This window comes from Aeromonas sp. 600724, from assembly GCF_049175135.1.
In the GTDB taxonomy this organism is placed as follows: Bacteria; Pseudomonadota; Gammaproteobacteria; order Enterobacterales; family Aeromonadaceae; genus Aeromonas; species Aeromonas veronii_A.
Window position 1 is genome coordinate 1 of sequence record NZ_JAAKUM010000017.1, and the last position, 57,671, is coordinate 57,671.

Genomic DNA, 57,671 nt, shown 5'->3' on the forward strand with positions numbered 1-57,671 from the left:
GGAAGCTGGCTCATCAGGTTGGCGTGTTCCGCCGTGCTGGTAGGGGCGCATTATAGGGAGCCGCGCCGGGATGACAATAGTTTTTTTGAAGAAAATCACGAAAATTTCAAATTATTCAATTAGAAACAGCTTATTCAGTGTATATATACAATGTTATCCACAATCCGGTTATTCCACTCCCATTTTAGCGTCATTTATGTCGCCTTTAGTGACCTTGGGAATGCCATACTGGAGCCGATAACCTCTCCCGAGTGGTCCATGGTAGCGCCAATCAGGAAAGCTGGTTACCATGGAGGTGAATATAGTGTTGCACCTTTTTTGCTTTCATTTACAAAAGGTCTTTTAAGATGAATTTATCCAAGTTTCCCGTATATATGCAGGCCGCAATCCTTGCTCTGGTATTGGCAGTGGTTGGCTACCTGGTTGCCCAGGCCCTGCAGTTCTCTTTGAAAGCGGAAGTGATTTTTGCAGCAGGTCTGGCCATCGGCGGTTTCGTGGTACCGCTGTTCCTGAAGCGAACCCCGGCCAATGTCGCCGAGTCGATCGCCAATCAGGAGACTTGCACCTTATATGTAGGCAACCTGCCCTATCGCGCCAATGAGATTGCAGTGCGCGAGTTGTTTGCCGAACAGGGCCAGGTCATTTCCGTGCGGTTGATGAAAGACAAGGCAACCGGCAAGCGCAGAGGTTTCGGTTTCGTGGAGATGCCCGCCGCCGATGCCGCCAAGGCGATTGCCGCTTTGAATGATAAAGAGTACCAGCAGCGCACCCTCAAGGTGCGTGAAGCAAATGACAAACGTGATAAAGAGGAAAGAGAAGGTAGCGAAACTGACGCCTAACCGCTCGTCAGTACTTCACCTCTTCCAGTGATGACAGCCCCCATGCTTGCAAGGGGGCTGTCAGTTTTTGGGCCTCCCCATCCAGCCGGGTACAGTAGGCCCTGGCAATCACCTCTTCTATATGTACAGGCTGCATGACAGCATGCCCGCCATTGCTCAGCAACCAGGCCACCCGTTTGGCAACGGCACTGCCCGAGTCAATAAGCTGACATTGCGGCATCAGTTGCCCAATCTCTTCATTAAGTAGCGGGAAGTGAGTGCAACCGAGCACCAGCGTATCCGGCTGCTCTTCCCCATCCAGCCAGTCGGCCAATACCTCGCGCAGCAACGCCATATTGACCGGCAGGCCCGCCAGCTTGTGTTCGGCTTCTATGACCAGCTCGGTGGTGCCCTTAAGCAGCACCCGCTTGCCCGGGGCAAACTGGGCGATCAGCTCGTGGGTATAGTCGCGGCTAACGGTGCCTGGCGTAGCCAGCAGACCGATACAACCGTTGCGAGTCTGCGCAGCTGCGGGCTTGATGGCTGGCACCACCCCCACCACGGGAATATCCAGTGCCTCGCGCAGGGCCGGCAGCGCTATGGTGCTGGCCGTGTTGCAGGCAATCACCACCAGATCGATATGATGACGGGCCACCATGGTGGTCACCAAGCGGGTGCAGGCAACAATCAGGGCGGGCTCGCTCAATTCACCATAGGGGAAGTTGGCATTATCGAAGCAGTAGAAATAGTTGTGTGCCGGCAGGACGCGGCGGATCTCGCGGTAGATGGTCAGGCCACCCATACCGGAATCAAACACGAGAATATTGGCCACTTGAGCTCCCCTTTGGTGCAAGGCGGCGATCATACTCCCGCCTGCCGCCAATAGAAAAGGCCCTGCCAATGGCAGGGCCCCTGATTTTTCCACTTGGCCGGCTCCGGCTTAGAGTGAGTAATCCATCGTCACGTAGTATGCGCGCTCATCGGCCGGATACCCCACTGCAGTCTGATACTCCTTATCCAGCAGGTTGTTGATCTTGCCAGATACCTTGAGCGCCGGGGTGACCTTGTAGCCGACAGCCAGATTCCACACGCTGTAGCCACCGAGTTTGGTGGTGTTGGCCACATCGCCATAGCGCTCACCCTGATAGATCCAGCTCAACGAGCCGTCAAACTGCTGCCACTGCGCCTGCGTAATCCACTTGGCCCCTTTGCGGGAGATCAGCTGCAACTGTTTATCGGTCACCTTGTCTTTGGGATCCTTGTACTCGGCAGAGACCCTATGACTCAACCAGCCAGTGTCGAACTCCCCTTCCAGCTCGATCCCTTCAATGCGCGCCTTGCCAACGTTTTGTGGTGTCCACATCCCCTGACTGTTGGGAGCCCACTGGATCATCTGTTCGAAGTCATTGCGATAACCGGTGGCTCGCCACTCGACACCCGCAGTTTGACCATCCAGCATCAGCTCGCTGCTCTTAGACTCTTCCGGCTTCAGGTTGGGATTGCCAGAGCCCGGATAGTAGAGGTCATTAAAGGAGGGGGCGCGGAAACCGGTGCCGTAGCGGGCACTCAGGCGGTAATCCTCGACAAAACGCCAGCCTGCGCCGGTTTGCCAGGTGTTGTGACGACCAAACTGCTCGTTGTCATCACTGCGGCCGCTCAGCTCACCCTGCCATGTCTGGTTGTCGAACTGGACCAGGGCATAGACCCCGGTATTGTCCCGCTCCTTGGCCCCTGCCGGATAGGGGGAGCCAGAAGATCGCGAGCGATCGTCCAGCATGTCGCGCTGCCAGTCAGCACCGCCGCCGAGCGTCCACAGCTCGTTCAGCTTGAGGCTGTTGACCCAGTTCAGGCTGTACTGGCGGGTGTAGGTCCGGTTATTGGCCTGATCGCGGCCACTGTTGTCCTGATAGTCGTACGCATCCTGTTTGGAGAAGGCGCCACGCAACTCACTCAGATAGCGATCATCGTGATAGCGCGACCCCAGCTGATAGCTCTGGTTTTCAGTCCAGGTCTCGTTGCGTTGATGGGTGGCAGGCCCCCAGGCGGAAGCCGCAGAAGAGCGGTCGTACTGGGCGACATTGCGGAACCAGCGGGTCGTACCGAACAGATCCCAGTTGCTGCCGAGCGCCTGCTGGTAGTCCAGCATGGCGTTGTAGCCCTGATGCCCGTGACGGTCACCATCGTTGATGCCGGGCAAGGGGTGTACATTGTAACCCTCTTCATCATCAAAACCGCCAGCCACCTTGAGCTGACCCGCCTCACCTACCTGGCTGGCACTACTGAAAGCGGCCTGACGCTGTTGATGGGAACCGGCACCGATATTGAACTTGTGCTGATTTGTCCCCTTGTCGGGACGGGTAATGATGTTGATCACCCCGCCGATGGCATCAGAACCATAAATGGTGGCGCGTGGGCCACGAATATATTCGATGCGCTCCACCTGATTGAGCGGCAGGTTATTCAGTTCGGTCATCCCGGCGGTCAGGGAGGCACTGCGCACCCCATCCACCAGCACCAGCGTCTGGGAAGAGGTGCCACCACGCACCCGCAGCGAGCTGAGTTGGCCGCGGCCACCATTGCTGACCACTTCCACACCGGGCAGGGTCTTGACCACATCGGTCACGGTCTGGGCTTGCAGGCGATCGATCTCATCCCGGGTCACCACATTGACCGGGGCAAGCACGCTGGAGGCAGGTTGGGCGACGCGGGTAGCGGTCACCACCATGGTGGGATTGACGGGAATGGTCAGCTGCTGGGCAAACGCCGCCGTCGGCAACAGGGCAGCCGCCAGAAATTTCTTCGACATGAGAGATCCTTAAGTTCGCGTAAGTATCTACTTCGTGGCCGGTTTCTCTCGGCCCGAAATACGAACTCTGGCAGGTCTTCGGGCTCGGGGGCTGATAGCCTACGGCGACGGCTTCCCGCCTGATGGCAGTGCCCTGATGTCGCTTCGTTCCCCCTTACCGCTGCGCGCCAGCTCCGGATTTTCACCGGATTCCCTATTAAGCATGATGCGCCAAAGCGGGAGGATTATAGGCAGAGCCAAGCTGGATGTATAGCCATCCAGATTTCTATTTCTTGTCAGCCAGCGCTGCCAGCCGCTGCTGTGCCCCCTCCATCACCGCCTGTACCCCTGGATGGGAGAGATGGCGCCCTGCCGAGACCAGATAATAAGAGAGGGTAACGTCGGTGAGGGTCGCAATCCGCTCCACTCCGTAGAGGCGACCAATCTCGTCAGCCATCGCCAGCGGCGCCGGGAAAATCCCCATCCCCGCCTTGCCGAACGACTTCATCAGGGTGGAGTCATCAAACTGCCCCACCAGATGGGGATGAATACCCTGCTGGCGATACCACTCCAGCAGCCGATCGTGGGTGGCAGACTTCTCTCCGGGGATCAGCAGCGGCAACCCCTCCAGCGAGGCGGGAAAGCCGTCCCGCGCCCGAGCCGCCAGCTCTGGGCTGGCAAACAGCGCCAGCGGGCTGCGCCCCAGCTCGTGGTTGTAGCCGCGCACGCCGCTGTCGGGAGGAAGCGGGCGATCGATCAGCACCATGTCGAGCTTGTGACGGGCCAGCTCGCTGAACAGCTGCTCGGCCCGCTCCTCGTGGCACACCAACCGCAGCGGGGTCGCCAGCGCCATGGCGGGAGCCAGCAGCTCGAACGCCAGGGTGCGGGGTACCGAATCGGCGATCCCCACCTGCATGGTCAGCTCCTGACTGGCGTGGCGCAGGGTGTGCTCCAGCTCGGCGCCGAGCGAGAAAATCGCCCCCGCCTGCTCCTGCGCCTGCCGTCCGGCGGCGGTCAGCACCAGACGCCGCCCCACCCGGTTGAACAGCGCCACCCCGAGGGACTGCTCCAGCTCGGCCACCTGACCGCTGATGGTCTGCGGCGTGAGATGCAGCTGTTCGGCGGCCTGCGTCACACTGCCGCTGCGCGCCACATGCCAGAAGTAGTAGAGCTGTTTGTAGTTGAGCATGCCGTTCCCTATCAGTTTTTACCGAACAACCATCAGCGAGAATCTGATTTTATCGAAACATTGCGGGCTCTAGCATGCAACCATTATCTGAACTGCCCTGCGAACCATCATGCTGGACGTTGTTGTACTCTTCTTTCTGTTTGGTCTGCTGGCCGGTCTGGTGCGATCCGAGCTCAAGCTGCCGCCCGCCCTCTACGACACCCTCTCTCTCTTTCTGCTGCTGGCCATCGGCCTCAAGGGCGGCGTCGGTCTGGCCCAGCAATCCCTGCAACCTCTGCTGCCACAACTGGCGCTGGTGATCCTGCTCGGCGTGGTGCAGACCCTGCTCGGCTTTGCCGTGCTGCGCCTCAAGATGAACCGGGTGGATGCCGCCGCCACCGCCGCCCACTATGGCTCGGTCAGCGTCGCCACCTTTGCGGTCGGGGTGAACTGGCTCACCGAGCGGGGCATCAGCTTTGAATCCCAGCTCTCCATCTTCTTGGCTGTAATGGAGATCCCCGCCATTCTGGTGGGCATAGTGCTGGCCCGCGGCATCAGTCGCGAGACCCGCTGGCGCATGCTGGCCCACGAGACCTTCCTCGGCAAAGGGGTAACCCTGCTGCTGGGCGGCATGGCCATCGGCTATCTGGCCGGGCCGGACGGAATTACCCCGCTCAAACCGCTGTTTGTCGACCTGTTCAAGGGGGCGCTGGCGCTGTTCCTGCTGGAGATGGGCCTCATCGTCGCTCGCCAGTGTCAGGATCTGCGCCGCCATGGCCTGTTCCTGCTCGGCTTCGCCCTGTTGATGCCGCTCGCCTCGGCGGGACTGGGATTGGCAGCTGGCCAGCTGATGGGCCTCTCCCTCGGTGGCCTGACCCTGCTGGCGACCCTGGCGGCCAGCGCCTCCTATATTGCCGTGCCGGCTACCATGCGCATCGCCGTGCCTCAGGCCAACCCGGGGCTCTCCCTCAGCGCCGTGCTGGGGGTCACCTTCCCGTTCAACATCATGCTGGGGATCCCGCTCTACTACAGCTGGGCCCGCCACTTCACGGAGTAGCCACATGCAGACCGAGACCCGCACCCTGCTGACCGTCATTACGGAAGCCAATCTGGAGCCGACCCTGCTGCGCACCCTCACCCGCGAGGGGCTGCGCGGCTATACCATCACAGATGCCCGCGGCCGGGGGGATCATGGCGAGCGCAACGCCAGCTGGAGCGAGAGCGGCAACATCCGGCTGGAAGCGATCTGCAGCCGGGAGCAGGCGGAACGGCTGCTGGCCCACCTGCAGAGTCGCTACTACCCCGATTACGCCATGATCGCCTTTCTGCAACCGGTCGAAATCGTGCGACCCGAGAAATTCTGAGCCGGCTTGCCGGCTCTTTTTGCCCACCAAAAGCAAACGTTTGACATCAAGGATTCAGAGAAAATGAACACAGCTCCCCTGATCGGCCTGGTAATGGGCTCCGACTCCGACTGGCCCGTGCTGCAGGCCGCCGCCCGCATCCTCAAGGAGCACGGCGTGCACTACGAGGCGCAGGTAGTCTCGGCCCATCGCACCCCGGATCTGCTGTTCGAGTATGCCGCCACTGCCCGCGAGCGCGGACTGCGCGCCATCATCGCCGGGGCCGGTGGCGCTGCCCATCTGCCGGGCATGGTCGCCGCCAAGACCACTCTTCCGGTGCTGGGGGTGCCCATCCCATCACGCCATCTCAAGGGAATGGACTCGCTACTCTCCATCGTGCAGATGCCCAAAGGGGTGCCGGTCGCCACCTTCGCCATCGGCGAGGCGGGGGCCGCCAACGCCGCCCTGTTTGCGGTCTCTCTGCTCTCCGTTGCACAAGACGGCGATGCCTCTCGCTACCGGCAGCAGCTCGACGACTTCCGCACCCACGAGCGAGATCGGGTGCAGGCACTGCAACTGGAGGAGCCGACATGATCCTGCCACCCGCAATCCTCGGCATGCTGGGGGGCGGCCAGCTTGGCCGCTACTTCGTGATGGCCGCCCACCGCCTCGGCTACAAGGTGGTGGTGCTGGATCCCGATCCGGCCAGCATCGCCGGTGCCGCCGCCGATCACCATATTGTCGCCCCCTATGACGACCAGACCGCCCTGTACGAGCTGGCCAGCCGCTGCGAGGCCATCAGCTGCGAATTCGAAAATGTGCCCGCCGCCACCCTCGCCCTGCTCGAAAAACACAAGCCGGTGCGCCCGGCCGCCAGCGCTGTGCGCATCTGTCAGGATCGCCGCGAGGAGAAAGCCTTTCTGCGCGGGGCCAACATCCCGGTCGCCCCCTATCTGGCGCTACTGCCGGAAGAGCCCATCCCCGCACAGGCCAGCGAACTCTTGCCCGCCATTCTCAAGACGGCCCGCGAGGGGTACGACGGCAAGGGGCAGTGGCAGATCAGTAATCTGGATGAGCTGGCGACGGCGCTGGCAGCCAGTGGCGTCCCCTGCGTGCTGGAAAAACGGCTGGCACTGGAGGGGGAGTTTGCCCTGACCCTGGCCCGCAGCCCGAGCGGCGCCATCAGCTCCCTGCCACTGGTGCAGAACTGGCACTGCGGCGGCATTCTCGACCAGACTCGCTCCCCGGCCAATGTGCCAACGCTGGAGCGCGAGGCCAAAGGGATCGCTGAGCGACTGATTGCCGCCCTCGATTACGTCGGGGTACTGACGGTGGAGTTCTTTCTGGTGGAGGGGCGCCTGCTGGTCAACGAGCTGGCGCCCCGCCCCCACAACTCGGGTCATCCCAGCCTCGACAACGCTGCATGCAGCCAGTTCGAGTTGCAGGTGCGGGCCCTGTGCGATCTGCCGCTGCCGGAGCAAATCGCCGTGCGCCCCGCCCTGTTAATCAACCTGCTGGGGGATCTCTGGCAGAAGGGCACGCCAGACTGGGCCGCCCTGCTGGCGCTGCCCGGCCTGCATCTGCACCTCTACGGCAAGGGCGAACCCCGCCCCGGCCGCAAGATGGGCCATATCACGGTAACCGGTGATGAGTGGCCAACGGTGGAGGAGCGCTGCCGTCAGGCCCGCCAGCTGCTGGGGCTGGCGCCGTGCTGATCGACCATCGGAAATGCAAAGACCCGGGCATGGCCCGGGTCTCTGTTTTTGCTTGCTCTGGCAGGGAGCCTTATCAGGCCCGCTCCACCGCTACCGGTGCCGGCAGGCGAATGGTGAGGGAGAGCACCAGCGCTACCAGCAGCAACACCAGAATCAGGTTGAAGGTCGCCATGAAGCCGCCAAACAGGGAGGCCACGATGGAGCCGATGATGCTGCCCAGACCAAAGCCCAGATAGATGACGCCGTAGTTCTTGGTCAGGTTGTTGAGACCGAAGAAGTCGCTCACCAGCGAGGGGTAGACGGTGATGGTGCCGCCGAAACTGAAGGCCACACAGGCCACCGCCACGAAGAACAGGTTGGCATTGAGCGGCACGAACAGCAGCAGCGCCATGCCCGCCAGGGTAATCAGCTGGGCGATGGTGATGACCCGGATGCGGGACATCTTGTCGGAGAGGATACCCAGCACCAGACGGCCACCCAGGTTTGCCATAGCGATGATGGCGACGGCATTGGCAGCCACCACTGCTGGCAGACCCACCATCTTCTCGCCGATATCCTTGGCCACGCCGATGACGTAGAGGCCACTCATGCAGGCGGTGAGGAACATCAGCGCCAGCATCCAGTACTGCGGCTTGCGCATCGCCTCGGCCAGAGTGAAGTCACGGCTCTCGCTCTGCTGCACGGAGGCGGCCTGCTTGGGCGCATCCTTCATCAGCATGCCGCCCACCAGCACCATGGACATGGCGATCAGCCCCCACAGCTGGAAGGTGGTCTCAAGGCCGGAGCTGGAGAGCAGCAGCAGGTTGATATATTTGAAACCGAGACTGCCGAGGCCATAGGCACCGATGGAGCAGGCGGAGATCAGCCCCTTGCGCTCCGGGAACCACTTCACGCAGTTGGAGAGGGTCATCAGGTAGCCGGTACCGTCGGCAAAACCGACCAGAATGCCCGCGCAGAGGTAGAGCATCGCCAGATTGCTGGCATGGGCAGTGAGGAAGAAGCCGATGCCGAGCAGCACACCAGCGCCCAGGGTCACGTTGCGCACACCGAATCGCTCCTGCAGCTTGCCCGCCATGGAGGAGGCGACTGCCAGCGACAGGCTGAGCAGGCCGAAGGCGAAAGCCACCTGACTCACCGGCTCGTCCAGCTTGTCGGAGAGCTGGGCGTTGAACAGGCTCCAGGTGTAGACAGAACCCAGTGCGAACTGGGTGATGATGGTACCGATCAGTGTCAGGTACCGGGTGCGGTTCATCTCTTTGGTCATGATGCGTCTCGGTCGATGGCCTTAAGGAAATTGAGGCCACTATAGGCAAGACGCAGTTCGCGCCGATCGATTAAGGCATGAAATGCAGATCGGCGGGAATGAATGACAATCAGAGCCGCATCAGCTGACGGAACGCCTTGATGTTGCTGCGACTGACCGGTACCTCGAACGGCAGATCATGGAGCCGGATGAGATAGGTGCTGTTAAACCAGGGGACTATTTCGCGGATCTTGTTGATGTTGACGCAGTAGGAGCGGTGGCAACGGAAGAACCCCTCGGCAGGCAGGCGGCTGACAAACTCGCTGATGGTCATGGTCATCACGTAGCGGTCATCACGGGTGTAGACATAGGTGAGCTTCTCGTCGGCCTCGGCGTAGTAGATCTGCTCGCAGGGGGTGACGATGATGCGCTCCCCCTTCACCAGATTGACGGTGCGATTGTGCGGGCTGTTCCCCTCGCCGCTCGCCTCCCCCGTGGTGGCTGGCTGCGACTTGCCCGCATGCTCTAGCTTTTGCAGCAGATTGATGAGGCGCGGCTCGTTGTAGGGCTTGAGGATATAGTCGAACGCCTCCAGCTCGAACGCTTCCACCGCAAACTCCTTGTAGGCGGTGACAAAGACGATGTGGGGCGGATGGCTCGACTTGTGCAGGTTCTTGGCCAGCAGCAGGCCATCGATGGAGGGGATCTGGATATCCAGAAACACCACATCCACCTCGTGATCCTGCAGGTATTTGAACGCCTCCAGCCCATCCTCGAAGCTCGCCACTATCTCGATGGTGCTGTGCTGATTCACCAGATAGATCAACTCCTCGCGGGCCAGATACTCATCTTCGACAATAATGGCTTTCAGCATGACAACACCTCTCGCGGCACACACTTATCCTCAACCATGATGGCACTCAGCATGGCATCGACTCCTGATCCGGCAGATAGAAACTCACCTCGGTACCCGGTTCCAGCCGCTTGAGATGCAGGCCGTCGCCATAGAGCAGCTTGACCCGCTGATGCACGTTCATCAGGCCGATGCTGCGGCTCTCCACCCGCCCGGCGGCCACCCCGTCGATCACCGCCTGACTGATGCCATAACCGGTATCCCGCACCGCAACCCGGATGCCCCCCGCCAGCTGTTTCACCTCGATGGTGACCCGACCCGGCGCGCTGCGGGGCTGGATGCCGTGCAGGATGGCGTTTTCCACCAGCGGCTGCAACAGCAGGCTCGGCACCTGAATGTGCACATCGTCCACCTCGAACACCACCTCCAGCTTGTCGCCGAAGCGGGCCTGCTCGATGGCCACGTAGTCACGCACCTGCTGCAGCTCCTCCTGAATGTCGATCAGTTCATCCCCCTTGTTGAGGTTGTAGCGCAGATAATCCGCCAGATTGGCGATCAGCTGGCGCGCCTGCTGGGGCCGGATGCGGATCAGCGACGAGATGGCGTTGAGGGCATTGAACAGGAAGTGCGGGTTGATCTTGCTCTGCAGCGCGGTGAACTCCGCCTTGCGGGTCATCTCCTTGAGCTGCTCGATGCGCGACACCTCCATCTGGGTGGAGATGAGCTGGGAGAGGCCCACCGCCATCTCCCGCAGGGAGCTGGTGATGCTGTGGGTGCGGCGGTAGTAGATCTTGAGGGTGCCGCTCACCGAGCCGTTCTCCCGCAGCGGAATAATGATGACCGAGTGGAAATCGGAGAGGTGATACTGGCGCAGATCGTTGTTGATGATGATCTGGTCGAGCAGCACCGCCTGCTGGGTCATGCCGCTGATGGCGTGGTGCTCATCCAGCTCGTAATAGTCCTTGCCCACCCCGACATAGGCCAGCACGTCATGGGTATCTGTGATGGCCACCGCATCGGCGCTGATGTCGCGCCGGATCACATCGCACACCTGACTGAGGGAGTGGCGATCGATGTTCTGGAAGAAGGGCAGCGTCTTGTTGGCGATATCGAGCGCCAGCTTGGCCTGCTTGGCGGCAATCAGCTCCTTCTCGTCATCCAGATCCTGCACCAGCTTGATGATGAGGCCGATGCAGAGCGCCCCGGCGATCATCGGATAGGCGATATGGTTGACGATCTCCACCCCGACTTCATGGGGCTCGGTCAGCAGCCAGATCAGCAGCATGGTCAGCCCTTCGCATAGCATCCCCGCCAGAATGCCGTAGAGCCAGAGCCGCGACTTGCGACAGCGCAGGTGCAGCCAGGTGGCGAGCAGACCGGCAATGATGCTGGCGATAAGACAAGGGATGGAGGTGTGGCCATCCATGTCGATGAGATAGCGATGCAGGCCGGAGATGACCCCGGCCGGAATGCCGACCCAGGGGCCGAACAGGATGCCGCCCGAGATGATGGCGATGATCCGCACGTTGATCAGCGCCCCCTCCACCGGAATGCCGGTGTAGGTACTGAACACCGCAAACAGGCCGAAGATGGAGGCCACCAGCACCAGCTCCGCCGGGGTGTGATCCCGCTTCTGGAACAGCCGCTGGAACGGCCGGGTGCGGGTCAGGAAGAAGAGGGTCATCAGCATCAGCGCCGCCCGTTCGAACACCGCCAGCAGCATCATCTGATTTTCAAGCACAACTGTATTCCTGCATCAACCAAGAGTACTCCGGATCATATCCTATTTGCTGGCAATGTACTGATTTCGAAACAGGATGAAAGTGGCCTAACCGTACGAATAAAACGAAACCATGTCTATGGATAACGAGTCAGCACAAGTTACTGGCTACTAACTTGCCAGCTAAAAAAACAGTTCACGGTTAATGTAATGGCATCCGTCATCCAAGCTCCACGCACAACAAAATCCTCTATCAACCATACTTTTAGAGATAATTACCTGTACAGTGCAAAACTGAATATATTCAAAAGCCATCTCTGAATCCCAGCCTCAAAAATATCCTTTCAAAAATCATTGATGATTTATTTAACATAGGAAATAGTCTACTCAAGTAGACAATCTTAATTTCTCTACTCATCATTGAAGACTTGCCACTTTATTTTGCTATCTGTGAGATTGGTACCCTTGATACCAAGCTAACTTTTTGGAGCAAAAACATCATTTACCGCCTATAAAATGATAGGCGTGATGCACGCACCAGTAAAAATAAAACCCACTGAATTTTTAATCACCCTGATTGCTATACGCTTACTAAACACCACCAATTTAAATGAGTGACCGACTTCAGAAAGCAATTTAATATAAAAGATCTAAAAACAACATAAAATATATCAGTGCAAATAAGTTGTTATTTTCCTCGCTTTATCAAAAAAAATCACAAGTTCAAACCAACATGCCAGTCACCATCATGAATCTCCAGGTACTTTGCATGCCAACCCTAAAGGGGTGGAAAGAATACAACAAAATATATTAAATTACATAAAATACCATGACTTCCAACCCTCCTTTTCAACATCACAGGCAAAAGACAACATCCTGTTTTTATTGGTATTTTTTTGTATTTTTAAATATTTTGAAAACCATCAACCCCGGTGATTAAATAACCACCAAAATCAGTCATCAACATGTCTCTGATGACGTGACACAACAATAAATCTTCTAATAAAAATTTATTTTTTTCTCAAAACCTGTTTCATTTCTGACAACCTTAGTCTTGTCAATAATGAAACTCTCAATTCAGATTAAAAAGGTAAAATATGAAAAAGGCAATTGTAGCTTCTGTATTGCTAGCTGTATTCTCTGGCGCCAGTTATGCTGAAAATAGTGCAACTCCAGCAGCAACTGATCAAGGCCATGGCGTGATCAAATTTATTGGTGCGATTGTAGATGCCCCCTGCTCTATCTCCCCGGAAAGCGTAGATCAAACAATTAATATGGGACAAATCTCCAACAGTGTACTCGAGCATCAAGGTGAGGGTCCTCTGCGTCCGTTCGATATTCATCTTGAAGGCTGCTCTCTTGATACCGCCAAAACTGCCGCGATTACCTTCAACGGCATTCCTGATGATACTGAGAAAAAACATTTAGCCATTAATGGTTTCGCAAAAGGTGCGGCTATCGCCATGATTAGCCAACTGGATGGTTCTGAAGTTGTTTTGGGCACCCCGACCAAAGCTGCCACTCTGGTTGAGGGTGACAATCACCTGAAATTTGGTGCCAAGTTGGTAAGCAATATCAAAGCGGGTGACGGCGAAAAAGCAATCCCGGGTGAATTTAGTGCAACCACTGATTTTATCATGACCTACCAGTAAATATTTAAATTTAATCAAACATCTATCCAGTAATTACGTGCAGGGAGGCGCGTTTCCTTTTGTTTACCTTATAAATTGAAATCTATGGAAAAATCTTTATTATCGTTGGCCATTTTTTTCATTTTTATGAGTGTGGCAAAAAGTTCTCACGCAGGTGATATTGAGTTCAATACTGACCTGTTGGATGTTAAAGATAAAGAAAGCATTGAATCAGGTGCTTTTAAACAGGCGGGTTATATTGTACCCGGTGAATACACCATGCAAATGGTGGTAAACGATGCCTTTATTGGCGAGCGTAACGTCAAGTTTCAAGCAACCTCCAGCAACAGCTCACAGCTGTGTTTGACCGTTGCGCTGGCCAATGAATTGGGCCTTAAAAATCACGATCTGGAACGTCTGCTGACTAGTGGGAAGAGTGGCTCTTGCCTTAATCCTGACGTACTCGAAGGAATAGTGATCAAGGGCGATATCAGCAAAGACACGCTTCTCATTTCTGTCCCTCAAGCATATCGGGATTATGTGAGTGACTCCTGGGATCCCCCGTCACGTTGGGATGAAGGGGTCAATGGTGCCCTGCTCGATTATGGCATCAATCTGCAAGAGAACCATTCGACCCATGGTAATGGTGACACAACCAATGTCAGTGCCTATGGTGTGGCAGGTGTCAATATGGGGGCCTGGCGGCTGCGGGCTGACTGGCAGGGTCGTTATGAGCGTAACAAAGAGCAAGCAGGCTCCCAAAGTGAGCTGGATGTCAGTCGTGTGTATGCCTATCGCGCCTTACCCGAACTCAGCGCCAAGTTGACGATAGGCGAACTCGATCTGGGTAACTCCATGTTCGATAGCTTTCTGTATACAGGCGCCTCTGTAGTTAACGATGACAACATGTTGCCCCCCGACTTGCGTGGCTACGCCCCGGAAGTGGTAGGTATTGCCAAGACCAACGCCAAGGTGGTGATTAGTCAGCAAGGGCGCGTTATTTATGAAACGCAGGTGGCTTCCGGGCCATTTCGTATTCAGGATTTGAGCAGCGCAGTCAGTGGCACCCTGGATGTCAGAGTAGAGGAGCAGGATGGATCGGTGCAGACTTTTCAGGTCAACACCTCTCGCATCCCCTATCTCTCCCGACCAGGCTCGATACGCTACAAGTTCAATAGTGGCAAGATCAGCAGTCAACCCCATCGCTTGGATGGACCGGCCTTTGCCAGCAGTGAATTCTCTTGGGGCGTGAGCAATGGATGGTCACTGTTGGGAGGGGCTCTGCTCAGTGAGGGTTACGATGCACTCTCTGTCGGGGTTGGACGTGATTTGCTGCAATTAGGTGCTATCTCTTTCGATATCACTGAATCTCGTGCCCAGTTGGCAGAGGGCTCAAAAACTGGCAGCTCTTATCGAATCAACTATTCAAAGAACTTCGAAGAGTATGACAGCCAAGTGGCGTTTGCCGGTTACCGCTTCTCGGAGCGGGATTTTATGAACATGAATGACTTTATGGCCGCCCGCAAGATTGGCCAACCATACAGGGGCGGCTCCAGAGAACTTTATAACGTGAGGCTAAGCAAGCAATTCAAAGCAGCTCAGCTGGGAGCATATATCGATTACACCCATCAGTCTTACTGGTCCCAGACAGATAGTGAGCGTATCAGCCTCTCTCTGTCTCACTATTTTGATGTAATGGAGTGGCGTGGCCTGGCGACCTCGCTCACCACCTATCACAACGAGCAGGGCCGTCAGACTGATAATGGCATGTACTTCACACTGTCGATTCCCTTTGGGCTGAACAAACATGTGAGTTACAGCGCCTCAACCATGGGGGGCAAAACCACCAACAATATCAGCCTCTTCAACCGGGTGGATGACCGTAACAGTTACTCAGTCACGGCCTCAACCTCGCCAGCAGGTGAAAGCGCCAGCGGTTTCTATACCCACACTGGCGACAAAACCACCCTGATGGCCAACGTTAGTCACCAGGCAGGTAGTTCAACAGCCGCAGGGCTCTCCATCAATGGCGGAATTACTGCGACCAAAGAGGGGATTGCCATGCACCGGGTAGGCATGATGGGGGGCAGTCGTATCATGGTAGATACTGACGGGGCCAGCGGTGTGCCTGTACACACCGGCGGGCCAGTAACCTTCACGAATCAAAATGGCAAGGCGGTTGTAGCCGATATATCCAGCTACTATCGTCAACGAACCAGCATCGACATCGATCAATTGGGTGATGATGTTGAGCCTATTGGGACACCTATTTCCATGGGGACCCTGACCGAAGGAGCTATCGGTTATCGTCATTTCGATATGTTGTCGGGCGGCAAGCGCATGCTTGAACTGGTCAAAACAGATGGCTGCCCAGTTCCATTCGCCGCTGAAGTCGTCAATGACAAGGGGCAACAATTGGGGATGGTCGGTGATGATGGCATGGCCTATCTCGCAGGCCTGCATGAAGGAAGTCCTGTGGAGGCTCGCTGGGGCAGCGAGCAGCATTGCCGCTTTTATTTGCCATCACCGCTACCAGAAGTCTACACGACGGCGAGACTGACTTGTCAGTAATCGATTTTGTATAACCAGATTGAGATAAACCGATATGACCAAGAAACTGTTGTTCACTCTGCCTCTATTGCTAACCATGATGGCTAGCCAGGTTCAGGCTGCCGTCTCATTGGATCGTACCCGGGTGATCTACCCGGCGGGAGCCAATTCAATGAGCCTGACGATCCACAATAACAACAAAACACTGCCTTACCTGGCCCAGGCCTGGCTGGAAGATGCCAATGGCAACAAGATAAATAGTCCGTTCACCCTGTTGCCACCGGTTCAGCGGCTGGAGCCGGGTATGGAGAGCCTGGTCAAGGTGCAAGCATTACCCGCTGTCGCTCTGCTGCCCCAGGATAAAGAGAGCTTGTTCTACTTCAACTTGCGGGAGATTCCCCCTCGCAGCGACAAGCCAAACACCCTGCAGCTTGCACTGCAAACCCGGATCAAGTTCTTCTACCGCCCCGCAACTCTGCTGGTTGAGCCGGGCAGCAACCAAGCGCCGTGGCAAGAAAAAGTTACCCTGCAAGCGGTAGGAGGAAAATACCAGTTGACCAATCCGACCCCTTACTACATCTCCATTGTGGATGGGGCCCGCACACTCAATGCGGGTAGTACTACGGGATTTGAGCCAGTCATGATTGCCCCCAATAGCAGTGCCATGGTCAATCTTGGTGTGGCCCAGCTTGGCCAGCAACCCACTTTTACCTATGTGGATGACTACGGCGGCCGTCGAACCCTGAGCTACCGCTGCACCGGGATCTGCCATTTGTTGCCCGCTCAAGATGCAAAATAGAGAGATAAATATGTCGCCAGGCTCTTCTCCGCGCGCGGCCCACTCAGGTGTTCGTTACCTGTGGTTCATATTGATCACATTGCAGGGCATGCTTCTCCCGTCTCAAGCTCAGGCGGGGAGTGATAACTTGATGATTAATGTTGTCGCAGAGGTAGTCAATCAAGCCTGTTCGCTGCGCCCCGGTGATGAAACCATCACCGTCAACTTTGGCAATATCGTGAACAAAGAGTTATTGAGGGACAAACGCACACCAAGTAGAGAGTTTCAGCTTCATCTTGAAGAGTGTGACCCCGATATCTCCAAGGGTGTGAAGGTGACATTCAGTGGTCAAGGAGCGCCAGACAATCCGGACTTGCTGGCGCTGATGGGGGACAGTACCGCCAAAGGGATTGCCATCGGACTGGAGCATCAGGGAAAGGCATTACCCCTCAACAAAGCAAGCCGTGCATTGATGTTAACTGCTGGTGACAACGTACTGACCTTTGCGACCTATGTGCAATTGCTACCATCGGGACAAACGGGCTTGGTATCAGGTACGTTTAGTACAAGTGCCAACTTCAAGCTAGAGTATGAGTAAAGATACTGAGTTAAAATTAGAATCCACAGTGTTCCTTCTCGAGATTTTCGACGACCCCCCGTGGCTTACTAAATTTCTACATGTGGTGGTGGATAAGTCTTAAACTTAAGTTAAGCATCATGCTCCATGCTCTCTTAATAGCAATTTTTAGCACCTTATTAATATTTATGTGATACTGAGGTTATATGGTCTTTTTTTTCGAAATAATACGAGGTGTATTTAGCACCAGTGATTTTAAAAAACACCTTGGTTACTTTTGGTGCTTCATAACAAATGTTATGTTTGTTTTTTTACTTGGCATAACAAATACCTATGCATCTAGCCTTTCCATTTCTTTAACCGAAGCTCCAGGACTTACAACGAAAGGCGATCCATATATGAAAGCGGTAATTATTGGGGGAGATAATAATGATCTCACGCCTAATTTATGTGCTGGTAAGAAATGGGGTGATTGTTCCATATTAGCTTGGTTAGTTGAAAGGTCATGGCCAAACAAACAACTTGATGGGTATAAATCATATGATGCCGGTGGCATTAACTCAGAGTCATGGCGAAGCTGTGTAAATTCCAATGAAAATAAAACGTTAGGAAAGGTTATTTCTTGCTGGCGAAATAATGGCGTACTTCAGAGACCCTTATATGATACTATCGGTAGTCGTAGACTTAAATCAGGCCCTGATTTATGTCTTTTTTATGGAAGAGATATAGTACAATCAGCCTCATATCCTGGACCAATATCAAATTGCGTATCAGGTTATAAACCAGCTGAGAGTTGTAAATTTGGCCCTAACATTTCCATAAATGCAAAAGGTACAGCAAGCGAATTTAAAAATATGTCTGCAAGTGCAGAAAGTTACTTAGAGTGTACGAATACAACCTCAGGCACAATTAAATTAACCGATGAAAAAGGTCAATTGGTTTTAGATGGTGGAGGTTATTGTAATCTTGATTTAGGTTCTGGTCCAAATAAACCTCATAAGTTAACAGTGCAATATGGAATGCGGAAAAAAGTGATCGCTAAATGCCTATTTTCAGGCGTGAATACTCTAGGTTTACATCGAGGTGCGGGAATAATTGTATTTACGGTAGATTAAATGCCCAGAAAATTTGGAAGTGCTGCTTCGGCTCGTTACATATAAAGTAAAGATTAAGTTATAATTTGATATCACTTTGACGCTGATATCAGATTGTAACTTGACACATACGCTTTATATATTAGCTTTTACTTATAACTCCATATCAAAACAAGCATTATTATTCTGACTTTATTAACATCTCATTACCGATAATTCTATTTATAAAACAATGTGTCAGTCATTTCTCTATCTGGCGACAAGTAATCATCCATATTAATGAGACACTCAACTTTCTTAAAGTACTAACTATTTTTACCATTGAATACTTTTGTATAAAATAAAACCCCACCAAAAAGACTTGTTACATGAACAATCTCATTTTTTATCTTAATTGTGCGCAAATAAGCATCATCCTGTGTAAATTGATCAAAAATGGTATAAATTTGAGGATCGGCTTGCAAAATATCTTGCTGTATCGATTTGACCTTCAATGACTTATTCTCAAGATGTCTCAAACCATTCTCATAAAAATGCACGCGAGAAATCTTTTTTATTTCAAACACCATGTTTTGCTTTGCATCGTTAAACATCAAATCTTGAGCCCATGCGGCTTGTTCAACATTATCATTATCAATGCCGGTAGTTTTGATCAACATATAACCGATATAGTCTGCTTTAATCTGGCATGGGCGATAGAATCTCAAACGCACAAATCCCATCCCAGGAATATCGTGTACATTGATCGGTGAAACAGCTTCAAGATTAATATTCTGAGCAATGCATTCCAGCTGTTTCTTTATGTCCAGCCGCTCATCCATTAAAAATGTTTTTTGCCAAACTATATTATCCTTTATATTAAAGTCCAAATATGAGAATGCATCTTTTGATGCAAGAGCATAAAAGTTTCGGTCTTTTTTTATCAACTTTTCAATATATTTATACTCGTCAGGGGAACGAATATCCTCTGTATACATAACAATACGATTAACACTTGGTGTTGCTAATTCCTTTATCTTTTCAAGCTTTCTAAATTCTAATGAAACCTCATCTTTTTCTGTCAAAATATAATATGATGTAATAGCTGAAATGACAGTAACAATAAAAACAAAGAACATTAATATATATTTATCAAGTCGACCGCGATCAAAGAGTCTTTGTTCCTCGTTTGCATCAACATCATCGGATTCCTCAGTCTTTGTGATCACCTCCGTACGGTGTGACAATTCATCACCATGACCAAGTTCAACCTCCAACTTGAAAATGTAACCCACACGAGGAATTGTTTCTATAGAATTGAAAATCCCGATAGACTCAAACTTCCTACGTAGTAGAAGAATTGTTTTGTTGAGACTAATATCCCTGCTTTCTGTTTCACCCCAAATATCATCAAGTATTTTTTTTCTTTCAACAACTCGCAGACTATTATCACAAAGCACTTCCAGCAATACGGTTTCTTTTTGACTGAGCTTTATTTCTTTCTCGTCAAGAATAATTCTGTATGTCTCAGGTTCAAATATGAACGTGTCGTTATACTTATATTGCTTTGTCATGATTTTATTTAATCTCAACGTTCTGTTGAACTACATTGTATATGATTTTATATACCTTAGAGGAATTTTCTAGGGAATGCGGTAACACGTAATCATGAACAGATAACTGTAGGCACAGCCCCAAGCCGACATACTCGGCCCCCAGTATGTCGGCAATGAAAAACCACACTTATACATAATGTTCTCTTGGGCTCTCCAACAGGGGATATACCCGAATTAGCAGTACTGCCCGGCCACCCAACCGGAAGACCAGGCCCACTGGAAGTTGTAGCCACCGAGCCAGCCGGTCACATCCACCACTTCGCCGATGAAGTAGAGGCCCGGCACCTTGCGCGCTTCCATGGTCTTGGAGGAGAGCTCGTTGGTATCGACGCCACCAAGAGTCACTTCGGCGGTGCGATACCCCTCGGTGCCGTTGGGCAGGATCTGCCAGTCACCCAGCAGGTTGGCAACCGCCTCCAGCTCCCGCTCGTTGTACTGGCGCATCGGCTTGCTGACCAGCTGACCCAACTCCACCAGCTTGTCGACGAAGCGCTTGGGCAGCTCGCGCCCCAGCACGGTTTTCAACTCCTGCGCAGGGTGAGCCTGCGCCCATTCGCGCAGGGCAGCCGGAATATCCAGCTCCGGCAGCAGGTTGATGTGGATCTTCTCGCCGGCGTGCCAGTAGGAGGAGATCTGCAGGATGACGGGGCCGGAGAGGCCGCGATGGGTGAACAGCATCGCCTCCTTGAAGCGGGTGCCATCCTCGGCGGTCACCGATACCGGCAGGCTGATGCCCGCCAGATCGGCGAACGCCTCTTTCTCCGCCTGATGGAGGGTAAAGGGCACCAAACCGGCGCGGGTCGGCAGCACCTTGAGGCCGAACTGCTCCGCCAGTTTGAAGCCATAAGGGGTAGCACCCAGCTTGGGCATGGAGAGGCCGCCGGTCGCCACCACCAGCGAGTGACAGCCGATCTCCCCCTTGCTGGTGGTCAGCACGAAGCCCTCGTCCTGTTTGCTGACGGTGAGGATCTCGGTCTGGAACTGCAGGGTCACCCCGGCCCAGCCACATTCGGTGAGCAGCACATCGACGATATCCTTGGCACTCTCGAGACAGAACAGCTGCCCCAAAGTACGCTCGTGATAGTTGACCCCGTGGCGATCCACCAGATCGATGAAATCCTGCTGGGTGTAGCGGGCCAGCGCCGACTTGCTGAAGTGGGGATTCTCCGACAGGTAGGCGTGAGCACCCGCCTGATGGTTGGTGAAGTTGCAGCGACCACCGCCACTGATGAGGATCTTGCGGCCCGGCTTCTTGGCATTGTCGAGCACCAGCACGGAGCGGCCACGGTAGCCCGCCTGCGCCGCACACATCAATCCGGCCGCACCGGCCCCGATCACCACCACATCGACCTGCTTCATCATCACTCACTTATCAAAATAGAAACGGCACCTGGCCAGAACCGAGATTGCCTCTGGCGGAACACAACCATAGTGGCTGCCCACCAGAATAAACAACGGCCCTTAAAAGGGCCGTTATTGTACTGGCTGAACACTAAGTGTCCACGACTATCAGGCGTTGCTGTCCATGATGCTGGCCGGGGCGCCCTTGGCCAGTTCGGCCAGCTCCTTGTCGATGAAGTAGAGGCCTTTGCCATCTTCACCCACCAGACCCAGACGGTCGACGATGCTCTTGAACAGCTTCTCCTCTTCATGCTGCTCGGCCACATACCACTGCAGGAAATTGAAGGTGGAGTAGTCCTGGGTAGTGAAGGCTACGTGGGCCAGACCATTGATGCACTTGGTGATGTGGTACTCGTGCTCCAGGGTGGCACGGAACACGTCGCCCAGCGACTTGAACTCGTGGGGAGGGGCATCGATGGCACCCAGCTTGGGCATGGCGCCGGTCTCGCTCACATAGGTGAACAGACGCTCCATGTGCTGGCGTTCCTCGACTGCGTGCTGGCGCAGGAAGGTCGCCGCCCCTTCAAAGCCCTTGTCTTCGCACCAGGCGCTCATCTGCAGATAGAGATTGGAGGAGTAGAACTCCAGGTTAATCTGCTCGTTCAACTTCTCGATCATGGCTTGGGCCAGCATCTTGTTTCTCCTCAGTGATTTGGTATCGATTGTCGCCACACTCCCGCCGCGAATCAACCCGCCAACGAGAGGGAGATCCCGTTTCTTTCAGCTCAGGGGGTCAGCTCCCCAAGGGAGGCGACATCCACCGGCGCAGCATAATCGACGCCCGGCAGCTCGAAGCCGTTGAGCTGCATGAAATCCTGCCGCAGCCCGGCAAAGTCCCCCAGCACGTGGAAATTCTCCGGCGTCACCTTGGGCCAGAGCGCCGAAACGGCGGCCTGAATGGCCGGGTCGAGCTCGTGATCATCCATCCGGATCAGCCGGTTGCCATCGGCAACCACCCCATTGGCCCCGTACATCTTGGCGGCAAACAGTCGCTGCATCTGCTCGATGCAGCCTTCGTGCACACCGCGCTCCTTCATTACCCCCATCAGCAGGCCCAGATAAACCGGCAACACCGGAATATAGGCGCTCGCCTTGGTTACCAGCGCCTTGCAGACTGACACCCAGGCATGGCCACCAATCTCGGCCAGCTGCAGGTTGATGGTCTCGGCGGTGGCGTGCAGATGCTCCTTGGCATAACCGATGGTGCCATCCCGATAGAGGGGATAGGTGGATTCGGGGCCAATGTACGAGTAGGCCACGGTTTGCGCACCGGGGGCGAGACAACCGGCCTGCTGCAACGCCTGCATCCAGAGCTGCCAATCCTCGCCCCCCATCACGGTGACGGTATCGCGGATCTCCTCCGGCGTGGCAGGCGCAAGCGACTGCTGCACCAGCGTATCGCGCTCCAGATCCAGCCCCCAACCGCTAAATGGCTGGCCGGTGGTCTTGAGCACCGAGCGCACTTGCGTACCGTCGGGCAGCACTCGGATGCCGCTCGCGAGCGAATAGATCACCAGATCCACCTGCCCCAACTGCTGGCGGATGGTGTCGATGGCCTGCTGGCGCATGCCATCGGAGAAGGCATCACCGATCAGGTTGATGGCGATACGCCCCTCCTGCTCCGCCTCCTTGCGAAACCAGATGTTGTTGTACCAACCGGCGCTGCCCAATCCTTTGTCGGAAGGGCCGCGCTCAAACGAGATGCCGATGGTGTCGGCACCGGTACCAAAGGCGAGCGCAATGCGCGACGCCAGCCCGAAACCGGAGGAGGCCCCCAGCACCAGCACCCGCTTGGGCCCATTGAACGGGCCAGCGGCCTTGATACGTTCGATCTGCTGCTGCACGGCGGCGCGACAGCCGATGGGGTGACAGTTGCGGGCAACGCAACCTTGAATCTGGGGATGAATGATCATGGGAAGGCCTCCAAAGAAACTGGCTACAGCATAACCAAATCGAAGGAGATTAACTTGATGCCGGATCGCTATCAGTCAGAAAAGCAGCGGGAAATGAGGCGGATAAACAAAAGGGAGCACGTGGCTCCCCAAAGCGGTATTCAGATGCTTTTTGTTGTTTTGTGTTCATTGCGAAGCACGGGCCCATCCTATGCCTCTCCCCCCAGATCGGCAAGCCGAGGGGTGTGACCGGCGTCAAACTATTGTTTGATTTATAGGCAAATAGTGGTTAATAACTGAGTGGCTGACCCTGTGTCACACGTCATTAAACTCATTTAAATCCCAAAACTGTGCCTGAGGCACCATTTTAGTTTCAGCAGAGATTGGTATAGTGGGCTGAAGGATCGGTAAGGAGAACCCCCATGAGTGGAACAACCTATTACAAGCATATTCTGGCCGCGATCGACCTCTCTGAAGACAACCGCAAGGTGATCGACAAGGCGGTGGACAGAGCCCGCTCCAACGGCGCCAAGCTGTCGGTTATCCATGTCGATGTGGACCTCAAGGATCTCTACACCGAGATGATCGATATCGACATCGACAACGTGCAGGATCAGGTGATCGCCGAAGCGAAAGAGAAGCTGGAGGCATTTCTGGCCTCGGTGGACTATCCCATCGAGAAGAAGCTGGTTATCTGCGGCGATCTGAGCGAGCGGGTCAATCAGGCGGTCAAGGAGTACGAGATCGACCTGCTGGTGTGCGGCCATCGCCAGAGCTTCTGGAGCCTGCTCACCTCCAGCGCCCGTCAGCTGATGAATACAGTGCCCTGCGATCTGCTGGTCGTCCCCTTGCAGAAGTAATGAAACCGGCGTAGTTTGATTTGCTATGAACATGACCGCATTCAATCACAACTACTGGTGGTGCTGCTCCTAAACAGGCGGCACCGCGTTTCTATTGTAAATTTCCCAAAGAAAACACCGTGACCGCCGAGAGGCGGTCAACTGTTTTTATCCCTTTGTCGCCTCCCGGCTCACCCAACTGGAGAGAGTGACATGCACAACCCCGTAATCCTGACTGGCGATCGTCCCACCGGCAAACTGCACATCGGCCACTATGTCGGCTCCCTGCGCCAGCGCGTCGAAGCCCAGCACCACTACCGTCAATTCGTGATGATCGCCGACTTACAGGCGTTGACCGACAACGGCCACAACCCGGCCAAGGTGACCGACAACGTACTGGAGGTAATGGCCGACTATCTGGCGGTCGGCCTCGACCCAGCCAAGACAACCTTCTGTCTGCAAAGCGCCCTGCCCGCCCTCGCCGAACTCACCTGCTACTACCTCAATCTGGTCAGCGTCGCCCGGCTGGAGCGCAACCCCACCGTCAAGGCGGAGATCCAGCAGAAAGGGTTCGAACGCACGCTGCCGGCCGGTTTTCTGGTTTATCCGGTGAGTCAGGCCGCCGACATCACCGCCTTTCGCGCCAGCCATGTGCCGGTCGGGGAAGATCAGCTGCCGATGCTGGAGCAGACCAACGAGATCGTCCGCCGCTTCAACTCTCTGGTAGGCAAAGAGGTGCTGACCGAATGCCAACCGATCCTGAGTGACACCGGCCGCCTGCCCGGCATCGACGGCAAGGCCAAGATGTCCAAATCCCTCGGCAACACCATAGAGCTCGGCATGTCGGCGGAAGAGGTCAAACAGGCGGTGTTCGCCATGTATACCGACCCCAACCACCTCAAAGTGAGCGATCCGGGTCAGGTGGAGGGCAATACGGTGTTCGCCTATCTCGATGCCTTTCACCCCGACAAGGCGCTGGTCGCCGAGATGAAGGCGCACTACCGACGCGGTGGACTGGGGGACATGCGCTGCAAACAGGTGCTCAACGACTGCCTGCAGACCCTGCTCGCCCCGATGCGGGAGCGCCGTGCCGCGGCCATCGCCGACAAGAAGATGCTGCTGGAGCTGCTCTATCAAGGCACCGAGCAGGCTCGCATCATCACCGATGAGGTATTGGCGGAGGTGAAAAGCGCCATGGGGCTGGATTACTTCGCCAACATCCGCTGAGCGGGAGTACCGAGCGCATCGTCGCCGTAGAGGTCGAACACCAGCTGGTGCAACAGGCTCTTGAACCAGCCTATCGCCTCGTCGTGGGCGGTGAGCGGGTGCCCCGCCATCAGGTAGACGATGGGGATGGCGGGGTCGAGCTGGTGCATCCGCAGCGGGTAGTAGCGGCAGAAGTGGCGTCCGATCATCTCGGGCACCACCACCAGATAGCGGCCGGTCGCCATCAGCGGCGGCACCGCCATAAAGCTTGGCAACCGCACGCCCAGCTCCCGCTCCACCCCGAAGCGGGCCAGCCAGAGCTCCACCATCGCCTGACTGTGACCCCAGCTGGAGGTGTGGATGTGGGGGCGGCTCACCAGCTCGACCGGGGTCAGCACATCGGGCAACTCGCTACCGAGTGGCGACAGGCAGACCAGCGGGTTGTTGAACCACTCCTCCCGCCACAAACGGGGTGAGAGGTGATTCGCCCCGGCGAAACCGATCACCAGATCCAGCTCACCCTTTTCCAACTCCCGCTCGTAGTCGCTGTCCGCCAGCTCGCACACCTCAAGCCGACAGTGAGGGGCCTGCCGATGGAGCCGCTCCACCAGCACCGGCACCAGTCCGTGCTCCACCGAGCCCGGGGTGGCGATACGGAAAATCCGCCGTGCGGTAGCGGGATCAAACCCCTTGGCCTGCCGCAATCCCTGCTCCAGCATCGCCAGCGCCTGCCGCACCGGACCGGCCAGCGCCTTGGCTCGCTCGGTCGGCATCATTTCGCGCCGACTCATCACAAACAGCGGGTCATCCAGCGCCACTCGCAGCCGCCCCAAGGCGTGACTGACGGTGGATTGGGAGAGATGCAGCCGTTCGGCGGCACGGGTGACATTGCGCTCCTGCATCAGCATGTCGAATACGGCGAGCAGGTTGAGGTCGAGACGGGCGAGCGAGCTATCCATCGATATTAGCCATAGTTAAATGCCAACAATTCATTTTTACCATAGTAACAGATTGCCTAGAATGCGCTGGCTTAATACATCGGAGATTCAAATGCGTAGCTATCTGTTATTGCTGGCCATTGGCCTGCTGTGGGGTTCCCAGTTCATTTTCATGCACCAGGCCGTTGCCGAGTTGCCCCCCATTCTGGTGGCTGCCGGTCGTGCCCTGTGCGGCAGCCTGACCCTGGGTCTGCTCTGCCTGTTCATGCGACTCAAGAGTGAGCACACCCCGTGGCGCACCTATATGCTGATCGCCCTGCTGGATGCCACCATCCCCTTCATCATGGTCGCCTGGGGCCAGCAATATGTGGATAGCGCCATCGCCGCCGTGGTCATGGGTTGTATCCCGTTTGTGACCATTCTGGCTGCACCGCTGTTTATTTCTGGTGAAAGAATCACCAAAACCGGACTGCTTTCCGTGATCATCGGCTTTGCCGGTGTACTCACCCTGTTCTGGCCGAAACTCTCCCAGGGCATGAACGCCGGTCTGCTCGGTGCCATGGCCATCCTGCTGGGTGCCAGCTGCTTCGCCATCGGTCTGCTGATGATCAAGCGCTTCGCCAAGGACCATCCGGTCGTGGTCGCCCGCAATATCCTGATCTCCTCGGCAATCCAGTTGCTGTTGGTCGCCCCCTTCATGGTTGACCTCAGCAGCCTGACCCTGCCGAGCACCCAGGCCCTGAGTGCGATCACCGTGCTGGGTACCCTCTGTACCGGTCTGGTCTACTTCCTCTACATGGCGCTGATCCAGAAGGCCGGCCCGACGTTCGCCTCCTTCAGCAACTATCTGGTGCCGCTGTTCGGCGTGATGCTGGGTGCCCTGTTCCTCGGCGAGCAGATCCACCCCACCACCGGCGTTGCCCTGGCCCTGATCCTCGGCTCGGTCGCCATGAACCAGTGGGCCCAGCAGCGTCGTGTACAGCGTGAGGCAACCCTATGTCAGGCATCCTGACCACACTGTGCGGTGGTCTGGTGCTGATTGCCGGCTGGCAGTATCGCCAGCGGCTGGCCGGGATCCTGGGCCTGCTGATGGTACTGCTGCCCTGGTTCTTCGATAGCAAGCTGCAAGCCATGCTGAGCTATGCCCTGAATGCCTGAAGTCCATCTCTGAATGTGTGACGAGAGTCTATCTCTCCTGTTTTTGGGACTGTTTTAAAAAACCTCCGATTTGTCCCCCGCTACCGGCGCTCTGCGCCGGTTTTTTTATGCCTGCCAGCCGGCGTCAGATCAGATAGCGATAGCTGAGTCGCTCGTTCTTGCGCGGCCCGCTGATCTGCCAGCTCAGCAGAAAACCACCGTCGATCTCGGTCAACTCGGCGCTGTAGTGATCCGCCCCGCACAGATGGGGCTCGGCGGTCAGCCAGCGGCCATCTCCTTGTGGCAGCAACTCGAACAGTTCGACCGGCGCTTCATAACGCAGATGGGAGAGACGGATCCCCCGTTCGCTACGCTGCCACCAGAAGCGGTTGTGCATGGCGAGTTCCCTGCCATGAGGCGTGATGTAACGGCCCTGCTCGTTAAATAGCCAGCCCCCCTGATGATCGGTCACCTGCACACGCCCCTCGCCGCGACCACTCCAGTCGGTCGCCGACCCCTCGCCATTGCTGGCGGTGAAGGAAAATGCTCCGACCTGTGGCAATCGCGCCCATAAACGCTGGATTGCCGCTTCCATCTCGGCCATCATAGCCCCCTCAAAAATTGACAACTGATGATAAATCAAACACATGAACTACTTGATAGGGGTCACCCTGCTCTGGTCATTCTCCTTCAGCCTGATCGGGGTCTACCTCGCTGGCCAGGTGGATGCCTACTTCTCGGTGCTGACCCGCATCGCCCTCGCCAGTCTGGTGTTTCTCCCCTTCCTGCGCCGCCGCTGGCTGCGACCCGCTCTGGCAGGCAAACTGATGGCTCTCGGTGCCATCCAGCTCGGCATCATGTATCTCTTCTACTACCACTCCTTCCTGCTGCTGACGGTACCGGAAGTGCTGGTCTTTACCATCTTCACCCCCATCTACGTCACCCTGCTCCACGATCTGCTGGAAGGGCGCTTCAAGCCCACCTATCTGTGGGGCGCCCTGCTGGCGGTGCTCGGGGCTGCCGTCATCCGCTTCGACGGCCTGACCGAAAGCTATGTGCTGGGATTTCTGGTGGTGCAGGGGGCCAACCTCTGTTTCGCCCTGGGTCAGGTGGGCTACAAGGTACTGCTGGCACGGGAGGCGGAGCAACCGCCGCAACTGGCTGTGTTCGGCTGCTTCTATCTGGGGGCGCTGGTGATCGCCCTGCCCGCCTGGTGGCTGCTGGGCAAGCCGCAATACCCAACGTCAGGGTTGCAGTGGGGCATTCTACTTTGGCTGGGGGTGGGTGCCTCCGGCCTCGGCTACTTCCTCTGGAACAAGGGGGCGACGCTGGTCACCAGCGGGGTGCTGGCCATCATGAACAATGCGCTCATTCCGGCCGGCTTGCTGGTCAATCTGCTGCTCTGGGGCAAGGATACCGACCTGACCCGACTGACCATCGGCGGCCTGCTGATGCTGGCCTCGCTCTGGGTCTGCCAGCGTGACAAGCGCGGCCAACCCTGACCACACTCAGCCGACAACGGTATTGTGCTCCCGTCTGGCCTGACTGTGACAGCTGGCCAGCCGGGCCAGCAGATGATCGAGCTGCTCGCCAGCCTGACTCTGCACCAGCCCGATGCTGACGGTGACCGGCCGCTGTGACAGCAGGCTGGCATCGGCAATCTCGAGGCGCAGCCGCTCGGCGATCTCCAGCGCACTCATCCGCTCGGTCTGGGAGAGCATCAGGATAAAACCGTCCTCATCCCAGCGGGCGAAGGGATCTTCCCGCCGCAGTTCGTGACGCACGATACGCGCCAGCTTGGCCAGCATGGCGTCGCAGGCAGCTTCACCAAACAACTGCTGGATTTTGGCCATGTGATCGACCGAAAACTGCAGCAGACTGAAAGTGCCGCTCTCGGTGGCCAGCCGCTCTTCAAGCAGTTGCTCGAAACGGCCACGGCTCTCCAGTCCGGTCAGCGGATCGGTGCCATGTCGCTCCTCCACCAGCACGGCAGCGGGATCGAGGTGACGGACGACCCCCAGCAGATAGCCCCGCTCATCGCGACGCATCCGCTCTTCCAGCCGGATGTAGTGACCGTGATGATGCAAAATGCGGTATTCGAGGCGCAGACCGCTGCTGCGGCCGCTCTGGCAGGCGAGCAGGGCATCTTCCAGCCGGGCGACATCGTCGGGATGAACCCGATCCAGCCAGCCAAGATCATCCGGCCAGCTCTCTCCCAATCCCAACAGGCGCAGGCAGGAGGGATCACGCTGCAGTCCATGTTGGGCTGACCAGCTCCAGATCCCCGCCTCCAGCAGCGCCATGGCATCAGACAGCAGACCCGGATCAAGCCGGGCAGTCACATCGACCAAAGGTGTCTTGAGCATTTCCATGGGGCGCCTCGAAACAGGATCTGAATACCTGCTCAATAAGTAACATTGGCGTTCACGCCGAGCAACAGGGTCAGAGCGCTTTTCCCTGATACCCGTTCATCAAGGTCTGCCAGTTCTCCGGTACGAAGTGGAAACTGGTGTGCAGTTGAGACTCTTTATTGAATGAACGGAGCAAGCGTTCCAGATTGGCCTTCTGCCATTCGCCGGGGGAGCGGATCGCCCCCTTGTCAAAATCGATCACCCACACCTTGCCCTCTTTATCGAGCAACAGGTTATGGCTGTTGAGATCGGCGTGATAGACCCCGGCATCGTGCAACCGGCGCACCGTCTGGCCTATCTTGTGCCATACCTCGGTCGCCACCGGCCCCTGCTTGAGCAGCGCCACCATATCTTTGGCACCGCGAATTCGCTCGATCAGGATATCGGCACGATAGAAGGGTCCCTGTTTGACCATGCGGGCACCAAACGGACGCGGCACCGGCAGCCCCAGCTCGCACAGCTTGGCCAGCAGGGTGTATTCGGCCATGGCACGGCTCGACTCGACCCCTTCGAACCAGAAGCGATCCCGCACCACCTTGCCCACCATGCCGCCGCGATAGTAGTGGCGCAGCACCAGATGGCGGGACTCATCCTTGACGAACCAGGTCACCCCCCGCCCGATGGAGGTTCCCACCACCTGACGGTTGTTCTGCCACCAGGCAGGATCGAATAACTGGGGAGAGGGGTCGCGAAAGGCCCCTTCGGCATACCAACAGATCTGGTTGTGTTCGGTCTGTACTCGCATCGTGGAGATCCCGCTCGGTGGGTCGTTGATCGCCCCTGTTTATGGGCGATGAGGCTGCGACTGTGGCATGCCCGCAACATGTGCCAGCCATGGCGGCTATTCCGGTGGCAAAGCCCGGCTGACGATTGCGCGCAATTTTACAATCCACAGGGGAGTTTGCATAATGCCATCCACCCTTTTTGCCAGCCGTGCGCCACAACATGCCGCTATTTCAAACGCCCCCCTCCTCCATCTGCATCCTGCGGCTCTCCGCCATCGGGGATTGCTGCCACGCACTGGCGCTGGTGCGCGTCATCCAGCGGGAGTGGCCACAGACCCGCATCACCTGGATCACCGGCAAAATCGAGGCAACCCTGTTTGCCGATCTGCCCGGCGTCGAGGTGATCCCCTTCGACAAGAGCAAGGGATGGCGCGGCTATCGCGATCTCTGGCAGACCCTCAAGGGGCGCAAATTCGATGCCCTGCTCCACCTTCAGGCGGCGATGCGAGCCAGCATCGCCACCCTCGGCATCAGCGCCAAGGTCAAACTAGGGTTTGATCGGGAACGGGCCAACGACGGCCAGTGGCTGTTCACCAACCACAAGGTACCTTCGCCTGCCTCCCCCCATGTGCTGGACGGTTTCCTCGCTTTCGCCAAAGAGCTCGGCATCCAGGATCTGACCCCGGACTGGCAACTGCCCATCAGCGCCGATCATCAGGCGTGGGCAAGGGAGAAGATTGGCGGCAAACCGACTCTGCTTATCTGCGCAGCCGCCAGCAAGGCATTCAAAAACTGGACTGCCGCAGGCTATGCCGCGCTGGCAGATCACGCCGCCAACAAGGGCTTTCAGGTCTATCTCTGTGGCGGGCCTGCCAAACTGGAGCGGGATCTGGCTGCCGAGATCCGGCAACTCAGCCAGAGTAAACCGGTCGATCTGGTGGGGCAAACCAACCTCAAGCAATTATTGGCGCTGATTGGCGAGGCGAGTCTGGTACTGGCCCCCGATACCGGCCCCACCCATATGGCCACCATAGTGGGCACGCCGGTGATCGGCCTCTATGCCCACCACAATCCGGCCCGCACCGGCCCCTATCTGTGCCGCGACTACGTGGTCAGCGTCTATCAGGAGCTGGTCGAGCAGGAGACCGGCAAGCCGCTGGCCGAATTGAGCTGGCGCACCCGTCTCAAAGACCCGGAGGCCATGCGAAAAATCACCAGCGAGCAGGTGACCGCCGCGTTCGATCGGCTCTGTGCAGATCGTCAACTGCCGTAGTGACAGGGCACCTCGGGAATTCCGAGCCATCAGGCAGGGATAACCTGATAGCCTCTGCCCTCAGCCAAAGGCACAATGCAGGCTGATGTGGGTTACGCTCCCGCAGCAAGCTACGAATACTTTGATCGGCTGGAATATGATTCCGGCCGTTTTTTTATTCGCCGCATTCTGGTAAAATTCGCCGCCTTTACATCCTCCTGACTCAAGAATTTTCCGCGTTTTGCGTTTGGCTGTCTCCCTTTCGGGCACAAGACGGCGGTCTCTGCTACAACCAAAACAGCGGTTTCGATTAAAGGTAATAATATGGCGCAACAAGGCACTCTCTATATCATCTCCTCTCCGAGCGGCGCGGGTAAATCCAGTCTGCTCAATGCCTTGCTGACCAACCACAATCAAGCTGGCAAGATGCAGCTATCGGTTTCCCACACCACTCGCGCCACCCGCCCGGGCGAAGAGCACGGCGTCCACTACCACTTCGTTCAGGTGGAAGAGTTCAAGGCGCTGATCGAACGCGGTGATTTTCTGGAGTGGGCCGAAGTGTTCGGCAACTACTACGGCACCTCCCGCGCCACCATCGAAGCCTGTCTGGCCAAGGGGATCGACGTATTCCTCGACATCGACTGGCAAGGTGCCCGCCAGATCCGCGAGCAGATGCCGACCAAATCCATCTTCATCCTGCCCCCCAGCCGCGAAGAGCTGGAACGCCGCCTGATTGGGCGCGGTCAGGACAGCGCCGAAGTGATTGCCGGCCGGATGGCGAAAGCCATTGCCGAAATGGTGCACTACGACGAGTATGACTATGTCATTATCAATGAAGAGTTCGAGCAGGCACTGTTCCAGCTCAGGTCCATTATTGAGTGCCAACGGCTGGAGATGCGTCACCAGCAACAGGCTCAAAAAAACTTGCTGCAACAGCTACTGGCAGAGTAAGCCAAAAACAAGTAAACTTTTGCGTCATTTTTAAACACTGCTTTTCTAAATACAGAAAGCCCAAACACTGGAGTCCTGCATGGCACGCGTTACTGTAGAAGATGCTGTAAAACAGGTAGGTAACCGTTTTGACCTGGTGCTGGTCGCCGCGCGCCGCGCTCGTCAAATCGCGGTACAAGGCAAAGATCCCCTGGTCGACGAAGAGAACGACAAGCCGACTGTGATCGCCCTGCGTGAGATCGAGCTGGGTCTGGTGAACAATCAAGTGATGGACACCCAGGACCGCTACGAACAGCAAGAGCAGGAAGCCGCCGAGCTGGCTGCCGTTGCTGCCATCGCCGAAGGCCGCGGTTAAGTTATTCCTCCGGTTGGCACCCGCCCGGGTGCCGACTGTTCATCCCCATTTACAACCGCTCGAAAACCTCGCAAACTCAGGGCTATACCCTCAATTCCACGAATTGCCGTTTCACCGCTGCGGGGACTGTCTTGTATTTATTTGAAAACCTTAAAGAAATAGCCAGTTCCTACCTGCCACCAGAGCAGGTTGAGAAGCTCAAGCAAGCCTATGTGGTGGCCCGTGATGCCCACCAGGGCCAGATGCGTTCCAGTGGCGAACCCTACATCACCCACCCTGTTGCCGTTGCCCGGATCCTGGGTGACATGCGCCTCGATCATGAAACCCTGATGGCCGCCGTGCTGCACGACGTCATCGAAGACACCTCTGTCACCAAGGCCGATCTGGCCGAACAATTCGGCAATGCGGTTGCAGAACTGGTGGCCGGGGTCTCCAAGCTCGACAAGCTGAAATTTCGCGATCGCAAAGAGGCGCAGGCCGAGAACTTCCGCAAGATGGTGATGGCGATGACCCAGGATATCCGGGTCATTCTGATCAAGCTGGCCGACCGCACCCACAACATGCGCACCCTGGGCTCCCTGCGCCCTGACAAACGCCGCCGCATCGCCCGGGAAACCCTCGAAATCTTCGCCCCCATCGCCAACCGCCTCGGTATTCACACCATGAAGAACGAGCTGGAAGAGCTGGGTTTCGAGGCGCTCTATCCCATGCGATCCCGCGTATTGCGCGAATCGGTGCGCCGCGCCCGTGGCAATCGCCGCGAGATCATCGACTCCATCCAGAGCGAAATCAGCGGTCGCCTGAAAGAAGCGGGGATCGAGCATCAGGTCAGTGGCCGCGAGAAGAATCTGTTCTCCATCTACAACAAGATGGAGAAAAAAGAGCTGCAATTTCATGAGGTAATGGATATCTACGCCTTTCGTGTCAAGGTGAAGGACATAGATACCTGTTACCGGGTGCTGGGACAGATGCACAGCCTCTACAAACCGCGCCCCGGCCGCTTCAAGGATTACATCGCCATCCCCAAGACCAACGGCTACCAGTCGCTGCATACCTCGCTGGTGGGGCCGCACGGGGTGCCGGTGGAGGTGCAAATTCGCACCGAGTTTATGGACCAGATGGCCGACAAAGGGGTTGCCGCCCACTGGGCCTACAAGCAGGATGGCGACAGCTCGGGCACCACTGCCCAGATCCGCGCCCAGCGCTGGATGCAGAGCCTGCTGGAATTGCAGCAGAGCGCCGGCAGCTCGTTTGAATTCATCGAAGGGGTCAAAACCGACCTCTTCCCCGACGAGATCTACGTGTTCACGCCGGAAGGACGCATCATGGAGTTGCCCGCTGGCGCCACGCCGGTGGACTTTGCCTATACGGTGCACACCGACATCGGCCACGCCTGCGTCGGTTCGCGGGTCGACCGCCACCCCTACCCGCTCAGCAGCCCGCTGCACTCGGGCCAGACGGTGGAGATCATCACGGCACCGGGCGCCCGTCCCAACGCGGCCTGGCTCAACTTCGTGGTGACCACCAAGGCGCGCTCCAAGATCCGTCAGTTCCTCAAGAACCTGCGCACCGAAGAGTCGGTGGTGCTGGGTCGCCGCCTGCTCAACCATGCGCTGGGCGCCAAGAATATCGAAGACATCCCCGAGCCGCGCATCAAGCAGGTGCTCGCCGATACCAAGCATGAGAATCTGCAGGGGCTGCTGGCCGATGTGGGCCTTGGCAACGCCATGAGCGTCATGGTGGCACGCCGCATGCTGGGGGATGAACTACCGCCGGAAGAGCAGCCCAAAACCAGCAGCAAGAAGATGCCGATCAAGGGTGCCGACGGCATGCTGGTCACCTTCGCCAACTGCTGCCGTCCGATCCCGGGGGATGCCATTATCGCCCACATCAGCCCGGGCAAGGGTCTGGTGATCCACCAGGAAGCCTGCCGCAACATCAAGGGCTACAGCAAGGAGCCGGACAAGTACCTGCCGGTGCAGTGGGAGGTGGACAAGGAGCAGGAACAGGAGTTCCGCACCGGCATCAGCATCGAGATCGTCAACCATCAAGGTGCGCTGGCCGAGCTGGCCAACGTGATTGCCGCCACCGGCGCCAATATTCACGCCATCAGCACCGAAGAGAAGGATGGCCGGGTCTATCAGGTCAGCCTGCTCATCACCACCAAGAGCCGCATCCACCTGGCCAACATCATGCGCAAGATCCGCGTGATGCCCAACGTGCTCAAGGTGAGCCGACAGAAGAACTGAACACAGGCGGCGCAAGCCGCCTGCTGCTTTTATTGAGACAAGCCATGACCCCCGAACGCTTCAAGCGCATCACCGACATGCTGGCCCAGCGTCAGCTCGATTTGACCGTCTGTATGGAAGAGGTACACAAACCTCACAATCTGGCCGCCATCGTGCGTACCGCCGATGCCATCGGCATCCACCGGGTACACGCCGTCTGGCCCAAAACCTGGATCCACAAGCGCAAGGGCACCGCCCGCGGCAGCCAGAACTGGGTGGATGTAAAACTGCACCCGGATATCGGCACAGCCGTTGCCGAGCTTAAAGCCTCCGGCATGCAGATCCTGGCGACTCACCTCTCCGACAGCTCCGTCGATTTTCGCGCCATCGACTACACCAAACCAACCGCCATTCTGGTGGGCCAGGAGAAGCACGGCATCGGTGAAGAGGCGCTGGCGCTGGCCGATCACCATATCGTCATCCCCATGGTGGGCATGGTGCAGTCCCTCAACGTCTCGGTGGCTGCCGCCGCCATCCTCTACGAGGCGCAGCGCCAGCGCGAGCTGGCCGGTTGCTATCAACGCGGCTGCCCGCTCACGCTTGAAGAGCAGAACACTATCTTGTTCGAGGGGGGCTACCCCATCTATGCCCAGCTCTGCAAAGAGAAAGAGATGCCCTACCCCCAGCTCGGCCCGGCCGGTGAAATTCTGGCGGACGAAGAGTGGTGGCAACGGATGCAGCTGACCCGCAAAGGGTGGGCGCAGCAGAGCGAGCAGGACGATCCGCAGGAGGAGTGATGGAGAACCCTTTTGGCAGCTGGCTGGAATCGCAAATCATCCGGGATCACCTGACCAACCCGAACATAGAGGCCGGCGACTACAGCTACTACTCCGGCTACTACCACGGCAAGCCGTTCGAGGATCACTGCGTCCGTTATCTGCTCGGCGATGGCTCGACCCGCGACACCTGGGAGAGCGGCCTCTGGGGCGAGGTGGATCGGCTGATCATCGGCAAGTTCTGCTCCATCGGCTCGGGCGCCACCTTCATGTTGGCGGGCAATCAGGGCCACCGGCTGGATTGGGTCTCCACCTTCCCGTTCAATCCCGACACCTTTGGCGAAGGGGCCCGCAGCGGCTTTCTGCGCAAGGGGGACACTCGGATTGGCAACGATGTCTGGATCGGCTCGGAAGCGATGATCATGCCCGGCATCACCATAGGTGATGGTGCCGTCATCGCCACCCGCGCCGTGGTAACCAGGGATGTGGCCCCTTACACCATAGTCGGCGGCAACCCGGCCCAGCCGATCCGCCGTCGCTTCAGCGATGAGCAGATCCTCATGCTGCAAGAGATGCAGTGGTGGGACTGGCCCCTGCCTCGCTTGCAAGCCAGCATGGCGCTGCTCTGCTCGGGGGATATCGCCGCCCTTTATCACCATTGGCAACAGGAGTGTGCCTGATGAAATCCCTCTCTCTTTCCCTGTTGGCCCTGACCCTGTTTTCTGCCGGAGCCCTTGCCGTGACCAATACCTATCAGCTCACCAGCGAAGCCGATGTACCTAGCCTCTACCAGCAAACCCTGCCCGACTTCTGGCGCCAGCATGCGGTGGAAGGAGAGTTCAAGGGCAAGGATGGGGTGACCATCCGCTATGCTACGCTGCGGCAAGCCAAGGTCGATCGCGCCATCCTGATCGTCAATGGCCGGGTCGAGAGCTACCTCAAGTATCAGGAGCTGGCGTGGGATCTCTGGCGTCAGGGCTACAGCCTCTATCTCATCGACCATCGCGGTCAGGGGATGTCCGACCGGATGCTGGATGACCCGCAGAAGGGATATGTCGACCAGTTCGACGATTATGTGCTCGATCTGAAGCAGTTTCACGACCAGATAATCATGGCGGACCAGCCTGCCAAGCTGTTCCTGCTGGCCCACTCCATGGGCGGAGCCATCTCGGCCCGCTATCTGGAACGCTGGCCCGATGATATCAAGGCGGCCGTGCTCTCCTCCCCCATGCTGGGCATCAATCTCGGCGGTCTGCCCAAGTGGCTGGCCAAGGGATTGGCGAGCACCATAGGCACGGTCGGCGGTTGGTTTGGCGAACCACCCTATGGGCCGGGTCAGAGCACCTATCAGGATCACGGCTTTGCCGACAACGAGCTGACTCACAGTCAGTCCCGCTATCAGGCGTTCCGCCAGCTCTACGAACAGCACCCGCAGATCAAGCTGGGTGGCGCGACCGCCCACTGGATTTATCAGGGGATCACCGGTGCCGATGCTGCCATCGCCGATGCGGGCGCCATCAAGACGCCGCTGCTGGTGCTGCAGGCTGGCAACGACAGCGTGGTGGACAATGCCGCACAGGATCGCTTCTGCACCATTGCCAAGTGCGAAGGGGGCAAACCACTGCGCATCGAGGGCGCCTGGCACGAGCTGTTTATCGAATCCGATGACAAGCGCCAGCCCGCCCTGACCGCGATGGTCGACTTTTTCGCCCGCTTCTGAGCTGGCTATTTTTTGTAACCCTAAATAAATGGGGTGACAGTGCGGGCTAAGGTAAACTGCCCCTGTTTTCAATCGATGCCGAGGTAATGATGTTCAAGGTAGTTGTATCCGATCTCGATGGCACTCTGCTCAACAAGCAGCACCAGATCTCTCCCCGTACCCGGGATACCCTGCACCGCCTGGTAGAACAAGGTGTGAAATTCGTGGTCGCCACCGGCCGTCATCACGTTGACGTTCGCAGCTTCCGCGATGCGCTGGGGATGGACATCTACCTCATTACCTCCAATGGCGCCGTGGTCCATGACAAACAGGATCAGCTGATTTTCAACCAGCCGCTGCCGACCGAGATCGCCGCCGAACTGATTGCGCTGGAGCGCGACCCCTCTATCCACCTCAATGTCTATCAGGGTGATGACTGGGTGGTGGAAGAGGAGCTGCCCTGGCTGCTGCAGTTCCACGACGAGTCAGGGTTCACCTACCGTCTGGTCGATGACCTGAAGCAGGAACCGAAAGAGCAGATCAACAAGGTGTTCTACATCGGCGACCACGAGAAACTGCTGAAGATCGAGGCGCACCTCAACCAGCGCTACGGCGACCAGCTCAACGTCACTTTCTCCCTGCCGGACTGCCTCGAAGTGATGCACGCCGGGGTGCACAAGGGCAATGCGGTGCGTGCCGTGCTGGAGCAGAACGGGTTCGATATGTCGGAGGCTATCGCCTTCGGCGATGGCATGAACGACTTCGAGATGCTGACCATGGTGGGACGCGGCATCGTGATGGGCAACGCCCATGACCGTCTGAAAATGGCGCTGCCGGAGTATGAGCAGACCCTCACCTCCGATGAAGATGGCGTCGCCGTCTATCTGGAGAAGCTGTTCGAGCTGGAGAGCGTCAGCGCAGCCTGATCCTCTTCATCCCGCCATCCGATTCAACAAAGCCTCACCATGTGAGGCTTTGTTTTTTCAGGGTCTCCAGCCAGGGATTGGGCCGCTGCCAGCTGAAGCTCTGGTTCGCACCGCCGTAGCATTCAGCCAGCCGCAGCGGCGTGCCGGGGGTATGACGTCGCCCGGCCACATCGAGGCAGCGGGAGACCTTGCTGTTGAACAGCCTGTCTTTCTGCCACTCCCACTGCGCCTGACCGTCACAGGGTGCCAGCATCACTTCGCTGTCGTTTTTGGCTTGCAAACAGAGATCCTGCAGACGCAACTCACCCAGATCCCACTCGAACAGTTGATCGTCTTTTCCGCTGCAAGGTTGTGCCAACACCTTCTGTTGGGACACCGCAACGCAAAAATCACCGCTGGTCAGCAAGGGGGAGAGAGATCGCTCCTCCTGCGGTTGTGAAGCAATGGAGCCCATCATCACATCGGTGGATGGCGGCTTGATGGTACAGCCACCCAGCAGCAAGGCAGCCAGCAGGGCGGGAGAGCAAGCAAAGGAAATTTTGTTATTCATGGAAAATGCCTGAAATGGGCCGATGACATCCGGTTGTCAGTGACTCGAGGCTGAAGCATAACCGAAAGGTGGGGCACTCTGCCCTGATAGAGTGTAAACAGACGTAACAGAGAAAGCGTGCAGGCGCAGTAAAGGCCGGAAAGCAAAAAACCCCGCCGAAGCGAGGTTTTTCTAAATGTGGTCGGTGATAAAGGATTCGAACCTTTGACCCTCTGGTCCCAAACCAGATGCGCTACCGGGCTGCGCTAATCACCGATGCTATTCAAAAATAGCGTTTTTCAAAAAACAAAGACGACCTTATGGCCATCCTCGTCATACAGCAAGTATGGTGCGAAGAGAGGGACTCGAACCCTCACACCCGGGGGGCACTAACACCTGAAGCTAGCGCGTCTACCAATTCCGCCACCTTCGCGTACCTGACAAGCTGTAAAATGGGGTGGCTGATGGGGCTCGAACCCACGACAACCGGAATCACAATCCGGGACTCTACCAACTGAGCTACAGCCACCACAGCTGTTTTCGTTCCACAACAACGCCCGTTTAACCGACGCACTTTTTATGGTGCGCCCGACAGGATTCGAACCTGTGACCTCTGCCTCCGGAGGGCAGCGCTCTATCCAGCTGAGCTACGGGCGCTACGCTGTCGAACGGGGCGCATTATTAATGATGGTTGCTGGTTTGTCTACACTTTTCTGCCACCGAAACACTGTTCGTTGTTTTTTCAAGCACATTGCGCACTTTTCTTCCACTATTCCCCAGCTGACAGCCTAAAAGGGGCAGATCGCAGTCGCAAATCGCCTTGCTGCCTTGACTTGATTTGATGCCCATCTAGAATGAATGAACGTTCATTCAATCGAAAGTCACACTGATGATTCTGGATAAAAAAGAGAGCATCTTCAACGCGGCCCATGAGGTGCTGGGTGAACGGGGTTTTCATGGTCTGTCGATTGCGGAAGTCGCCAAGAAGGCCAATGTTGCCACCGGTACCATCTATCGCTACTTCGGCGACAAGGATGATCTGATCCGGCAACTGCACCAGCACACTATCTTGCAGTGTGTCCCCATGGTCATGGCCGATGTAGCAATCGATAAAGTTTCATTTCAACAATTTCGCCGATTATGGCTCAATATTCATGCCATTTTTGTTAACGAACCCAACGCTATCCGGTGCAAATTGCAGTACGAGAGCTCTCCGCTAGGGGCAGAATTGGAGACCAATCCTGTCATTCTGGCCGCTTGGGAGCCTCTGGACCGATTCTTTGAACAGGGCGTTGAACAAGGATTGTTTATTGATTTACCGATACGGGCACTCCAGGTGTTGAGTCTGGACAGTGTCATGCATCTGGCCCTGCAGTGCAGGGTTCACAACATCACGCTGACCGAATCGCAGTTGGAAACCGCGATCCGAGCCAGCTGGAATGCCATTTTATCCCCCAATCTTTCCACCTCAGGAGCCTGTTCATGAAAAAGTGGATGGCCATTATGTTGCTGATAGCGATCGCCTTGTTTGGCAGCGTCATCGGCTTCAATTTGTTCAAACAGAAGATGATTGCCCAATACATGGCCAACCGGCCGGAACCCGAGTTCCCCGTCACCGCCATGGTGACCAAGGCGCAGGATTGGGTACCGACCATCGAAGCGATCGGCTTCATCGAGCCGAATCAGGGGGTGACCCTCTCCACCGAACTGGCAGGTACCATTGACGCCATCACCTTCGAGTCAGGCAAACCGGTCAAGGCAGACCAGCTGCTGCTGAGCCTGGACTCCACCGTGGAGCGGGCCAATCTGCGCGCCTCCCAGGCCAAGCTGCCGGCGGCAAAAGCCAAGTTCGATCGTTTCCAGAACCTCTACAAGACCAGCTCCATCTCCAAAGAGCAGCTAGATGAGGCGGAAGCGGCCTATCGCTCACTGGAAGCGGATATCGAGAGTCTGAAGGCGACCATTGCCCGTCGTGAAGTCCGTGCGCCCTTTAGCGGCGTGGTCGGCCTGCGCAATGTGTTCCTCGGTCAGTATCTACAGCCGGGCACAGATATCGTTCGCCTGGAAGATACCAGCGTGATGCGCCTGCGCTTCACCGTGCCCCAGACCGATATCTCCAAAATCAAGCTGGGCCAGACCATCAAGATCAATGTGGATGCCTATCCGCAAACCCAGTTTGACGGCCATATCACCGCTATCGAGCCTGCGGTCAACTTCCAGAGCGGCCTGATCCAGGTACAGGCAGACATTCCGAACAACGACGGTCAGCTCCGTTCCGGTATGTTCGCCCGCGCCAGCATCATTCTGCCGACGGTGAAAGATCAGATCGTGATCCCGCAGAGCGCTATCTCCTTCACCCTTTACGGTCAGAACGTCTACGTGCTCAAAGAGGGCGAAGAGACCGACAAAGAGGGTAACAAGGTGAAAGTGCTGCGAGCCAAGCAGGTTGTGGTCAAGGCCGGTGAGCGCCGTGGCAACGATGTGCATGTGCTCTCCGGCATCCAGGCCGGTGACCAGATCGTACTGTCGGGTCAGGTTCGCCTGAGCAACGACACCAAGGTGCATGTGGTCGAGAACGATGCCCTGGCCGTTCCGGCACAAACCCCGATGCTGTAAGCGCGGAGATCTGCGATGCGATTTACTGACATATTTATAAAACGGCCTGTGCTGGCGATCTCGCTCAGCTTCCTGATCGCCTTGCTGGGCTTTCAGGCCATCTTCAAGATGCAGGTACGGGAATACCCCGAGGTGACCAACACGGTGATCACCGTCAGCACTGGCTACTATGGCGCCAGTTCTGATCTGATCCAGGGGTTCATCACCCAGCCGCTGGAACAGGCGGTCGCGCAAGCCGACAACATCGACTTCATGACCTCCTCCAGCCAGCTGGGTAGCTCCACCATCACTGCATACATGAAGCTCAATACCGACCCCAACGCCGCGCTGTCCGACATACTGGCGAAGGTGAACTCGGTGCGCTCTCAGTTGCCGAAAGAGGCGGAAGACCCCTCGGTCACCTCCTCCACCGGTTCAACCACGGCGGTGCTCTACCTCGGCTTTACCAGCCCGGAGCTCAACTCCAGCCAGATCACCGACTATCTGGAGCGGGTTATCAAGCCGCAGCTCTTTACTGTCGGCGGGGTCTCCAAGGTTGACCTCTACGGCGGTGTCGAGTTTGCCCTGCGGGTATGGCTGGATCCGGCCAAGATGGCGGCCTTCAACCTGACTGCCAGCGACGTGATGACGGTGCTCAACAGCAACAACTATCAGTCCGCGACAGGTCAGGCGACCGGTTACTTCACCCTGTTCAATGGCAATGCCGAGACCCAGGTCAAGGATGTCGACGAGCTGAAGCGACTGGTGGTGGCTACCCGCGACGGCAAGGTGATCCGTCTGGCGGACATCGCCAAGGTAACCCTCGAGAAGAGTCACGATGTCTATCGTGCCAGCGCCAATGGTCGCGAAGCCGTGGTCATGGCGGTCAACGCCGCCCCGACAGCCAACCCCATCAACATCGCCCGCGATGTGCTGGCACTGCTGCCGAGCCTTGAGCGCAATATGCCGAGCACCATGCGTCTCAACGTGATGTATGACTCCACCGTGGCGATCAACGAGTCCATCCACGAGGTTATCAAGACCATCCTGGAGGCAGCCGCCATCGTTCTGGTGGTCATCACCCTGTTCCTCGGTTCGTTCCGCGCGGTCATCATCCCGATCATCACCATTCCGCTCAGTCTTATCGGCGTAGTGATGATGATGGATATGTTCGGCTTCTCGATAAACCTGATGACCCTGCTGGCGATGGTGCTGGCGATCGGTCTGGTAGTGGATGACGCCATCGTGGTGCTGGAGAACGTCGACCGCCATATCAAGGAGGGGGAAGAACCGTTCCGGGCCGCCATTATCGGTACCCGCGAGATCGCGGTACCGGTTATCGCCATGACGGTTACCCTGGCGGCGGTATACGCGCCTATCGCCCTGATGGGGGGTATCACCGGCTCCCTGTTCAAGGAGTTTGCCCTGACGCTGGCCGGTGCAGTGTTCGTCTCGGGCATCATCGCCCTGACTCTGTCACCGATGATGTGTTCCAAGATGCTCAAGGCCAACGAGCAGCCAGGCAAGTTCGAGAGCACAGTCCATCACCTGCTGGAGCGGATGACCGATCGCTACGACAGCATGCTGCACGCCGTGATGAAAAAGCGCCCCGTCATCGTGGTGTTCGCCGTCATCGTCTTCGCCAGCCTGCCGCTGCTGTTCAAGTTCATCCCGAGCGAACTGGCACCGTCAGAGGACAAGGGGGTAATGGCCGTGCTGGGTACCGCACCGTCCAACGCCAACCTAGACTACATCGAAAACACCATGGCGGATGTGAACAAGATCCTGGACGAGCAGCCCGAGATCGCCTTCTCCCAGGTCTTCTCAGGGGTGTTCAACGCCAACCAGGCGTTCGGTATCGCCTCCATGGTGCCCTGGAGCCAACGTGAAGCGAGCCAGAAAGAGGTGCTGGACCGGGTCGCCAATCTGGTGAAAGACATCCCGGGTATGGCCATCACCACCTTCCAGTTCCCGGAACTGCCGGGTGCATCGAGTGGTCTGCCGATCCAGTTCGTCATCACCACCCCGAACAGCTTCGAAAGCCTGTTCCTGGTGGCCGGTGAAATTCTGGCAGCGGCGCAGAGTAACGGTCAGTTCGTCTATTCGGATCTCGATCTGAACTACGACTCCGCCACCATGAAGATCCGCATCGACAAGGACAAGGCGGGTGCCTACGGCATCACCATGCAGGATATCGGTATCACCATGGGCACCATGATGGCGGACGGTTACGTCAACCGTATCGACCTGGATGGCCGCTCCTACGAGGTGATCCCGCAGGTCGAGCGCAAATACCGTCTCAATCCGGAGTCCATCAAGGGCTACTACGTGCGGGCCGCAGATGGCAAGTCGATCCCGCTCGGCAGCCTGATCACCATTGAAGTGGTTGGCGAGCCCCGCGCCCTGCCCCACTTCAACCAGCTGAACTCCGCCACTATCGGTGCCGTTCCGGCTCCGGGTGTGGCCATGGGTGATGCGATCAACTGGTTCCAGACCACCGCCGACGAGAAGCTACCGCAAGGCTATCGTTACGACTTCATGGGTGAAGCCCGTCAGTTCGTCACCGAAGGCAATGCGCTCTATGCCACCTTCGCGCTGGCACTTGCCATCATCTTCCTGGTGCTGGCAATCCAGTTCGAGTCGGTGCGTGACCCGCTGGTCATCATGGTCTCTGTACCGCTCGCCATCAGCGGGGCCTTGATTGCCTTGGCTTGGGGACTGGCGACCATGAACATCTACTCCCAGGTGGGCCTCATCACCCTGGTGGGTCTGATTACCAAGCACGGCATCCTGATCTGTGAAGTAGCGAAGGAAGAGCAGCTGCTGCGCGGCATGAACCGGATGGAAGCCGTGATGCAAGCCGCCAAGGTGCGTCTGCGTCCGATCCTGATGACCACCGCCGCCATGATTGCCGGTCTGATCCCGCTGCTCTACGCCGCAGGCGCCGGTGCAGCACAACGGTTCAGCATCGGTATCGTCATCGTGGCAGGCCTTGCCATCGGTACCCTGTTCACCCTGTTCGTACTGCCGGTGATCTACACCTATCTGGCTTCCGAGCACAAACCCTTGCCGGTATTCGATGAAACCATTCCGCCCAAGGCAAACGGCGGACACTGATCATCAATCACTTGCCAAGGCCCCGATACGGGGCCTTTTTTATGGTTCGCAGGAAAGACGACATAAGTGCATGAAGCAGTTAAACTAAAAAACACAACATCCAGACCGCAAGGACGCCATGTCAGGACTCATCTCCAAGACCGCCGAGGCCGTAGGCCGCAACGGACTCTCATACCGCCTGCTCTCCTATATTCTGGTGTGTAGTACCGTATTGGCGATGATCATTACGGTGCTGCAACTCGCCTGGGATTACCGCAAGGATGTCGCCGTCATCGAAGACAGCATCGGCCAGATCGAAGCCTCCTTTTTGCAACCTATTGCCGCCAGCTTGTGGAACCTCGATGAGGAGCAGGTCAAGGTGCAGATCGAAGGGATCATGAACCTGCCCAACATGCAGTTTGTGATGGTCAAGGAGATGCTCGGCAACTCCGAAGTGCCACTGTTGACCCAGGGAGTGGAACGGGAAAGCTATGACATCTCCCAGGAGTTCAATCTCACCTATCAGGGGGAAATTGTCGGCAAGCTGTTTGTCGCCGCGTCGCTGGAGCAGATTTACCAGCGTCTGATTGAGAAGTCAGTGCTGATCATGGTCAGCCAGACCATCAAGACCCTGGTGGTCTCATTTTGTATCCTGATCATCATTTACTATCTGGTGGTCAGACACATCAACCGCATCGCCAACTACGCCCAGAAGTTCAACCTCGATCGGCTCGACATGGAGCTGGTGCTGGAGGGGCGTCCGCAACCACGCAAGAAACCCGACGAACTGGATACCCTGGTCTCCACCCTCAACCAGATGCGCACCCGGCTACGTGACGAGCTGGTCGCTCGTCATCAGGCGGTGGAACAACTGCAACAGGAGCGGGATTTCTCCGCCACCCTGATCAACTCGGCCAACATGGTCATCTGCTGTATGGAGCCGGATCTCACCATCGCCAGCATCAATCCAGCAGCCATACTGCTGACCGGTTATCACCAACAGGAGCTGCTCCAGCACAACTGGCTGGATCTCTTCGTCAGCCCGACCCAGCGGGAAGAGCTGAACAATATCCTGAACGAAGAGGGGTCACTGGCAGACAAAGAGGTCATCATGCATGACCAGCAGGCCCACGAGCTGGTGCTGCAGTGGACCTTCGTACCCTTCTATGAAGGGCCGAACCTCAAGTACCAGATCGGGTTCGGCTACGACATCACCCAACTGAAAAAGGTCGAGCGGGAGATTATCCAGCTCAATGAGCAGCTGGAAGGAAAAGTGGTGGAACGTACCCGCAGCCTGAGTGAAGCCAACAACCAGCTGGGCAAGGCGTACGACGACCTGAAACAGGCCCAGCAAACCCTGGTGGAGTCGGAGAAGATGGCCTCCCTCGGCTCGCTGGTGGCCGGGGTGGCACATGAGATCAATACCCCAATCGGCATCAGTGTGACCGCCTCCTCCTACCTGCAGGAACGGGTTGCCGATTTCAAATCTCATATAGAGTCAAAACAGCTGTCGCGTTCCTATCTCAACGAGTTCACCGTCAACCTCGACGAGTCGATGCAGCTGCTGCAGAGCAACCTGCGCCGCGCCTCTGAGCTGATTGCCAGCTTCAAGCAGGTAGCTGTCGACCAGTCATCGGAAGCACGCTACAACTTCAGCCTCGCCGACAACCTCCATCAGGTGGTGGTCTCGCTTGGCCACAAACTGAAGAAGAGCCAGTGCGAAGTGGATATCCAGTGCGATCCCAAGCTGTCAATCTTCTCCTTCCCGGGCAGCTTTACCCAGATCTACTCGAACCTGATCCTCAACTCCATCAACCACGGGTTCGACAGCTGGGACAAACCGAAGAAGATCACCATCAAGGTGGAACAGCAGGGAGAGGAGCTGTTTATCGACTATTCGGACAACGGCCGCGGCATCCCGCCCGAAATCTTGCCGCGCATCTTCGATCCCTTCGTCACCTCCAAGCGGGGTCAGGGTGGCAGCGGTCTGGGCACCCACATCATCTACAACCTGGTGGTGCAACTGCTGAAAGGCCGTATCAGCTGTGCCAGCGAACCGGGCCAGGGCGCCCAGTTCCATATTCGCCTGCCGATCCAACATAACTGAGCGCTGGCTCTTGTGAGCCAGCCGCTTTATCCCCATCATGCTGTGATTGCATTCTTAATGAGCGGAGAACCTCGCAATGGCACAGCATTTTGACTATATCGCCATCGGCGGCGGCAGCGGCGGTATTGCGTCTGCCAACCGGGCTGCCATGTACGGTAAGAAAGTTGCCCTGATTGAAGCCAAAGAGTTGGGTGGAACCTGCGTCAACGTAGGCTGCGTACCGAAGAAGGCCATGTGGTATGCCGGCCAGATCGCCGATGCCCTGAAATATGGCGCCGACTACGGCTTTGACACCACCCTCAACCATTTCAACTGGGCCAAGCTGGTCGAGTCCCGCCAGGCCTACATCGGCCGCATTCACCAGTCCTATCAGAACGTGCTGGGCAAGAACCAGATCACCGTCATCAAGGGCTTCGCCCGCTTCGTCAGCAGCAACACCATCGAGGTCAATGGCGAGCACTACACGGCCGATCACATCCTGATCGCCACCGGTGGCCGCCCGGAAATTCCGGCGATCCCGGGTGCCGAGCTGGGTATCGACTCCGACGGTTTCTTTGACCTGCAAAGCCAACCCAAGCGGGTTGCCGTGGTGGGTGCTGGCTATATCGCGGTCGAGATCGCAGGGGTGATGCAGGCGCTCGGCTCAGAGACCCATCTGGTGGTGCGCAAGCACGCGCCGCTGCGCAACTTCGACCCCATGATCCACGAGACATTGGTCGAAATCATGGCGCAGGAAGGGCCCAAGCTGCACACCCACGCCATTCCCAAAGCCGTGCTCAAGAACGCTGACAACAGCCTGACCCTGCAACTGGAAGATGGTCGCCACCTCACCGTCGACTGCCTGATCTGGGCCATCGGCCGGGTACCGGCTACCAACAACCTCAATCTGACTGCCGCAGGCATCACGCTGGACGAGAAGGGCTTTATCCCGACCGACAAGTTCCAGAACACCTCCGTCGCCAACGTCTATGCTGTCGGTGACAACACCGGTCGCATCCAGCTCACCCCGGTGGCCGTCGCTGCGGGCCGTCGTCTCTCCGAGCGGCTGTTCAACAACAAGCCGAACGAGCACCTCAACTACGATCTGGTGCCGACCGTGGTGTTCAGCCACCCGCCCATCGGCACCATAGGCATGACCGAACCTGAAGCCATCGCCGAATACGGCGAGGACCAGGTGAAGGTCTACCGCAGCCAGTTCACCGCCATGTACTCGGCACTGACCCAGCATCGCCAGCCCACCCGGATGAAGCTGGTCTGTGTCGGCCCGGAAGAGAAGGTGGTCGGTTTGCACGGTATCGGCTTTGCGATGGACGAGATCCTGCAAGGCTTCGGCGTCGCCATGAAGATGGGGGCCACCAAGGCTGATTTCGACAACTGCGTGGCTATCCATCCGACCAGTGCAGAAGAGTTCGTGACAATGCGATAGGTACGTTTGAAGTTGGCCTGTCATTATCAGGCCAACTTCAACAACTGCGTTCCCACGCCTCACCCCACCAGCGCGGAAGAGTTCGTCACTATGCGCTAAGGGCTGATGAAGTTGGCCTGTCACGAGCAGCCGGCTTCTACAGCCATGTAATCCCTTCATCCAAACCCGGCTCAGGCCGGGTTTTTTGAGCCCTCCTCGCTATTTCTCTCGCAGATCCGTCGTTCTTTACGCCGATTTTACGCCTGCCACATGGCGCTTTATGGCGCCTTTACGCCTCTTTTACATACCCTTTTCAGCGTCAATGACACCAACAGAGTCGATATGGTCTTACATCGGCTCTCGCAGCTAATTATCTCAATGGAGTCGATATGAATTGGCTATATCTGCTGCTGGTCCTCGCCTTGATGGCCTATCTGATGCGCGCACTCACGCGCACTCACGAGTGAGGGACTACCTATATGCAGCAAGAATTTATCTACCCGGTGGCCAGCAAACTGCCGAGCCTCGTGAGCAATCCAATGCGTGCCCTGACGCACCGTGACCACGAGTGAGGAACTAGAACATGTGGCAAGAAATAATCTATCCGGTGGCCTTCGTGCTGCTGGTTCTGCTACCAGCACCGCTGCTGGGCAACTACATCTACCGGGTATTTGAAGGCAAAATCCACTGGCTGGCGCCGGTCGAGCGCGCCACGCTGGCTTGCTGTGGCACCGATGGGCGGGAGCAGGACTGGAAGTCCTACGCCCTCAGCCTGCTGGCCTTCAACGGCGCCGGTTTCGGTCTGCTGTTCCTGATCCTGATGGCGCAGGGGTTGCTGCCCCTCAACCCGCAACAACTGCCGGGTCTGAGCTGGCAACTGGCCTTCAACACCGCGGTCAGCTTTATGACCAACACCAACTGGCAAGCCTATTCCGGTGAGGCCAGCCTCTCCTACTTCAGCCAGATGGTGGGCCTGACCACCCAGAACTTCGTCTCCGCAGGGACGGGCGCCGCTGTCGCCATTGCCCTGTTCCGTGGCATCGCCCGCCAGCAGACCATCAACCTTGGCAACTTCTGGCAGGATCTGGTGCGTTTCTGCCTCTATGTGCTGCTGCCCATCGCGCTGATCATGGCGCTGGTGCTGGTATGGCAAGGGGTGCCGCAAAGCCTGTCAGCCTATCTGCCGTTCCACGGTGTGGAAGGTCAGGAGCAGCTGCTGCCCCTCGGCCCGGCGGCCTCGCAGATCGCCATCAAGCAGCTGGGCTCCAACGGCGGTGGCTTCTTCGGCATCAACTCGGCACATCCGTTCGAGAACCCGACAGCCCTCTCCAACTGGCTGGAGATGGTCGCCCTGCTCACCATCGCTGCCGCCATGGTCTTTACTCTGGGCCGCTATGTGAAGGACATGGCCCACAGCCGCGCCATTCTCGGTGCCATGACCCTCATGCTGGTGCTGGGGCTCTTCGTCTCCCTCTCCCAGGAGCTGAAACCAGATCCCGCCCTCGCCCAACTCACCACTGACGCCAGCAACATGACTGGCAACTGGGAAGGCAAGGAGAGCCGCTTCGGCCCTGTGCTCTCCAGCATCTGGGAAGTGGCGACCACTGCCGCCTCCAACGGTGCCGTCAACGCCATGCACGACAGCTTTACTCCGCTCGGCGGCATGGTGGGCATGATCAACATGCTGCTGGGTGAGGTCATCTTCGGCGGGGTCGGCTCCGGTATCTACGGCATGATGCTGTTCGTGCTGCTGACCGTATTCCTGTGCGGCCTGATGGTGGGACGCACCCCGACCTATCTGGGCAAACGGCTCGGCATCACCGAGATGAAGTGGGTGGTCGCCAGCATGCTGGTGATGCCGGTGGGGGTTTTGGTGATCGGTGGTGTCACCCTGTTGATGCCAGATGCCAGCACCATCATCGGCCATGATGGCCCGCACGGTCTGTCACGCCTCATCTATGCCTACGCCTCAGCTGCCGGCAACAACGGCTCCGCCTTCGCCGGTTTTGCCGCCGGTGACAACTGGCAGTGCATCGCCATCGGTCTGGCCATGCTGCTCGGTCGCTTCGGCTACATCATTCCGGTACTGGCCATAGCCGGTCAGCTGGCCCGCGCGCCCCGTCAGGAGACGAGCGAAGGGGACTTCCCCATCAGCGGCCCGCTGTTCGTTACCCTGCTGATCATCACCGTCCTGCTGATAGGTGGTCTCTCCTTCCTGCCGGTGCTGGCACTGGGCCCGGTGGCCGAACATCTGAGCCTGATCGGAGGAGCACTCTGATGAACCTGACCCTGTCGATCACCATCCGGATGCCAATGGCCAACTATCTGATGCTGGGAGCTTTCCAATGAGCAAGTCCACTGCAATGAGCACCGACACCATGTTGGTGAAGGGCAAAAAACAGAAATCACAGATCATCCAGGCAATGGTTGAGGCCCTCTATCGCTTCAATCCCAAGGCGCTGTTTGGCAGCCCCATCCTGTTCACCCTCTGGCTGGCTGCCGTGATGGCCACCGTGGAATCGCTGTTGGGGCAGCCCTTCTCGGGGGTTGCTCCCTCGCTGGCCTGGCAGTTGACCGCCTGGCTCTGGCTGACCCTCTGGTTTGCCAACTTCGCAGAAACTCTGGCCGAGGGACGCGGCAAGGCCCGTGCCGATAGCCTGAAAGCGGGCATGAGCCAGCTCAAGGCCCGTCGGGTGATCAATGCCAAAGATGGTCAGGGCGAGTGGGTGCCCGCCACCAGCCTGATGAAGGGGGATCTGGTGCTGGTACGCAGCGGCGAGATGATCCCGGCCGACGGCGAAGTTGTCGCTGGCATCGCCTCGGTCAACGAGGCGGCCATCACCGGCGAATCAGCCCCCGTCATCCGCGAGTCGGGTACCGATCACAGCGGCGTGACCGGCAACACAACCGTGGTCTCCGACGAGATCTGGGTGCGCGTCAGCAACAATCCGGGCGAAAGTACGCTGGATCGGATGATCGCACTGGTGGAAGGGGCCAAGCGCCAGAAGACCCCCAACGAGATGGCGCTCGACGCCCTGCTGGTGGGTCTGACCCTGATCTTCCTGCTGGTGGTCGCCACCCTGCCCTGGTTCCTCGACTACAACGGCACCCAGGTCCCGCGTCTCTACCTGATCGCCCTCTTCATCACCCTGATCCCGACCACCATCGGTGGCCTGCTCTCCGCCATCGGCATTGCCGGTATGGATCGACTGGTGAAGCTGAACGTCATCGCCAAGTCTGGCCGTGCCGTGGAAGCGGCTGGTGACGTGCGCACCCTGCTGCTGGACAAGACAGGCACCATCACCTTCGGCAACCGGATGGCTGACGAACTGATCCCGGCACCGGGCGTCGACCCCGCCCTGCTGGCACAAGCCGCCATGCTGGCCTCGCTGGGTGACAATACCCCGGAGGGCAAATCCATCCTGACTCTGGCCAGCAAGAGCATGGCCAAGCCGATCCAGCTGGAGAGCGACAAGGTGATCCCCTTCAGCGCCGAGACCCGGCTGAGCGGACTGGATCGCAACGGTCATCAATATCGCAAGGGTGCGGTGGATGCCGTGTTGAACTACCTCAGCCTCGACCGCAAGGCGGTGCCTGAGCTGGTGATCAAGTCAGTCGACAGCATCGCCCGTCAGGGTGGCACCCCGCTGCTGGTATGCACTCAGGAGAAACTGCTGGGGGTGGTCTACCTCAAGGACATCATCAAGCCCGGTATCAAGGCTCGCTTCCAGATCCTGCGCCATATGGGGATCCGCACCGTGATGATCACCGGTGACAACCCGAAAACCGCCGCCGCCATCGCCGCCGAAGCCGGGGTGGATGACTTCATCGCCGAAGCGACGCCGGAGAAGAAGCTCGCCTATATCCGGCAGGAGCAGGCCGATGGTCGTCTGGTTGCCATGTGCGGCGACGGTGCCAACGATGCACCGGCACTGGCACAGGCTGATGTGGGTCTGGCCATGAACGAGGGTACCCAGGCAGCCAAGGAGGCGGGCAATCTGGTGGATCTCGACTCCAACCCCACCAAGCTGCTGGACGTGGTGCTGGTCGGCAAACAGCTGCTGGTGACCCGTGGCGCCCTGACCACCTTCTCCATCGCCAACGACGTGGCCAAGTACTTCGCCATCCTGCCAGCCCTGTTCATCGCCGCCTACCCGCAACTGGGGGCGTTGAACCTGATGCAGCTGGGCAGCCCGCAGAGCGCCATCCTGTCGGCCATCATCTTCAACGCCCTGATCATTGTGGCGCTGGTGCCGCTGGCACTGCGTGGTGTCGACCTGAAAGGCTCGGCCGCCAGCCTGCTGCGCCGCAACCTGCTGATCTACGGTGTCGGTGGCCTGCTGGTGCCTTTTATCGGCATCAAGCTGATCGATCTGGTCATTACCGGCCTGGGTCTGGTGTAACGACATAACCGGGATGCGGGGCAGACCCGCATCCCCAGCCATCTTTTTGGAGCAAGCGAATCATGATAGCAATCAGAACCCTGTTGACCCTCACCCTGCTGCTGGGGGTCGCCTACCCGCTGGCGGTCACCGGACTGGCACAGCTGCTGTTCCCCTGGCAGGCCAACGGCAGCCAGCTCACCGACAGCAAGCAGCAACTGATCGGTAGCGCCCTGCTGGGGCAGAAATTCGAGCGGGCTGACTATTTCCATCCCCGTCCCTCCGCCAGCGATTTCAACACCATTGGCGGCAGCGCCAGCAATCTGGGGATGAGCTCACCGTTTCGGGCAGAGTTTGCCGAACAGGCAGCCAAGGCACAGCCGGGAACCAGCTCCCCCGCCATGCTGACCCGCTCCGCCTCCGGCCTCGATCCCCACCTGCCGCTGGATGCGGTGCTGGCTCAGGTCGACCGCGTCGCCAAAGAACGTGGACTGGATCCCGCCCAACTGACGGAGCAGGTCAAGTCGGCCACACAAGCTGGTATCCTTGGCCCGCAGGTGGTCAACATTCTCCAGCTGAATCTGCAACTGGATCATAAAAAGGGCGCCTGATGGCGCCCATTCCGGTTTGGTGATGACCTCGATTTTCGAAACGGGCAGTTGGCTCGATAGGGATAACAATGGCTGATGTAGCAAGCGCTGATGCCCTGCTGACGAGTCTGATGCAGGAGCATGGGGATGCGTGATGAGGTAAGGGCCGACGCCCTGCTGGCGAGTCTGGAACAGGAGCACAAGGGCAAGCTGAAGGTGTTTCTCGGCGCCGCTCCCGGCGTGGGCAAGACCTACGCCATGCTGCAGGCGGTGCGGGAGCAGGCCAAAGAGGGGGTAGACATCCTGATCGGCGTGGTGGAGACCCACGGCAGGCAGGAGACGCTGGCTCTGCTCGACAAGCTCGCCATCATGCCGCGCAAGATCCACATGCACCGCCAGCAGCGGCTGGAGGAGATGGACCTCGACGGCCTGCTGGCGCGCAAGCCAGCCATCGCCGTGGTGGACGAACTGGCCCACAGCAACGCCCCCGGCAGCCGCCACGAGAAGCGCTGGCAGGATGTGGAGGAGCTGCTCAACGCCGGTATCGACGTCTACAGCACCCTCAACGTCCAGCATCTGGAGAGCCTCAACGATCTGGTGTGGCAGCTCACCGGGGTCAGGGTCAAAGAGACCCTGCCCGATCAGGTTCTGCTCGATGCAGACAGCATTATTCTTATCGACCTCCCCCCCAAGGAGCTGCTCGGCCGCCTGCGCGAGGGGAAGGTTTATGTACCTCATCAGGCCAAGGCCGCCCTGCAATCCTTCTTCTCCCTCAACAACCTCACTGCATTGCGGGAGCTGGCGATGCAGACCGCAGCCAGCCATGTGGAGGGCGATCTGCAACTGCAATGGCAGGCGGCGGGCAAGACCACATTGCCGCTGCGGGGCAAGCTGATGGTCTGCCTCGGCAACCAGCACGGGGCTGCGCTGGTGCGCTATGGCCACCGCTTTGCCCAGCGTCGCCAGCTGCCTTGGCTGGTGGTTCACGTGGACAGCAATGGCCGCAGCTCGGCCGACGTGGAGCAGGCGCTGGCGCTCGCCTCCCAGCTGGGAGCCAAGGTGCTGACCCTCTCCAGTCCGGCGGTCGCCAATACCCTGCTGGAGACTGCAGAGCAGCAGCAGGTCTCTCAGCTGCTGCTTGGCAAACCCCACAAGGCGCCGTGGCGTCGCTCGCTGGTGCAGCACCTGCTCAAGCAGGCGCAGGGGCTGGAGATCACCCTGGTCGATACCGAAAAGCAGAAACACAGAGTGGGGATGCGCTCCCCGACGCCGAAGGATATTCACCACAGCCTGCTGGCGGTGGCCATCATGGGAATCACCTCGGCCATTGCATGGGGGCTATCCTACTGGCTGCCCCCCGCAGCGTTGCCGCTCATCTTCGTTCTGGGGGTGCTGGCGACTGCTCTTACCACCAGTCTGGTGCCCGCCACGCTGGCAGCAGTGCTGGGCTTTATCGCCCACAATCTGCTCTTCACCGCCCCCTACTTCTCCCTGAGCGTCGCCAACCACAGCGACCTGCTCACCCTGTTCGTGCTGCTGATCGTCGGCATGACGGCAGGGCGCCTCGCCTCCCGCCAGCGCCAACAGCTGATCGGCCTGCGCGAGACCCAGCAGCTGGGCAATGCCCTGCTCTCCCTCAGCCAAGGGCTGGCGACCGCCAACAGCCCGGAGGAGGTGCTCAGACAAGGGGCACAAGCGATCTCGCTGGCGCTTGGCCAGCCGACCGTAGTGATCGACAAGGATTTTCACGACCGCCTCGGCAACGAGAAGCACAGACCCGGCCAGACCGACAAGGCGGCCATCGACTGGTGTCTGGCCCAGAAGCAGAGCGCCGGTGCCCACACCGCCACCCTCAATGCCGCCGAGGCCCAGTATCACCACCTCAGCGATGATCTGGTGATTGGCATAACGCTGGCCAATCCGCTCTCCTCCTCTGCCGAACATCAGCTGCAGGCGCTGCTCACCGACATTCGCGCCGCGCTGGCGCGGATCGACCTCAACGAGCGGCTGGCTGACAGCCAGCTGCAGGCGGAAACAGACCGGATGCGGGCCGCCCTGCTCTCCTCGGTCTCCCACGACTTGAAGACGCCGCTGGCCACCATCATGGGTGCCGGCAGCACCCTGCTGGAATATGGTGACCGGATCCCGCCGGATGATCGCAACGAACTGCTCCACTCGGTACAGGACGAGGCGCGCCGCCTGCACAGCTATGTGCAAAACCTGCTGGATATGACCCGTATCGGCTCCCCCGACTTCCAGTTGAAGCGGGACTGGGTCGACCTGACCGATCTGGTGGAGAGCGCCCGCAAGCGGCTCGACTCCTCCTGGCGCCAGCACAAGCTGCTGGTACATATCGATCAACATGTGCCCCAGCTCTATGTGCATGGCGCCCTGATCGAGCAGGTGCTGGTCAACATCCTCGACAACGCCTCCCGCTACTCGCCGGCTGGCACCCCCATCGAGTTCAAGGTGATGGTGGCCGAGCCCGACCTCATCATCGATATCATCGATATCGGGGTCGGTATCGCCGAGTCGGATCGGGAGAAGATCTTCAACCTCTTCTACACCCAGCCAGTGGGCGATTGCGGCAGCCGTGGCACCGGGCTTGGCCTCGCCATTTCCCGCGCTATGATAGAGGCCCACGGCGGCAAGATTTGGGCCTTCTCCGGCCCCAATGGCAACGGCACCTGCATGCGTATCTCCCTGCCGCTCGCGCTCAATTCACCGGAGGTTTGATGGCGCACATTCTGGTCATAGATGATGAAGCGGCGATCCGCCGCTTTCTGCGGATCAGCCTGATTGCCGAGGGGCATCAGGTGAGCGAAGCGGTCAGCGTCACCGAGGGGCTGGAGCAGTATCGCCACCTCAACCCCGATCTGGTGATCCTCGATCTCGGTCTGCCGGATGGCGATGGTATTCAGGTATTGCAGGCCATTCGCGAACACCACCCCAACCCGGTGCTGGTGCTGTCGGCCCGTGATTCGGAGCAGGAGAAGGTGCGCTTGCTGGATGCCGGTGCCAACGACTACATGAGCAAGCCGTTTGGCATCGGCGAGATGATGGCCCGCATTCGCGTGCTCTTGCGCCAGCGGGCTGGCGTCAGCAGTGGCGAGCGGCGCCACTTCCCCCAGTGTGGCCTGACGCTCGATATAAGCAGCCACAAGGTGACCATGAAGGAAGAAGAAATCCCCCTCTCCCGCAAGGAGTTCGCCCTTCTGCAAGCGCTGGTGTGCCACCCCGGCAAGCTGGTGATGCAGACCCAGCTGCTCAACGACATCTGGGGACCGAGCCACAAGGAGGACACCCACTACCTGCGCATCGTCATCGCCAGCCTGCGCAAGAAGCTGGGGGATAACCCCCAGCAACCGACGCTTATCGAGACCGAATCAGGTATCGGCTACCGCTTTATCGGCAACTGACGTTTCACGTGGAACGACGCCAGCAGCAAAGCAGCACCAGCAGGCCGCAGCCACTGAGCAACAGGCCAAGATCCTGCAATCCGGCCGCCACCGCCAATCCCAGACTGAGCAGCAGGTAGTAGCCAAGCCCGAACAGGGCGCCAGCACTGCCTGCAACCTCGCGATAGGCCAACAGCGCCTGACTAAGCACATTGGGGATCGCCACCCCATAGGCCACCACGATTCCCATCATGGGTAGCAGGAACCAGAGGCTGGCCAGAGTCGTCCAGACCAGCAGCCCGGCGACCAGTGCCAAAACGCAAGCCAGTCTGATCAGAGATGACGGCAGCCACCCCTTCCCCAGCAGATGCTTGTTGAGCAGGCTGCCAAGCAGGGTCGCCAGTGCCAGCAAGATCCCCGAGTAACCAAATTCGCCGGTGCTCAATTCCAATCCGGCAAACAGAAACGGCGCCAGACAGTAGTAACCAAACAGCATGGTGTTGAACAGGGCGACCAACATGGCGCTGCGCCAGAGCCCGCCATCTTTTATCATCCGGCACGCCAACGGCCAGAGTGCGACTTGCTGGCTGGTGGCCGGACGGGTTTCCGGTAACTGCCAGCAGGTCACCAGCAGCAAACCTACCGCCAGTACCAGCAGGCCGCTGAACACCCCGAGATAGCCGAACCAGCTCGCCAGCTGCCCGCCACTGAGCAGCCCCAGCACCGGACTGAGTGAGAGCGCAATGCCCATCACCGAGAAGACCCGCGCCAGATCGTTGCCCTGATAGCTATCGCGCAGCATGGTCTGGGTCACCACAGATCCCACCGCGGCGCCAAAAGCCGAGATAACCCGGCCCAGCAGCAGGGTTTCAAACTGGTTGGCCAGCAGCGCCAGCAAGGTGCCGACGCCATAGGTGAGCAGACCCGCCAGCATGGCGGGACGGCGCCCGATCAGATCGCAGA

49 protein-coding genes, 4 tRNA genes and 1 riboswitch (1 of these 54 running past the window's edge) are annotated in these 57,671 nt (G+C 57.9%); of the genes, 33 read left to right on the plus strand and 20 right to left on the minus strand.

The window, feature by feature from the left end:
• The first annotated feature begins 347 nt into the window (after positions 1–347).
• A complete protein-coding gene (locus G5168_RS15950; RefSeq protein WP_005339200.1) occupies positions 348–839 on the plus strand; it encodes an RNA recognition motif domain-containing protein in 492 nt (163 codons plus the stop codon).
• A 7-nt stretch (positions 840–846) separates the two neighbouring features.
• On the opposite strand, the gene murI is transcribed toward G5168_RS15950, so the two are convergent.
• The 3 genes from murI to nhaR form a co-directional block, all read right to left on the minus strand.
• On the minus strand, positions 847–1,650 hold the full coding sequence (gene murI, locus G5168_RS15955) for a glutamate racemase (protein ID WP_129503012.1): 804 nt from the start codon (positions 1,648–1,650) through the stop codon (positions 847–849).
• Positions 1,651–1,758: 108 nt separating this feature from the next.
• Positions 1,759–3,624 carry a TonB-dependent receptor domain-containing protein gene (locus G5168_RS15960; RefSeq protein WP_227341719.1) on the minus strand — a complete coding sequence of 622 codons (1,866 nt, stop codon included), beginning with the start codon at positions 3,622–3,624 and terminating at the stop codon, positions 1,759–1,761.
• 51 nt (positions 3,625–3,675) lie between these two features.
• Positions 3,676–3,854, minus strand: a riboswitch (cobalamin riboswitch).
• A 35-nt stretch (positions 3,855–3,889) separates the two neighbouring features.
• Entirely contained in the window at positions 3,890–4,792 is a 903-nt protein-coding gene (gene nhaR, locus G5168_RS15965; protein WP_227341718.1) for a transcriptional activator NhaR, read from the minus strand.
• A 109-nt stretch (positions 4,793–4,901) separates the two neighbouring features.
• Between nhaR and G5168_RS15970 the strand changes: the two genes are divergently transcribed.
• The 4 genes from G5168_RS15970 to G5168_RS15985 all read left to right on the plus strand — a co-directional run bounded on the left by G5168_RS15970 (position 4,902) and on the right by G5168_RS15985 (position 7,829).
• A complete protein-coding gene (locus G5168_RS15970) occupies positions 4,902–5,828 on the plus strand; it encodes a sodium-dependent bicarbonate transport family permease (RefSeq protein ID WP_227341717.1) in 927 nt (308 codons plus the stop codon).
• A 4-nt stretch (positions 5,829–5,832) separates the two neighbouring features.
• On the plus strand, positions 5,833–6,135 hold the full coding sequence (locus G5168_RS15975) for a P-II family nitrogen regulator (protein ID WP_005321666.1): 303 nt from the start codon (positions 5,833–5,835) through the stop codon (positions 6,133–6,135).
• Between the two features lie 63 nt (positions 6,136–6,198).
• Positions 6,199–6,708: a 5-(carboxyamino)imidazole ribonucleotide mutase gene (purE, locus tag G5168_RS15980; RefSeq protein ID WP_227341716.1), complete on the plus strand. Its 510-nt coding sequence runs from the start codon at positions 6,199–6,201 to the stop codon at positions 6,706–6,708.
• Positions 6,705–7,829 (plus strand): 5-(carboxyamino)imidazole ribonucleotide synthase, encoded by a 1,125-nt coding sequence (locus tag G5168_RS15985; RefSeq protein ID WP_227341715.1) that lies wholly within the window; start codon positions 6,705–6,707, stop codon positions 7,827–7,829. The genes purE and G5168_RS15985 overlap by 4 nt, the downstream gene beginning before the upstream one ends.
• Before the next feature lie 73 nt (positions 7,830–7,902).
• Here G5168_RS15985 and G5168_RS15990 read toward each other — a convergent pair whose 3' ends face one another.
• The 3 genes from G5168_RS15990 to G5168_RS16000 all read right to left on the minus strand — a co-directional run bounded on the left by G5168_RS15990 (position 7,903) and on the right by G5168_RS16000 (position 11,666).
• Entirely contained in the window at positions 7,903–9,093 is a 1,191-nt protein-coding gene (locus tag G5168_RS15990; RefSeq protein ID WP_227341714.1) for an L-lactate MFS transporter, read from the minus strand.
• 109 nt (positions 9,094–9,202) lie between these two features.
• Positions 9,203–9,946: a LytR/AlgR family response regulator transcription factor gene (locus G5168_RS15995; RefSeq protein WP_108613331.1), complete on the minus strand. Its 744-nt coding sequence runs from the start codon at positions 9,944–9,946 to the stop codon at positions 9,203–9,205.
• Positions 9,947–9,992: 46 nt separating this feature from the next.
• Positions 9,993–11,666 carry a sensor histidine kinase gene (locus G5168_RS16000; RefSeq protein ID WP_005357096.1) on the minus strand — a complete coding sequence of 558 codons (1,674 nt, stop codon included), beginning with the start codon at positions 11,664–11,666 and terminating at the stop codon, positions 9,993–9,995.
• 1,076 nt (positions 11,667–12,742) lie between these two features.
• Here G5168_RS16000 and G5168_RS16005 point away from each other — a divergent pair.
• From G5168_RS16005 to G5168_RS16025, 5 genes are all read left to right on the plus strand, one after another.
• Complete coding sequence (locus tag G5168_RS16005) at positions 12,743–13,297, plus strand: fimbrial protein (RefSeq protein ID WP_216952575.1); 555 nt, start codon at positions 12,743–12,745, stop codon at positions 13,295–13,297.
• Positions 13,298–13,381: 84 nt separating this feature from the next.
• A complete protein-coding gene (locus tag G5168_RS16010) occupies positions 13,382–15,847 on the plus strand; it encodes a fimbria/pilus outer membrane usher protein (protein ID WP_421252446.1) in 2,466 nt (821 codons plus the stop codon).
• 34 nt (positions 15,848–15,881) lie between these two features.
• The gene (locus G5168_RS16015) at positions 15,882–16,625 is read left to right on the plus strand and encodes a fimbria/pilus periplasmic chaperone (RefSeq protein WP_216952570.1); all 744 of its coding nucleotides are present in this window, start codon (positions 15,882–15,884) and stop codon (positions 16,623–16,625) included.
• A gap of 130 nt (positions 16,626–16,755) precedes the next feature.
• Positions 16,756–17,202 carry a fimbrial protein gene (locus G5168_RS16020; protein WP_216954480.1) on the plus strand — a complete coding sequence of 149 codons (447 nt, stop codon included), beginning with the start codon at positions 16,756–16,758 and terminating at the stop codon, positions 17,200–17,202.
• Between the two features lie 185 nt (positions 17,203–17,387).
• Positions 17,388–18,296: a hypothetical protein gene (locus G5168_RS16025; protein WP_216952568.1), complete on the plus strand. Its 909-nt coding sequence runs from the start codon at positions 17,388–17,390 to the stop codon at positions 18,294–18,296.
• 284 nt (positions 18,297–18,580) lie between these two features.
• Here G5168_RS16025 and G5168_RS16030 read toward each other — a convergent pair whose 3' ends face one another.
• The 4 genes from G5168_RS16030 to fabV form a co-directional block, all read right to left on the minus strand.
• Entirely contained in the window at positions 18,581–19,828 is a 1,248-nt protein-coding gene (locus tag G5168_RS16030; protein WP_216952567.1) for a winged helix-turn-helix domain-containing protein, read from the minus strand.
• 216 nt (positions 19,829–20,044) lie between these two features.
• On the minus strand, positions 20,045–21,229 hold the full coding sequence (locus G5168_RS16035; RefSeq protein ID WP_421252468.1) for an NAD(P)/FAD-dependent oxidoreductase: 1,185 nt from the start codon (positions 21,227–21,229) through the stop codon (positions 20,045–20,047).
• 150 nt (positions 21,230–21,379) lie between these two features.
• Entirely contained in the window at positions 21,380–21,904 is a 525-nt protein-coding gene (gene ftnA / locus G5168_RS16040; protein WP_033138862.1) for a non-heme ferritin, read from the minus strand.
• 92 nt (positions 21,905–21,996) lie between these two features.
• On the minus strand, positions 21,997–23,184 hold the full coding sequence (gene fabV / locus G5168_RS16045) for an enoyl-ACP reductase FabV (RefSeq protein ID WP_421252447.1): 1,188 nt from the start codon (positions 23,182–23,184) through the stop codon (positions 21,997–21,999).
• Between the two features lie 401 nt (positions 23,185–23,585).
• Here fabV and G5168_RS16050 point away from each other — a divergent pair, with 401 nt between their 5' ends.
• Complete coding sequence (locus G5168_RS16050; RefSeq protein ID WP_005339229.1) at positions 23,586–24,023, plus strand: universal stress protein; 438 nt, start codon at positions 23,586–23,588, stop codon at positions 24,021–24,023.
• Positions 24,024–24,215: 192 nt separating this feature from the next.
• Positions 24,216–25,229, plus strand: a complete 1,014-nt coding sequence (trpS, locus tag G5168_RS16055; protein WP_103252027.1) for a tryptophan--tRNA ligase — start codon at positions 24,216–24,218, stop codon at positions 25,227–25,229.
• Here trpS and G5168_RS16060 read toward each other — a convergent pair.
• Complete coding sequence (locus G5168_RS16060; RefSeq protein WP_005357110.1) at positions 25,208–26,167, minus strand: LysR family transcriptional regulator; 960 nt, start codon at positions 26,165–26,167, stop codon at positions 25,208–25,210. The genes trpS and G5168_RS16060 overlap by 22 nt on opposite strands.
• 91 nt (positions 26,168–26,258) lie before the next feature.
• Between G5168_RS16060 and G5168_RS16065 the strand changes: the two genes are divergently transcribed.
• Positions 26,259–27,158: a DMT family transporter gene (locus G5168_RS16065; RefSeq protein WP_005339234.1), complete on the plus strand. Its 900-nt coding sequence runs from the start codon at positions 26,259–26,261 to the stop codon at positions 27,156–27,158.
• Complete coding sequence (locus G5168_RS16070) at positions 27,143–27,304, plus strand: hypothetical protein (RefSeq protein WP_005339236.1); 162 nt, start codon at positions 27,143–27,145, stop codon at positions 27,302–27,304. Before G5168_RS16065 ends, G5168_RS16070 begins: the two co-directional genes overlap by 16 nt.
• Positions 27,305–27,428: 124 nt before the next feature.
• Here the strand turns inward: G5168_RS16070 and G5168_RS16075 are convergent, their stop codons facing one another.
• Positions 27,429–27,890, minus strand: coding sequence for a DUF6314 family protein (locus G5168_RS16075; protein WP_216979780.1), 462 nt, complete (start codon positions 27,888–27,890; stop codon positions 27,429–27,431).
• 40 nt (positions 27,891–27,930) lie between these two features.
• Here G5168_RS16075 and G5168_RS16080 point away from each other — a divergent pair, with 40 nt between their 5' ends.
• Positions 27,931–28,785, plus strand: coding sequence for a carboxylate/amino acid/amine transporter (locus G5168_RS16080; RefSeq protein WP_216979781.1), 855 nt, complete (start codon positions 27,931–27,933; stop codon positions 28,783–28,785).
• 6 nt (positions 28,786–28,791) lie between these two features.
• Here G5168_RS16080 and G5168_RS16085 read toward each other — a convergent pair whose 3' ends face one another.
• Both G5168_RS16085 and G5168_RS16090 read right to left on the minus strand, forming a co-directional pair.
• Positions 28,792–29,655, minus strand: a complete 864-nt coding sequence (locus tag G5168_RS16085) for a GGDEF domain-containing protein (protein ID WP_064334991.1) — start codon at positions 29,653–29,655, stop codon at positions 28,792–28,794.
• 70 nt (positions 29,656–29,725) lie between these two features.
• Complete coding sequence (locus G5168_RS16090; protein WP_421252448.1) at positions 29,726–30,439, minus strand: 3-deoxy-D-manno-octulosonic acid kinase; 714 nt, start codon at positions 30,437–30,439, stop codon at positions 29,726–29,728.
• 200 nt (positions 30,440–30,639) lie between these two features.
• Between G5168_RS16090 and G5168_RS16095 the strand changes: the two genes are divergently transcribed.
• The 8 genes from G5168_RS16095 (at position 30,640) to G5168_RS16130 (ending at position 38,606) form a co-directional block, all read left to right on the plus strand.
• On the plus strand, positions 30,640–31,692 hold the full coding sequence (locus G5168_RS16095) for a glycosyltransferase family 9 protein (RefSeq protein WP_421252449.1): 1,053 nt from the start codon (positions 30,640–30,642) through the stop codon (positions 31,690–31,692).
• Positions 31,693–31,995: 303 nt separating this feature from the next.
• Entirely contained in the window at positions 31,996–32,622 is a 627-nt protein-coding gene (gene gmk / locus G5168_RS16100) for a guanylate kinase (RefSeq protein WP_421209830.1), read from the plus strand.
• A 79-nt stretch (positions 32,623–32,701) separates the two neighbouring features.
• Complete coding sequence (gene rpoZ / locus G5168_RS16105) at positions 32,702–32,977, plus strand: DNA-directed RNA polymerase subunit omega (RefSeq protein WP_005307060.1); 276 nt, start codon at positions 32,702–32,704, stop codon at positions 32,975–32,977.
• A gap of 131 nt (positions 32,978–33,108) precedes the next feature.
• A complete protein-coding gene (gene spoT / locus G5168_RS16110) occupies positions 33,109–35,226 on the plus strand; it encodes a bifunctional GTP diphosphokinase/guanosine-3',5'-bis pyrophosphate 3'-pyrophosphohydrolase (RefSeq protein ID WP_005339255.1) in 2,118 nt (705 codons plus the stop codon).
• A gap of 44 nt (positions 35,227–35,270) precedes the next feature.
• Positions 35,271–36,002 carry a tRNA (guanosine(18)-2'-O)-methyltransferase TrmH gene (trmH, locus tag G5168_RS16115; protein WP_047439846.1) on the plus strand — a complete coding sequence of 244 codons (732 nt, stop codon included), beginning with the start codon at positions 35,271–35,273 and terminating at the stop codon, positions 36,000–36,002.
• Positions 36,002–36,661: a CatB-related O-acetyltransferase gene (locus G5168_RS16120; protein ID WP_216979785.1), complete on the plus strand. Its 660-nt coding sequence runs from the start codon at positions 36,002–36,004 to the stop codon at positions 36,659–36,661. Before trmH ends, G5168_RS16120 begins: the two co-directional genes overlap by 1 nt.
• Positions 36,661–37,701 (plus strand): alpha/beta fold hydrolase, encoded by a 1,041-nt coding sequence (locus G5168_RS16125; protein WP_421252450.1) that lies wholly within the window; start codon positions 36,661–36,663, stop codon positions 37,699–37,701. The genes G5168_RS16120 and G5168_RS16125 overlap by 1 nt, the downstream gene beginning before the upstream one ends.
• Positions 37,702–37,790: 89 nt before the next feature.
• The gene (locus tag G5168_RS16130; protein WP_005339262.1) at positions 37,791–38,606 is read left to right on the plus strand and encodes a Cof-type HAD-IIB family hydrolase; all 816 of its coding nucleotides are present in this window, start codon (positions 37,791–37,793) and stop codon (positions 38,604–38,606) included.
• Between the two features lie 34 nt (positions 38,607–38,640).
• Here G5168_RS16130 and G5168_RS16135 read toward each other — a convergent pair whose 3' ends face one another.
• The 5 genes from G5168_RS16135 to G5168_RS16155 form a co-directional block, all read right to left on the minus strand.
• Positions 38,641–39,156, minus strand: coding sequence for a ricin-type beta-trefoil lectin domain protein (locus G5168_RS16135; protein WP_005339265.1), 516 nt, complete (start codon positions 39,154–39,156; stop codon positions 38,641–38,643).
• 178 nt (positions 39,157–39,334) lie between these two features.
• Positions 39,335–39,411, minus strand: a tRNA-Pro gene (locus tag G5168_RS16140).
• A 71-nt stretch (positions 39,412–39,482) separates the two neighbouring features.
• Positions 39,483–39,568: transfer RNA gene (locus G5168_RS16145), tRNA-Leu, on the minus strand.
• Between the two features lie 20 nt (positions 39,569–39,588).
• Positions 39,589–39,664 (minus strand) — tRNA-His (locus G5168_RS16150).
• A 51-nt stretch (positions 39,665–39,715) separates the two neighbouring features.
• Positions 39,716–39,792: transfer RNA gene (locus tag G5168_RS16155), tRNA-Arg, on the minus strand.
• A 232-nt stretch (positions 39,793–40,024) separates the two neighbouring features.
• Between G5168_RS16155 and G5168_RS16160 the strand changes: the two genes are divergently transcribed.
• The 10 genes from G5168_RS16160 (at position 40,025) to G5168_RS16205 (ending at position 56,729) form a co-directional block, all read left to right on the plus strand.
• Complete coding sequence (locus G5168_RS16160) at positions 40,025–40,621, plus strand: TetR/AcrR family transcriptional regulator (RefSeq protein ID WP_421252451.1); 597 nt, start codon at positions 40,025–40,027, stop codon at positions 40,619–40,621.
• Positions 40,618–41,751 (plus strand): efflux RND transporter periplasmic adaptor subunit, encoded by a 1,134-nt coding sequence (locus tag G5168_RS16165; RefSeq protein ID WP_005339268.1) that lies wholly within the window; start codon positions 40,618–40,620, stop codon positions 41,749–41,751. Before G5168_RS16160 ends, G5168_RS16165 begins: the two co-directional genes overlap by 4 nt.
• 15 nt (positions 41,752–41,766) lie before the next feature.
• Complete coding sequence (locus tag G5168_RS16170) at positions 41,767–44,847, plus strand: multidrug efflux RND transporter permease subunit (RefSeq protein ID WP_216952542.1); 3,081 nt, start codon at positions 41,767–41,769, stop codon at positions 44,845–44,847.
• Positions 44,848–44,965: 118 nt separating this feature from the next.
• Entirely contained in the window at positions 44,966–46,933 is a 1,968-nt protein-coding gene (locus G5168_RS16175) for an ATP-binding protein (RefSeq protein ID WP_421172830.1), read from the plus strand.
• A gap of 76 nt (positions 46,934–47,009) precedes the next feature.
• Positions 47,010–48,359, plus strand: coding sequence for a glutathione-disulfide reductase (gorA, locus tag G5168_RS16180; RefSeq protein WP_421172831.1), 1,350 nt, complete (start codon positions 47,010–47,012; stop codon positions 48,357–48,359).
• Between the two features lie 562 nt (positions 48,360–48,921).
• Positions 48,922–50,616, plus strand: a complete 1,695-nt coding sequence (gene kdpA / locus G5168_RS16185; RefSeq protein WP_323925208.1) for a potassium-transporting ATPase subunit KdpA — start codon at positions 48,922–48,924, stop codon at positions 50,614–50,616.
• Positions 50,617–50,683: 67 nt separating this feature from the next.
• Entirely contained in the window at positions 50,684–52,741 is a 2,058-nt protein-coding gene (gene kdpB / locus G5168_RS16190; RefSeq protein WP_421252452.1) for a potassium-transporting ATPase subunit KdpB, read from the plus strand.
• A 62-nt stretch (positions 52,742–52,803) separates the two neighbouring features.
• Positions 52,804–53,331, plus strand: coding sequence for a potassium-transporting ATPase subunit C (locus tag G5168_RS16195; protein ID WP_227341703.1), 528 nt, complete (start codon positions 52,804–52,806; stop codon positions 53,329–53,331).
• A 126-nt stretch (positions 53,332–53,457) separates the two neighbouring features.
• The gene (locus G5168_RS16200) at positions 53,458–56,046 is read left to right on the plus strand and encodes a DUF4118 domain-containing protein (RefSeq protein ID WP_421252453.1); all 2,589 of its coding nucleotides are present in this window, start codon (positions 53,458–53,460) and stop codon (positions 56,044–56,046) included.
• Positions 56,046–56,729, plus strand: coding sequence for a response regulator (locus G5168_RS16205; RefSeq protein WP_033115265.1), 684 nt, complete (start codon positions 56,046–56,048; stop codon positions 56,727–56,729). Before G5168_RS16200 ends, G5168_RS16205 begins: the two co-directional genes overlap by 1 nt.
• Positions 56,730–56,733: 4 nt before the next feature.
• On the opposite strand, the gene G5168_RS16210 is transcribed toward G5168_RS16205, so the two are convergent.
• Positions 56,734–57,671, minus strand: partial view of a multidrug effflux MFS transporter gene (locus G5168_RS16210; RefSeq protein WP_421252454.1) — the 3' portion only. 190 nt of this gene lie beyond the right edge of the window; 938 of the gene's 1,128 nt are visible here — the last part of the coding sequence; its start codon lies off the right edge, out of view; it ends in the stop codon at positions 56,734–56,736.

Excerpts from the sequence above, each read along its gene's own strand:
- G5168_RS15950 (WP_005339200.1), top strand. The coding sequence starts at position 348 with ATGAATTTATCCAAGTTTCCCGTATATATGCAGGCCGCAATCCTTGCT.
- G5168_RS15960 (WP_227341719.1), bottom strand. The coding sequence starts at position 3,624 with ATGTCGAAGAAATTTCTGGCGGCTGCCCTGTTGCCGACGGCGGCGTTT.
- nhaR (WP_227341718.1), bottom strand. The coding sequence starts at position 4,792 with ATGCTCAACTACAAACAGCTCTACTACTTCTGGCATGTGGCGCGCAGC.
- G5168_RS15970 (WP_227341717.1), top strand. The coding sequence starts at position 4,902 with ATGCTGGACGTTGTTGTACTCTTCTTTCTGTTTGGTCTGCTGGCCGGT.
- G5168_RS15975 (WP_005321666.1), top strand. The coding sequence starts at position 5,833 with ATGCAGACCGAGACCCGCACCCTGCTGACCGTCATTACGGAAGCCAAT.
- purE (WP_227341716.1), top strand. The coding sequence starts at position 6,199 with ATGAACACAGCTCCCCTGATCGGCCTGGTAATGGGCTCCGACTCCGAC.
- G5168_RS15985 (WP_227341715.1), top strand. The coding sequence starts at position 6,705 with ATGATCCTGCCACCCGCAATCCTCGGCATGCTGGGGGGCGGCCAGCTT.
- G5168_RS15990 (WP_227341714.1), bottom strand. The coding sequence starts at position 9,093 with ATGACCAAAGAGATGAACCGCACCCGGTACCTGACACTGATCGGTACC.
- G5168_RS15995 (WP_108613331.1), bottom strand. The coding sequence starts at position 9,946 with ATGCTGAAAGCCATTATTGTCGAAGATGAGTATCTGGCCCGCGAGGAG.
- G5168_RS16005 (WP_216952575.1), top strand. The coding sequence starts at position 12,743 with ATGAAAAAGGCAATTGTAGCTTCTGTATTGCTAGCTGTATTCTCTGGC.
- G5168_RS16010 (WP_421252446.1), top strand. The coding sequence starts at position 13,382 with ATGGAAAAATCTTTATTATCGTTGGCCATTTTTTTCATTTTTATGAGT.
- G5168_RS16015 (WP_216952570.1), top strand. The coding sequence starts at position 15,882 with ATGACCAAGAAACTGTTGTTCACTCTGCCTCTATTGCTAACCATGATG.
- G5168_RS16020 (WP_216954480.1), top strand. The coding sequence starts at position 16,756 with ATGATTAATGTTGTCGCAGAGGTAGTCAATCAAGCCTGTTCGCTGCGC.
- G5168_RS16025 (WP_216952568.1), top strand. The coding sequence starts at position 17,388 with ATGGTCTTTTTTTTCGAAATAATACGAGGTGTATTTAGCACCAGTGAT.
- G5168_RS16030 (WP_216952567.1), bottom strand. The coding sequence starts at position 19,828 with ATGACAAAGCAATATAAGTATAACGACACGTTCATATTTGAACCTGAG.
- G5168_RS16035 (WP_421252468.1), bottom strand. The coding sequence starts at position 21,229 with ATGAAGCAGGTCGATGTGGTGGTGATCGGGGCCGGTGCGGCCGGATTG.
- ftnA (WP_033138862.1), bottom strand. The coding sequence starts at position 21,904 with ATGCTGGCCCAAGCCATGATCGAGAAGTTGAACGAGCAGATTAACCTG.
- fabV (WP_421252447.1), bottom strand. The coding sequence starts at position 23,184 with ATGATCATTCATCCCCAGATTCAAGGTTGCGTTGCCCGCAACTGTCAC.
- G5168_RS16050 (WP_005339229.1), top strand. The coding sequence starts at position 23,586 with ATGAGTGGAACAACCTATTACAAGCATATTCTGGCCGCGATCGACCTC.
- trpS (WP_103252027.1), top strand. The coding sequence starts at position 24,216 with ATGCACAACCCCGTAATCCTGACTGGCGATCGTCCCACCGGCAAACTG.
- G5168_RS16060 (WP_005357110.1), bottom strand. The coding sequence starts at position 26,167 with ATGGATAGCTCGCTCGCCCGTCTCGACCTCAACCTGCTCGCCGTATTC.
- G5168_RS16065 (WP_005339234.1), top strand. The coding sequence starts at position 26,259 with ATGCGTAGCTATCTGTTATTGCTGGCCATTGGCCTGCTGTGGGGTTCC.
- G5168_RS16070 (WP_005339236.1), top strand. The coding sequence starts at position 27,143 with ATGTCAGGCATCCTGACCACACTGTGCGGTGGTCTGGTGCTGATTGCC.
- G5168_RS16075 (WP_216979780.1), bottom strand. The coding sequence starts at position 27,890 with ATGATGGCCGAGATGGAAGCGGCAATCCAGCGTTTATGGGCGCGATTG.
- G5168_RS16080 (WP_216979781.1), top strand. The coding sequence starts at position 27,931 with ATGAACTACTTGATAGGGGTCACCCTGCTCTGGTCATTCTCCTTCAGC.
- G5168_RS16085 (WP_064334991.1), bottom strand. The coding sequence starts at position 29,655 with ATGGAAATGCTCAAGACACCTTTGGTCGATGTGACTGCCCGGCTTGAT.
- G5168_RS16090 (WP_421252448.1), bottom strand. The coding sequence starts at position 30,439 with ATGCGAGTACAGACCGAACACAACCAGATCTGTTGGTATGCCGAAGGG.
- G5168_RS16095 (WP_421252449.1), top strand. The coding sequence starts at position 30,640 with ATGCCGCTATTTCAAACGCCCCCCTCCTCCATCTGCATCCTGCGGCTC.
- gmk (WP_421209830.1), top strand. The coding sequence starts at position 31,996 with ATGGCGCAACAAGGCACTCTCTATATCATCTCCTCTCCGAGCGGCGCG.
- rpoZ (WP_005307060.1), top strand. The coding sequence starts at position 32,702 with ATGGCACGCGTTACTGTAGAAGATGCTGTAAAACAGGTAGGTAACCGT.
- trmH (WP_047439846.1), top strand. The coding sequence starts at position 35,271 with ATGACCCCCGAACGCTTCAAGCGCATCACCGACATGCTGGCCCAGCGT.
- G5168_RS16120 (WP_216979785.1), top strand. The coding sequence starts at position 36,002 with ATGGAGAACCCTTTTGGCAGCTGGCTGGAATCGCAAATCATCCGGGAT.
- G5168_RS16125 (WP_421252450.1), top strand. The coding sequence starts at position 36,661 with ATGAAATCCCTCTCTCTTTCCCTGTTGGCCCTGACCCTGTTTTCTGCC.
- G5168_RS16130 (WP_005339262.1), top strand. The coding sequence starts at position 37,791 with ATGTTCAAGGTAGTTGTATCCGATCTCGATGGCACTCTGCTCAACAAG.
- G5168_RS16135 (WP_005339265.1), bottom strand. The coding sequence starts at position 39,156 with ATGAATAACAAAATTTCCTTTGCTTGCTCTCCCGCCCTGCTGGCTGCC.
- G5168_RS16160 (WP_421252451.1), top strand. The coding sequence starts at position 40,025 with ATGATTCTGGATAAAAAAGAGAGCATCTTCAACGCGGCCCATGAGGTG.
- G5168_RS16165 (WP_005339268.1), top strand. The coding sequence starts at position 40,618 with ATGAAAAAGTGGATGGCCATTATGTTGCTGATAGCGATCGCCTTGTTT.
- G5168_RS16170 (WP_216952542.1), top strand. The coding sequence starts at position 41,767 with ATGCGATTTACTGACATATTTATAAAACGGCCTGTGCTGGCGATCTCG.
- G5168_RS16175 (WP_421172830.1), top strand. The coding sequence starts at position 44,966 with ATGTCAGGACTCATCTCCAAGACCGCCGAGGCCGTAGGCCGCAACGGA.
- gorA (WP_421172831.1), top strand. The coding sequence starts at position 47,010 with ATGGCACAGCATTTTGACTATATCGCCATCGGCGGCGGCAGCGGCGGT.
- kdpA (WP_323925208.1), top strand. The coding sequence starts at position 48,922 with ATGTGGCAAGAAATAATCTATCCGGTGGCCTTCGTGCTGCTGGTTCTG.
- kdpB (WP_421252452.1), top strand. The coding sequence starts at position 50,684 with ATGAGCAAGTCCACTGCAATGAGCACCGACACCATGTTGGTGAAGGGC.
- G5168_RS16195 (WP_227341703.1), top strand. The coding sequence starts at position 52,804 with ATGATAGCAATCAGAACCCTGTTGACCCTCACCCTGCTGCTGGGGGTC.
- G5168_RS16200 (WP_421252453.1), top strand. The coding sequence starts at position 53,458 with ATGCGTGATGAGGTAAGGGCCGACGCCCTGCTGGCGAGTCTGGAACAG.
- G5168_RS16205 (WP_033115265.1), top strand. The coding sequence starts at position 56,046 with ATGGCGCACATTCTGGTCATAGATGATGAAGCGGCGATCCGCCGCTTT.